At 70.5% G+C, this 56,845-nt stretch carries 49 protein-coding genes (2 of these 49 running past the window's edge); 14 read left to right on the forward strand and 35 right to left on the reverse strand.

The window, feature by feature from the left end; all coding sequences use genetic code 11:
- The 4 genes from ACFO6V_RS03910 to ACFO6V_RS03925 all read right to left on the reverse strand — a co-directional run.
- Positions 1–1,967 carry the 5' portion of a S8 family serine peptidase gene (locus tag ACFO6V_RS03910; RefSeq protein ID WP_377132437.1) on the reverse strand. Its footprint begins 1,888 nt before the window's first position, so only the first 1,967 of its 3,855 coding nucleotides appear in the window; it begins with the start codon at positions 1,965–1,967; its stop codon lies beyond the left edge, outside the window.
- 86 nt (positions 1,968–2,053) lie between these two features.
- A complete protein-coding gene (locus tag ACFO6V_RS03915; RefSeq protein WP_377132439.1) occupies positions 2,054–2,737 on the reverse strand; it encodes a PAS and ANTAR domain-containing protein in 684 nt (227 codons plus the stop codon).
- Between the two features lie 54 nt (positions 2,738–2,791).
- The gene (locus ACFO6V_RS03920; RefSeq protein ID WP_377132441.1) at positions 2,792–3,253 is read right to left on the reverse strand and encodes a nitroreductase family deazaflavin-dependent oxidoreductase; all 462 of its coding nucleotides are present in this window, start codon (positions 3,251–3,253) and stop codon (positions 2,792–2,794) included.
- A gap of 103 nt (positions 3,254–3,356) precedes the next feature.
- Entirely contained in the window at positions 3,357–4,253 is an 897-nt protein-coding gene (locus ACFO6V_RS03925; protein ID WP_377132443.1) for an SDR family oxidoreductase, read from the reverse strand.
- 95 nt (positions 4,254–4,348) lie between these two features.
- Here ACFO6V_RS03925 and ACFO6V_RS03930 point away from each other — a divergent pair, with 95 nt between their 5' ends.
- On the forward strand, positions 4,349–4,921 hold the full coding sequence (locus tag ACFO6V_RS03930; protein ID WP_377132445.1) for a TetR/AcrR family transcriptional regulator: 573 nt from the start codon (positions 4,349–4,351) through the stop codon (positions 4,919–4,921).
- Between the two features lie 14 nt (positions 4,922–4,935).
- On the opposite strand, the gene ACFO6V_RS03935 is transcribed toward ACFO6V_RS03930, so the two are convergent.
- Entirely contained in the window at positions 4,936–5,322 is a 387-nt protein-coding gene (locus ACFO6V_RS03935; RefSeq protein ID WP_377132447.1) for a VOC family protein, read from the reverse strand.
- 119 nt (positions 5,323–5,441) lie between these two features.
- Positions 5,442–5,846, reverse strand: coding sequence for a nuclear transport factor 2 family protein (locus ACFO6V_RS03940; protein WP_377132449.1), 405 nt, complete (start codon positions 5,844–5,846; stop codon positions 5,442–5,444).
- Positions 5,847–5,977: 131 nt separating this feature from the next.
- On the opposite strand from ACFO6V_RS03940, the gene ACFO6V_RS03945 reads away from it, so the two are divergent.
- The gene (locus tag ACFO6V_RS03945; protein WP_377132451.1) at positions 5,978–6,280 is read left to right on the forward strand and encodes an Imm51 family immunity protein; all 303 of its coding nucleotides are present in this window, start codon (positions 5,978–5,980) and stop codon (positions 6,278–6,280) included.
- Between the two features lie 82 nt (positions 6,281–6,362).
- Here the strand turns inward: ACFO6V_RS03945 and ACFO6V_RS03950 are convergent, their stop codons facing one another.
- The 7 genes from ACFO6V_RS03950 to ACFO6V_RS03980 all read right to left on the reverse strand — a co-directional run bounded on the left by ACFO6V_RS03950 (position 6,363) and on the right by ACFO6V_RS03980 (position 12,842).
- The gene (locus ACFO6V_RS03950) at positions 6,363–7,703 is read right to left on the reverse strand and encodes an FAD-binding oxidoreductase (RefSeq protein ID WP_377132453.1); all 1,341 of its coding nucleotides are present in this window, start codon (positions 7,701–7,703) and stop codon (positions 6,363–6,365) included.
- 126 nt (positions 7,704–7,829) lie between these two features.
- Complete coding sequence (locus ACFO6V_RS03955; protein WP_377132455.1) at positions 7,830–8,657, reverse strand: helix-turn-helix transcriptional regulator; 828 nt, start codon at positions 8,655–8,657, stop codon at positions 7,830–7,832.
- On the reverse strand, positions 8,635–9,636 hold the full coding sequence (locus ACFO6V_RS03960) for an SDR family oxidoreductase (RefSeq protein ID WP_377132457.1): 1,002 nt from the start codon (positions 9,634–9,636) through the stop codon (positions 8,635–8,637). Before ACFO6V_RS03960 ends, ACFO6V_RS03955 begins: the two co-directional genes overlap by 23 nt.
- A gap of 112 nt (positions 9,637–9,748) precedes the next feature.
- Positions 9,749–10,510 carry a DUF427 domain-containing protein gene (locus ACFO6V_RS03965; RefSeq protein WP_377132459.1) on the reverse strand — a complete coding sequence of 254 codons (762 nt, stop codon included), beginning with the start codon at positions 10,508–10,510 and terminating at the stop codon, positions 9,749–9,751.
- 145 nt (positions 10,511–10,655) lie between these two features.
- The gene (locus tag ACFO6V_RS03970; protein ID WP_377132461.1) at positions 10,656–11,441 is read right to left on the reverse strand and encodes an SDR family NAD(P)-dependent oxidoreductase; all 786 of its coding nucleotides are present in this window, start codon (positions 11,439–11,441) and stop codon (positions 10,656–10,658) included.
- 50 nt (positions 11,442–11,491) lie between these two features.
- Positions 11,492–12,469 (reverse strand): alpha/beta hydrolase, encoded by a 978-nt coding sequence (locus tag ACFO6V_RS03975; RefSeq protein ID WP_377132463.1) that lies wholly within the window; start codon positions 12,467–12,469, stop codon positions 11,492–11,494.
- A 67-nt stretch (positions 12,470–12,536) separates the two neighbouring features.
- On the reverse strand, positions 12,537–12,842 hold the full coding sequence (locus ACFO6V_RS03980; RefSeq protein WP_377132465.1) for a putative quinol monooxygenase: 306 nt from the start codon (positions 12,840–12,842) through the stop codon (positions 12,537–12,539).
- A 157-nt stretch (positions 12,843–12,999) separates the two neighbouring features.
- On the opposite strand from ACFO6V_RS03980, the gene ACFO6V_RS03985 reads away from it, so the two are divergent.
- Together ACFO6V_RS03985 and ACFO6V_RS03990 are read left to right on the forward strand one after the other, a co-directional pair.
- Entirely contained in the window at positions 13,000–13,917 is a 918-nt protein-coding gene (locus tag ACFO6V_RS03985) for an AraC family transcriptional regulator (RefSeq protein WP_377132467.1), read from the forward strand.
- Between the two features lie 141 nt (positions 13,918–14,058).
- Positions 14,059–15,870 (forward strand): galactose-binding domain-containing protein, encoded by a 1,812-nt coding sequence (locus tag ACFO6V_RS03990; protein WP_377132469.1) that lies wholly within the window; start codon positions 14,059–14,061, stop codon positions 15,868–15,870.
- Positions 15,871–15,957: 87 nt separating this feature from the next.
- Here the strand turns inward: ACFO6V_RS03990 and ACFO6V_RS03995 are convergent, their stop codons facing one another.
- Positions 15,958–16,683 (reverse strand): SDR family NAD(P)-dependent oxidoreductase, encoded by a 726-nt coding sequence (locus tag ACFO6V_RS03995; protein ID WP_377132471.1) that lies wholly within the window; start codon positions 16,681–16,683, stop codon positions 15,958–15,960.
- A gap of 157 nt (positions 16,684–16,840) precedes the next feature.
- On the opposite strand from ACFO6V_RS03995, the gene ACFO6V_RS04000 reads away from it, so the two are divergent.
- On the forward strand, positions 16,841–17,854 hold the full coding sequence (locus tag ACFO6V_RS04000; protein ID WP_377132473.1) for a sigma-70 family RNA polymerase sigma factor: 1,014 nt from the start codon (positions 16,841–16,843) through the stop codon (positions 17,852–17,854).
- On the opposite strand, the gene ACFO6V_RS04005 is transcribed toward ACFO6V_RS04000, so the two are convergent.
- The 13 genes from ACFO6V_RS04005 to ACFO6V_RS04065 all read right to left on the reverse strand — a co-directional run bounded on the left by ACFO6V_RS04005 (position 17,851) and on the right by ACFO6V_RS04065 (position 36,582).
- Entirely contained in the window at positions 17,851–18,345 is a 495-nt protein-coding gene (locus ACFO6V_RS04005; protein WP_377132475.1) for an Rrf2 family transcriptional regulator, read from the reverse strand. The two genes, ACFO6V_RS04000 and ACFO6V_RS04005, sit on opposite strands and share 4 nt — an antisense overlap.
- 43 nt (positions 18,346–18,388) lie before the next feature.
- Entirely contained in the window at positions 18,389–19,135 is a 747-nt protein-coding gene (locus tag ACFO6V_RS04010; RefSeq protein WP_377132477.1) for an NIPSNAP family protein, read from the reverse strand.
- Positions 19,120–19,617, reverse strand: coding sequence for a hypothetical protein (locus tag ACFO6V_RS04015; RefSeq protein ID WP_377132479.1), 498 nt, complete (start codon positions 19,615–19,617; stop codon positions 19,120–19,122). The genes ACFO6V_RS04010 and ACFO6V_RS04015 overlap by 16 nt, the downstream gene beginning before the upstream one ends.
- A gap of 33 nt (positions 19,618–19,650) precedes the next feature.
- Entirely contained in the window at positions 19,651–20,079 is a 429-nt protein-coding gene (locus ACFO6V_RS04020; protein ID WP_377132481.1) for a DprA-like winged helix domain-containing protein, read from the reverse strand.
- A gap of 22 nt (positions 20,080–20,101) precedes the next feature.
- A complete protein-coding gene (locus ACFO6V_RS04025) occupies positions 20,102–21,511 on the reverse strand; it encodes an MFS transporter (RefSeq protein ID WP_377132483.1) in 1,410 nt (469 codons plus the stop codon).
- A 132-nt stretch (positions 21,512–21,643) separates the two neighbouring features.
- Positions 21,644–21,997 (reverse strand): ArsR/SmtB family transcription factor, encoded by a 354-nt coding sequence (locus tag ACFO6V_RS04030; protein WP_377132485.1) that lies wholly within the window; start codon positions 21,995–21,997, stop codon positions 21,644–21,646.
- Complete coding sequence (locus tag ACFO6V_RS04035; RefSeq protein WP_377132487.1) at positions 21,997–22,443, reverse strand: SRPBCC domain-containing protein; 447 nt, start codon at positions 22,441–22,443, stop codon at positions 21,997–21,999. The genes ACFO6V_RS04030 and ACFO6V_RS04035 overlap by 1 nt, the downstream gene beginning before the upstream one ends.
- A gap of 537 nt (positions 22,444–22,980) precedes the next feature.
- Entirely contained in the window at positions 22,981–23,535 is a 555-nt protein-coding gene (locus ACFO6V_RS04040) for a suppressor of fused domain protein (RefSeq protein ID WP_377132489.1), read from the reverse strand.
- Positions 23,536–23,693: 158 nt separating this feature from the next.
- Positions 23,694–24,242, reverse strand: a complete 549-nt coding sequence (locus tag ACFO6V_RS04045; RefSeq protein ID WP_377132491.1) for an SMI1/KNR4 family protein — start codon at positions 24,240–24,242, stop codon at positions 23,694–23,696.
- Entirely contained in the window at positions 24,239–31,786 is a 7,548-nt protein-coding gene (locus ACFO6V_RS04050; RefSeq protein ID WP_377132493.1) for an RHS repeat-associated core domain-containing protein, read from the reverse strand. Before ACFO6V_RS04050 ends, ACFO6V_RS04045 begins: the two co-directional genes overlap by 4 nt.
- Positions 31,787–31,845: 59 nt before the next feature.
- Complete coding sequence (locus tag ACFO6V_RS04055) at positions 31,846–34,983, reverse strand: hypothetical protein (RefSeq protein WP_377132495.1); 3,138 nt, start codon at positions 34,981–34,983, stop codon at positions 31,846–31,848.
- A gap of 592 nt (positions 34,984–35,575) precedes the next feature.
- A complete protein-coding gene (locus tag ACFO6V_RS04060; RefSeq protein WP_377132497.1) occupies positions 35,576–35,860 on the reverse strand; it encodes a hypothetical protein in 285 nt (94 codons plus the stop codon).
- Positions 35,861–36,075: 215 nt separating this feature from the next.
- A complete protein-coding gene (locus ACFO6V_RS04065; protein WP_377132499.1) occupies positions 36,076–36,582 on the reverse strand; it encodes a restriction endonuclease in 507 nt (168 codons plus the stop codon).
- A 423-nt stretch (positions 36,583–37,005) separates the two neighbouring features.
- Here ACFO6V_RS04065 and ACFO6V_RS04070 point away from each other — a divergent pair, with 423 nt between their 5' ends.
- A complete protein-coding gene (locus ACFO6V_RS04070; protein WP_377132501.1) occupies positions 37,006–39,318 on the forward strand; it encodes a LuxR C-terminal-related transcriptional regulator in 2,313 nt (770 codons plus the stop codon).
- Between the two features lie 34 nt (positions 39,319–39,352).
- Here the strand turns inward: ACFO6V_RS04070 and ACFO6V_RS04075 are convergent, their stop codons facing one another.
- From ACFO6V_RS04075 to ACFO6V_RS04085, 3 genes are read right to left on the reverse strand one after another with little or no spacing between them, the layout of a single operon-like run.
- Positions 39,353–40,468 carry an NAD(P)/FAD-dependent oxidoreductase gene (locus tag ACFO6V_RS04075; protein WP_377132503.1) on the reverse strand — a complete coding sequence of 372 codons (1,116 nt, stop codon included), beginning with the start codon at positions 40,466–40,468 and terminating at the stop codon, positions 39,353–39,355.
- Between the two features lies 1 nt (position 40,469).
- Positions 40,470–40,997, reverse strand: a complete 528-nt coding sequence (locus ACFO6V_RS04080; protein WP_377132505.1) for an isoprenylcysteine carboxyl methyltransferase family protein — start codon at positions 40,995–40,997, stop codon at positions 40,470–40,472.
- Complete coding sequence (locus ACFO6V_RS04085) at positions 40,997–42,112, reverse strand: type III polyketide synthase (protein ID WP_377132507.1); 1,116 nt, start codon at positions 42,110–42,112, stop codon at positions 40,997–40,999. The genes ACFO6V_RS04080 and ACFO6V_RS04085 overlap by 1 nt, the downstream gene beginning before the upstream one ends.
- A gap of 70 nt (positions 42,113–42,182) precedes the next feature.
- On the opposite strand from ACFO6V_RS04085, the gene ACFO6V_RS04090 reads away from it, so the two are divergent.
- Complete coding sequence (locus ACFO6V_RS04090; protein ID WP_377132509.1) at positions 42,183–43,124, forward strand: UbiA family prenyltransferase; 942 nt, start codon at positions 42,183–42,185, stop codon at positions 43,122–43,124.
- Between the two features lie 132 nt (positions 43,125–43,256).
- Positions 43,257–44,849, forward strand: coding sequence for a phytoene desaturase family protein (locus tag ACFO6V_RS04095; protein ID WP_377132511.1), 1,593 nt, complete (start codon positions 43,257–43,259; stop codon positions 44,847–44,849).
- Positions 44,850–44,892: 43 nt separating this feature from the next.
- On the opposite strand, the gene ACFO6V_RS04100 is transcribed toward ACFO6V_RS04095, so the two are convergent.
- A complete protein-coding gene (locus ACFO6V_RS04100; RefSeq protein WP_377132513.1) occupies positions 44,893–45,345 on the reverse strand; it encodes an SRPBCC family protein in 453 nt (150 codons plus the stop codon).
- 144 nt (positions 45,346–45,489) lie between these two features.
- Between ACFO6V_RS04100 and ACFO6V_RS04105 the strand changes: the two genes are divergently transcribed.
- The gene (locus ACFO6V_RS04105) at positions 45,490–46,323 is read left to right on the forward strand and encodes an SDR family NAD(P)-dependent oxidoreductase (RefSeq protein WP_377132515.1); all 834 of its coding nucleotides are present in this window, start codon (positions 45,490–45,492) and stop codon (positions 46,321–46,323) included.
- An 18-nt stretch (positions 46,324–46,341) separates the two neighbouring features.
- Entirely contained in the window at positions 46,342–47,808 is a 1,467-nt protein-coding gene (locus tag ACFO6V_RS04110) for a glycoside hydrolase family 43 protein (RefSeq protein WP_377132517.1), read from the forward strand.
- 30 nt (positions 47,809–47,838) lie between these two features.
- Here ACFO6V_RS04110 and ACFO6V_RS04115 read toward each other — a convergent pair whose 3' ends face one another.
- The 3 genes from ACFO6V_RS04115 to ACFO6V_RS04125 all read right to left on the reverse strand — a co-directional run bounded on the left by ACFO6V_RS04115 (position 47,839) and on the right by ACFO6V_RS04125 (position 51,415).
- Positions 47,839–48,381 carry a hypothetical protein gene (locus tag ACFO6V_RS04115; protein WP_377132519.1) on the reverse strand — a complete coding sequence of 181 codons (543 nt, stop codon included), beginning with the start codon at positions 48,379–48,381 and terminating at the stop codon, positions 47,839–47,841.
- Positions 48,378–50,039, reverse strand: coding sequence for an apolipoprotein N-acyltransferase (gene lnt, locus ACFO6V_RS04120; RefSeq protein WP_377132521.1), 1,662 nt, complete (start codon positions 50,037–50,039; stop codon positions 48,378–48,380). Before lnt ends, ACFO6V_RS04115 begins: the two co-directional genes overlap by 4 nt.
- A 761-nt stretch (positions 50,040–50,800) precedes the next feature.
- Positions 50,801–51,415 carry a TetR/AcrR family transcriptional regulator gene (locus ACFO6V_RS04125; RefSeq protein ID WP_377132523.1) on the reverse strand — a complete coding sequence of 205 codons (615 nt, stop codon included), beginning with the start codon at positions 51,413–51,415 and terminating at the stop codon, positions 50,801–50,803.
- A gap of 67 nt (positions 51,416–51,482) precedes the next feature.
- Here ACFO6V_RS04125 and ACFO6V_RS04130 point away from each other — a divergent pair, with 67 nt between their 5' ends.
- From ACFO6V_RS04130 to ACFO6V_RS04145, 4 genes are all read left to right on the forward strand, one after another.
- A complete protein-coding gene (locus ACFO6V_RS04130) occupies positions 51,483–52,304 on the forward strand; it encodes an SDR family oxidoreductase (protein ID WP_377132525.1) in 822 nt (273 codons plus the stop codon).
- A gap of 15 nt (positions 52,305–52,319) precedes the next feature.
- Positions 52,320–53,249, forward strand: a complete 930-nt coding sequence (locus ACFO6V_RS04135; protein ID WP_377132527.1) for an alpha/beta hydrolase — start codon at positions 52,320–52,322, stop codon at positions 53,247–53,249.
- Between the two features lie 110 nt (positions 53,250–53,359).
- A complete protein-coding gene (locus tag ACFO6V_RS04140; RefSeq protein ID WP_377132529.1) occupies positions 53,360–55,180 on the forward strand; it encodes a flavin-containing monooxygenase in 1,821 nt (606 codons plus the stop codon).
- Positions 55,140–56,030, forward strand: coding sequence for an SDR family NAD(P)-dependent oxidoreductase (locus ACFO6V_RS04145; RefSeq protein ID WP_377132531.1), 891 nt, complete (start codon positions 55,140–55,142; stop codon positions 56,028–56,030). Before ACFO6V_RS04140 ends, ACFO6V_RS04145 begins: the two co-directional genes overlap by 41 nt.
- A gap of 36 nt (positions 56,031–56,066) precedes the next feature.
- On the opposite strand, the gene ACFO6V_RS04150 is transcribed toward ACFO6V_RS04145, so the two are convergent.
- Positions 56,067–56,845, reverse strand: partial view of an NADP-dependent oxidoreductase gene (locus ACFO6V_RS04150; RefSeq protein ID WP_377132533.1) — the 3' portion only. Its footprint extends 160 nt past the window's final position; the window shows 779 of its 939 coding nt (coding positions 161–939); the start codon falls outside the window, past its right edge — the gene reads right to left on this strand; its stop codon occupies positions 56,067–56,069.

Here is a 56,845-nt window from a genome sequence, read left to right on the forward strand (position 1 = left end):
GTCGCCGGTGAGCCGTCGCCGTCGGTGGCCCGGATCGTCAGGTCGTACTTCTCGCTCTCGTTGACGAACCCGACGGCGGTCCGCACCTGGACGCCACCCGGTGCCCGAGCGACCAGCCCGCCGCCGTACGCGCCGGGTGCCGCGGCGGCCGGGTCCAGGGTGAGGTCGACGCTCGCGGTCCCACCGGCCGGGACCGACAGGCTCGTCGCCGACGCCGTGACCGTGCCGTCCGGGGCAGGCTCGCCCGCCTCGTCCCGCACCGCGAGCGTCAGGCCGAGCTCTACCGCGGCCTTGCCGGGGTTGCGATAGGTGACGGTCCTGGTCGTCGGGTCCGCCTCGTCCTGCGGGTACCGCTGGATGCCGAACGAGAGGGACGGCGGGTCGGAGGTGATGCTCTGCTCCAGGGCGCGCGGGATCCAGACCCGGCCCGTGCCCTCCTGCCAGACCGAGTTCGGCCGCGTGTGCTGCGTGGACGCCATGAGCACGTCCTTGAGCTCCTGGCCGGTCAGGTCGGGGCGGGCTGACTGCAGGACGGCGGCGGCGCCCGCCGCGTGGGGCGCCGCCATCGAGGTGCCGCTGGCCGCGACGTGCAGGTCGTCGACGGGCTCGTCGAGCGTGGTGCCTGCGGCGCGCGCCGCCACGATGCCGACGCCGGGTGCCGCGATGTCGGGCTTGAGGGCGCCGTCGACCCGGGGGCCGACGCTGGAGAAGCCGGCGACCCGGTCGTCGTCACCCACGGCGGCGACCGTGAGGGCGCTCGAGGCGGTGCCGAACGTGGGGATCGTGCCGTGCTCCGGTCCCTCGTTGCCCGCGGCGGCGACGGCGAGCAGGCCGTACTGCTCGCTCAGGGCGTCCACGGCGAGCGACGCCGGGTCGGTGCCGTCCGTGTAGTTGCCGCGCTGGCCCAGCGAGAGGTTGAGGATGTCGGCGCCCTGCTCGGCCGCCCACTCCATGCCGTCGATCACCCAGGACGTGTCGCCGCCGTCGGGCGTGAGCACCTTGGCGTCCAGGACGCGGGCGCCGTGTGCCACGCCGCGGTTCACGCCGTCCGACGCCTCGCCCGAGCCGGCGATGATCGAGGCGACGTGCGTGCCGTGCCCGACGTCGTCGGTGGTGCTGTCGGGGTCCTCGCCGGAGCCGGTGAAGTCCCGCGCGGCCGCGACGACACCGTCGTCCAGGTCGGGATGGGCGTCGTCGACGCCGGTGTCCACGACGCCCACCGACACGCCCTCGCCGGTGTGCCCGGCCGCCCAGGCCTGCGGGGCGCCGATCTGCGGCGTCGAGTCGGCGTCCTGCGGCTCGACCCGGCGGTCCAGCCACACCTTGTCGATCCCGCTGCCGGACAGCGTGGCCTTGGCGGCGGGACCTGTCCCCTGGGCGCCCAGCGCGCGCAGCAGCGCCCACGACGACGCCGGCTCGCCGGGTCCCGCCGTCGTCCCCAGGTCGCCGGCCACCGCGCCGATGGACTCCAGCGTGCGCTCGGTGTCCACGCCGAGCGCCGCCCAGTCGGGCCGCGCCGCGCGGGCGTCGCCGCGGACGCTGGTCTGGATGATGACCGGGAGGTCCTTCGTGCGCCCGTCGGCCACGAGCTGCTTGACGTCGAACAGGTCGCGGTCGAGCCTGTCCGGGACGAGGGAGAGGACGTCGGTCGGGATGACCAGGTGCCGCTCCTCGCCGGCCACCTCGTGGAACCCGACCGGTGCGCCGCCGGGACGCTCGGCGGGCAGGATCCGCACGAGGTCCTCGCCGTCCCGCTCGGTGACGGCCACCTGGTCGCCGGTGACCAGGGTGACGACCGTGGTGACGGGCCGCTCCGGCGGCTTCGTGCGATCCGGCGCGGCGTCGTCGCCGGACGCGAGGGCCGCGCCGGACGTTGCCACGAGAGCCGCGGCCGACGCTGCCGCGACGACGACCTTGCTGATGGTCCGGCGGGCGGGCCTGGCCACCCGGCGTGCACGAGCCTTCATCACTGAACCCCGATCTGCGGTGAGAGACGCCTCTACCTGCTATGACGCGCCACGACCGGGATCAGTTGGGTATCGGTGGGGTGAGATCAGGCGTCCACCTGGGGCCGGGGGTCGGCCAGGAACTTCTCTATCGCCTCGCGGGTCGGGACGTCCGTGACCTCCGGCCCGAAGAACAGGTTCACCAGCGTGGTCGCGATGTCCCGCACCGCGATGTTGGACCGGTTGGACGACTCCCGCAGCAGGTCGAACGCCGCCGTGTCCTCGATGGCGTAGACCACCATGAGCACGCCCTTGGCCTGCTCGATCACCGCCCGCCGCTCGTCCGAGGCCTTGATCGAGGCGGTCGCGTCCCGCGCCGCCGCCGCACGGTGGGAGTCGGTGACGTCGATGAAGTAGCCGAACAGCTCGGTCACCCGGCCTGTCGCGGGGTCCCGTCTGCCCTGCCCGGTGACCGCGAGCGTGCGGGTGTTGCCCTTGGCGTCGAGGATGCGGTGCACCGAGCTGAACGTCTGCCCGGTCTCGGCGGCACGCCGCAGCACGCCGTCCACCCGTCCGCGGTCGTCCGGGTGCTTGTGCGACAGCATCAGCGGCGTCGTCGGCACGATCTCGCCCGGCTCGAAGCCGTGCATCCGGTACACCTCGTCGGACCACGCCCACTCGCCGGTCGCGAGGTCGAGACGGTAGCGACCCACCGGCGGCCGGTCACCGCCGTCCAGCGCCTGCTCGATCTTGCCGAGCGAGACGTCGCCGGGAATCTGTGCAGAGGTCACGGGCACCTTCCAGGGACGAGCCACCGAACCGATGCTTCGAACGATACTGGAAAGCTACGCAGGTACGGGTCCGTCCACCGGGGTGATCAGGACGACCGGGATCTCGCGGTCGGTCTTCTGCGCGTACTGGCCGTAGAGCGGGAAGATCTCCACCATCTGAGCCCAGAGAGGCGCCCGCTCGGCGGACGACGCCACCCGGGCCCGCGCGGTGAACCGGCGGGTGCCGACCTGCACGCCGACGCCGGGTTCCGCCTGGAGGTTCAGGAACCACGCGGGGTCCTGATCGGCCCCGCCCTTCGAGGCGACGACCACGAACTCGTCCCCCGAGGTTCCGTAGATCAGGCAGTTGCGACGCGGCATACCGGTCCGGCGTCCGGTGGTGGCGAGCACGAGGTTGAGCACCCCGTTGCTCTCGTGGCCCTTGGTGCCGCCCGACTCCAGGTACGTGCGGGTGTGCTGGGCGACCCAGTCCCACTGCGAGTCGATGGCGCGGTCCAGGTCATCTGCGGTGGCCATGGCGGCTGTCCTTCCGGTCCAGGGGGTGCGACCACCTTGGCCGCACCTGCCCCTGGGACGGAGCCGCCACGCCGATCTCGACATCACGATCCGGGCGGTGCGATCACCACGAGGTGTAGGCACCCGCGGCGATGTCCTCGACGAGGGTCGGGCCGGACGGCGCCCAGCCCAGCAGCTCCCGGGTGGCCCCGCTCTCGGCGGACATCTCCGCACCGAAGAACCCGCCGATCCAGCCGAAGTGGCTCGCCGCGTCCTCAGGCGACACGGAGGCCGCCGGAAGGCCGAGCGCCTGGCCGATCGCCTCGGCGATCTCGCGGGTGGGCACCCCCTCCTCGGCGACCGCGTGCAGCCGAGCGCCGGCGGGCGCCTTGGCCAGGGCGAGGGCGACGAGCCGCGCGGCGTCGGACCGGTGCACGGCCGCCCACCGGTTCGCGCCGTCGCCCGGGTATCCCGAGAAGCCGTGCCGCTTCGCGGTCGTCGTGATGACGTCGATGAAGCCGTAGTCGCCCGCGCCGTGCACCGTCGGTGCGAACCGCAGGCTGACCACCCGGACGCCGCGGTCGACGAACTCCAGCGCGAGGTTCTCGCTGCCGCCGCGCGGCGAGCCGGGGCCGTGGTGCGGGGACGCGTCGCTCTCGGTGGCAGGCCGTCCCTGGGCCATCCCGGCGATCCCAGATGCGAACAGGAACGGGCGGTCCGAGCCCGCAAGCGTGTCCCCGAAGGTCTGCACGGCGGCGCGCTCGGCCGCGTTCGACACGGCCGGGTTCGTGAAGTCGTGCTTGTTCGCGAGGTGCAGCACCGCCTCGGCGGCGTCCGCCCCACGGCGCAGGCCGTCGAGGTCGTCCAGGTCGCCGCGCTGGACGCGGACGTCCTTCGCTTCGAGGGCCGACGCCGAGGCGTCGGACCGGGCGAGGGCCGTGACGGAGTGCCCGTCGGCGAGCAGCTCGTCGACTGCCGCGGAGCCGATCCAGCCGGAAGCTCCGGTGACGAAGACATGCATGATGAAACCCTTCCGAGTGATGTCAGTGACTGCCGTCAGCCACTGACATCACCGTACACACCATGTCAGCCGCTGTCATCACCTAGACTCCAGCCATGGTCCGATGGCAACCCGGCACGCGCGAGCGACTTCAGGAGGCCGCGCTGGAGCTCTTCGCCCGTCGCGGCTACGAGCAGACGACGGCGGCGGAGATCGCGCGGTCCGTCGGCCTCACCGAGCGGACGTTCTTCCGCCACTTCAGTGACAAGCGCGAGGTGCTGTTCCAGGGTCAGGACCTGCTGCTCGACGCGTTCCTCGACGGCATGGCGGCGGCCCCGGACGACGCGACACCGATGGAGCTCATCGGCACGGCGCTCGAGTCGGTAGCCGCCTTCTTCCCCGGCGACCGGCGCGACCGCTCCCGGCTGCGGCAGTCGGTGATCGACCAGCACCCGGCGCTGCAGGAACGCGAACGGCACAAGCTCTCCACGCTCGCGACGGCGATCGGCGACGCGCTACGGGCGCGAGGCGTTCCGGAGCCGGCGGCGACCCTGGCGGCGGAGTCGGCGATCACGGTGTTCAGCGTGTCCTTCGCCCAGTGGATCCGGGAGGGCGAGGAGCGTTCGATCGCAGAGATCGAGCGGGCGGTGCTGTCCGAGCTGCGCGGCCTGGCCGGCGGCGTTGTGTAGGAGTTCCCGGGAGATCAGTCCTCGATGAGGGCGATGACGTTGCCCGCCGGGTCCGTGATCCAGCCGATCGTGGGGCCCTGGGACGGGTCGGTGCTCCGGGCTATCCCGCGTTCGTCCTGGTCGAAGTCGGGGTAGCGGATCAGGCTCACCCCCGCCGCCTCCAGCTCCGTCACCGCCTCGTCGATGTTCGGCACCACGAGGTTGAGCGCCGTGTACGACGCCGGTGCGTGGGCCTCCCCCTTGCCGTAGACGAACACGGACGATCCCTCGGTGAGGTCGATCTCGAGGGCGCCCATGGCGTTGTCCCGCACGGGCAGGCCAAGGGTGTCGCGGTAGAAGCGGCGGGCGGCGTCGAGGTCGTCGACCGAAAAGCCGCTGAAGCTGCGGAGCGTGGTGACCATGATGGGTTCCTTTCCTGGGACCAGTCACAGGGCCGACGACGGTGCGGGGCGGAAGTCATCGGTCGCTGCTCGCCCGAACGGCGGTCACCGTTTCCTACGAGGCCCGGCGTGGCAGTGGACTACTCCTCGGCCGAGGCGGCGCCGTCGGCGACGAACGCGGCATGCGCTGCGACGACCTTCCACCCTGCTTGGTCGTCGTGTGTCCAGGTCCGGGTGTAGCGCATCCGGGCAGTCAGACGCTCACCGCCGAAGGTGCCCTCGAGAGTGCCGAGGAACCAGGTGACCCCGGTGCGGCCGGTCACCAGCACTCTGAGGTCCTCTTCGTCGACGCGACTCATCACCTGATAGCCGGATGCGTGCGCCTGCAGGTCGTCCTGCTTCGACAGGACGCTCCCGTCCGGCCCGGTGAACAGAGCCCTGTCCTCGATCAGGCTGTCCAGGGTGTCGACATCGGACGCGAGCTGAGCGGCCTGCAGGCGCCTCTCGGCTGCACGGAGGCCTTCAGTGTGGTCGGCGATCGTCATGTACACAGCGTGTCGGGCGGGCAGGCCCCTCACCAGGAGATTCGCTCATGGCAGATGTCGACCCGAGGTGGGCGAGCAGCGTCCGATCGTCCAGCGCAGCGGTGTCGGTCACCGGTGCTAGGTTCCGGCACATGACGGTACAGAAGCTGGTCGAGACCACTCCCGGGAAGTTCTCGTTGCTGCTGCACGCCGGGACGACGCCGGTCGACGCGCTCGTCGAGGAGCTCGGGCACGAGCCGAACGGATGCTTCTGGGAGGGCGTCGCGCGCAGGCTGGTCGCTACCGAGGCTCCTTCGCTCGAGAGCCAGTTCCGCTACGACCCGGAGGGCGAGCGCTCCCCCATTGATCTTGCGGCTGGGTGGCGTCCAAGACCCTGCCCAGCCCGCAAGCCCGCTCCAGGCGAACATGCACGGCATCACCCCGTGCAACGGTGAAGACACGAGATGCAGTCCCACCTGCGCAAGATCCCGCCCGGGACGGGCGCCGCCCCATGGGGGCAACGCCCGCCCCACTCCCCTACTTCGGCCGGACGTTGTGGTTGTGCGCGAACAGGTTCTTCGGGTCGTACCGCCGCTTGACCGCCGCCAGGCGCTCGTACGTGGCCGCCGGGTAGACAGCGGCCACGTCGTCGTCCGTGGCCGTCGTCAGGAAGTTGGCATAGGCGCCGCTGACATGCGGGCCGAGCTTCTCCCAGATCACGTCCAGGCCGGCGCGCGCTCCCTCGACGACGTGCACCGGGCCGCCCACCAGGGTGGCGACCATCAGCTCCGCCTGCCGGTGCGCGTAGGCGGTGGCGTCACCAGGAACCCGGGCCACCGCGCCACCCACGCTGCGGATCGCGATCGACGGCGACCCCGGCGACGTCCCGACCTCGGCCAGGATCTGCAGGACCTCGGCCACCGACTCCCGCTCGACGAAGCCGTCGTGGGCGAGCACCTCGATGCCGGGCGGCGGGGACCCGCCCTCCACGAGGATGTCCGCGTAGTCGTGCGGCGCGACGTCGTCGTCCAGGACGGTGCCGAGCGCGCGGATCGGGGCGAGCGCGCGGGCCGCCGCCTCCGGGTCGTCGCCGTCGAAGGCGACGTGGATCTCCACCGGCGCCTCCGGGCCACCGGCCATCGGGTTGGCGAGGTTCGCGATCGACGTGACCTCCTCCGGCGCGGTGCGCATGTACTCCGCCCAGCCCTGGAGGACGTCGACCGCCTCGGCCTGCGGGAACGTGACCTTGCCGAAGACGACCTCCGTGGTCGGGTGCGCCTCGAACTCGAAGGAGGTCACGACGCCGAAGTTGCCGCCGCCGCCACGGATCGCCCAGAACAGGTCAGGGTTCTCGTCGGCGCTCGCCGTCACGACCGCGCCGTCGGCCGTGACGATCTCGGCGGCGACCACGGTGTCGAGCGCGAGGCCGTACCGCCGGACCTTCCAGCCGATGCCGCCGCTCAGCGTCAGCCCGCCGACGCCGACGCTCTTGGTGTCGCCCGCAGAGATCGCCAGGCCGTGCGGGGCCAGCGCTTCCGCGACCTGGCCCCAGTGGGCGCCGCCGCCGATCCGCACGATGTGGCGCTCGCGATCGATGAGCTCCACGGTCGCGAGCAGGCTCAGGTCGATGACGACGCCGCCGTCGTTGGTGCCGAACCCGGCGAAGCTGTGGCCGCCGCCGCGCACGGACAGCGTCATGCCGGACCCGGCCGCGAACCCGACAGCGGCCCGCACGTCGTCGGTGCTCCCGGGACGCAGGACGTAGGCGGGGCTCCCCGCGGCCAGCTTCGAGCGGCCGACCGCCTCGTACTCGGCGTCGCCCGGTTCGATGATGTCGCCGCCGAAGTCGCGGCGGAGGGTCTCGATCGGTGAGGTCATGGCGTTCCTTCCACAGGGGTGCGGTGCGCGGTACACCGCCGCAGTAGTGACCCGCCAGGCCGCCGAGATGTGACCGCAGGCGATGTGAGGGCCGCCACAGGGGCAGTGCTACCGGAGCGCCGTCGATCAGACCGAGCCCACCACCGCGAGCAGGCGCAGCCGCTCGGCGCTCTCCGTGCCGGGCACCGCCGTGAACACCGTCAGCGCCTGGTACTGGTCGGGGTCCAGCAGCGTCTGCCCGTGCAGCTCGACCAGCCCCACCTCCGGGTGGTTCAGCCGTTTGGGTTCGCAGTAGGGGCCGAGCACGGGGTGCTCGTCCCACAGCCGCGCGAACTCGGGGCTGCGGCCGCGCAGGCCGGCCGCGAGCTCGCCCGCCGGCGACGTCGGCCCCGTCTGGGCGTGGACCGCGGCGAGCCGGGCCGTGAGGGTGCGGCCGTGCCGGTCGTGGTCCTCCTCGGGGATCCGGTCCCGGCTGCGCGGGTCGGTGAACCACCGGTAGACCCGGGCCCGCTGCGGGCCGGTGTACGCGGTCTCGTCGCCGAGGAGCGCCGCGGCGAGCCGCGTCTGGCGGAGCGTCACCCCCAGGACGTTCTCGACCTGCGCGGGCGCGTCCGCCAGCCCGTCCAGGATCCGCATCAGGCCGGCGTTGATGTGGTCGCTGCGCCGGACGCGGCGCGGCAGGGCGTGCCCCGCGAGCTCAACCAGCCGGTCCCGCTCCTCGAGCGTGAGGTGCAGGCCCTGGGCGATGGCCGCGAGCACCTGCTCCGAAGGCACCGCCCCGCGGCTCTGCTCGATCCTGCTGTAGTAGTCCGCCGAGACGCCGCTCAGCGCGGCGACCTCCTCGCGCCGCAGGCCGCTCGTGCGCCGGCGCGGCCCGCGCGGCAGCCCCACGTCCTCGGGCTGGAGCGCCTCGCGGCGGGCGCGCAGGAACTCACCGAGCAGCTCGCGATCCATCGACCTCACCTCGTTCTCCGAGCGCCGCGTCAGGAAAGCGCACGCCCGTCATCTTCTCGGACGCCGCCCACAGCCGAGCGGCCGCCACCTCGTCGGTGGCGGACCGGTAGACACGCTGCCGGGCGGATCCACCGGTGAAGTGGCCGATGCCGTCGGGGCCGTAGAACGTCCCGCCGTCGGCGGCCGGGTCGGTGGCCGCCTGGAGTGCGGGCAGCAGCCCTTGCTCGACCGGTTGCACGAAGATCCCCAGCCCGAGCAGTCGCCGCATCACGGCGTCGATCCGCGGCGGCTCCGGGCTGCCGAGGCCCGGCCCCGCGGTGTACAGGCCCGTGTAGGTGGTCCCGGGATGGGCCGCGTTGCTCACGATCCCCCAGCCGTGCGCCCTGCTGCGCCGGTCCAGCTCGAGGGCGAACATCAGCTGGGCCAGCTTCGAGAGGTTGTAGGCGCGCACCGGCGAGTAGTCGCGCTCGCTGTTGAGGTCGTCCCAGTCCAGGCGCCCGAACCGCGCGGCAGCGCTCGACATCGTGGTGACGCGCGCCCGGGAGCTGCTCAGGAGCGGCAGCAGGTGCCCGACGAGCGCCATGTGCCCCAGGTGGTTGGTGCCGAGCTGGAGCTCGAACCCGTCCGCCGTCGTGGTGCGGGCCGGCGGCGTCATCACTCCCGCGTTCGCGACGAGCAGGTCGATCGGCCGGCCCTCGGCCAGCAGTCCGTCCGCGAGCGCCGCCACCGACTCGAGCGACGCGAGGTCGGCGGGGCGGGTGGTGACGACGGCGCCGGGTACGGCGGCGCGCAGTCGGTCGGCGGCGGCGCGGCCCTTCGCGGGGTTGCGTACGGGCAGCACGAGCTCGGCTCCGGCGCGGGCGAGGCGTGCGGCGAGGCCCAGCCCGATCCCGTCGCTGGCTCCGGTCACGACGGCGCGTCTGCCGGTCAGGTCCGGCACGACGACGTCGGGTCGCTGGGCGGGGTTCTTCTTGCTCACTGGTGTTCCTCTCACGCCGGTCTGTGTCCGTACCAGCGTGTGCGCGCCCGGGTTCCGGATCCAGGTCCAGGTTGTCCGTGGCTGGCACCGGACGGCTGGCACCGCCGGCGGGCTATGGCCGGTCGATCCGCTCGCCGTCGACGTAGACCTCGAGGTCCGCGCTCTTCTCGGGCCAGAAGCAGACCAGCCCGGCGACGGCCAGTCCTTCCCGTAGCGGGGTGTCGTAGCCCCAGACGACGTCGGGCAGCTCGAGGTCGCCGGTCCTGAGCGTCCAGTACGCGGCGGTGCCCTTGTACGCGCAGTAGCTCACCGTGTCGGTCGGCGTCAGCAGGTCCATCCGGACGTCGACGCGCGGCAGGTAGTACCGCGGCGGCTGCCCGGACTGGACCAGGACGACGGGGCGGCGCGACTCGGCGACCACTACCCCGCCCGCCACCACGCGGACGTGCCGGCTGGACGGCATCGCGTCGACCCGCACGTACGGGTCGCGGGCGTGGGTGTGGATCACCTCTTCCTCCGCGAGCCACGTGTCGAAGGCCGACCAGGCCAGTGTCGTCATGGTGCGCAGGCGTTCGACGGGCGCCTCCGGATACCGCTGGGCGGCACCCGCCAGCACCTGGTCGCCCACGACGACGTCGTAGACCTCGCTCGGACCGAGGCTCCGGGACCGGCGTCCCGGACCTGCCGCGCGCAGCTCGACCGCGAGCTCACCCGGAGCGAAGAAGTACTGCGGGTAGTACGGGTGCTCCCAGACCAGCAGCGGCGGATCGGCGTCGGCCACCAATACGCCCGAGCTGTAGGCGCGCACCCGGACCGATCCGGGCTCCACCGTCCCCGGCTGGACCACTACTGCCCGCTGCACTATGCCCGCCATCTTGTTTCCTCACCTCTCGCCACCCGTCCCTCGTCGCGGTCGAGCGGCGAGGCGTCCGTGTCCTTCCTGCTGTTCGACCGGCGGGGCCCGTGATGTGTGACCAGCGCGGCGCGACCACCAGGGGTCTACCGCTCACGTGCTCCCTTCACAGCGCGAATCCCCCGGAGACCTGGATGTCCTGGCCGGTGATCCACCCGGCGTCCGTCGAGACCAGGAACGCGATCACCCTGCCGACGTCCTGCGGCTCGCCGATGCGGCCGAGCGCGGTCCTCGCCGCGATGCCGTCGATGATCTCCGGGAAGCGGTCGAACGCGTCGTCGGAGATTCGCGTGCGGGTGGGGCCAGGGGCGACGGAGTTGACGGTGATGCCGCGCCCGGCGAGCTCGTTGGCCAGGTACCGGGTGGCCGTGACGAGGCCGCCCTTCATCCCCGCGTAGCCGGAGTACCCGGCCTCGGTGTCCCCCGGACGCACCGAGCTGCTCGAGACGTTCACGACGGATCCGCCGTCCGACAGCAGGGGCAGCAGCGCCTGGGTCAGGAAGTAGGGGCCCTTCAGGAGCACGCGGTAGTACCGGTCGAACGCGTCCTCGGTCATCTCGGTGAAGGGCAGCCCGCCGCCGAAGCCGGCGTTGTTGACCAGGGCGCGGACCGTCGTCGCGCCCCACGCCGCCGAGATCGCCTCCGTCAGCTCCTGCCGGAAGGCGGGGAACTGGTCGCTGTGCGCGATGTCGAGCCGCAGGGCGACGGCGTCGCCGCCGGACTCCCGGACGAGACGCACGGTCTCCTCCGCCTCCTGCGGGCGGGAGTTGTAGGTCGCGACGACGCGCATCCCGCGGCGGGCGATCTCGATCGCCGCGCCCCGCCCGATGCCCGCGCTGGCCCCGGTGACCACCACCACGGGAATGTCGTTGCTGTTCTGGTCCTGGTTCATCTCTTTCATCTCCCTGTTGTTCGTCTCTGTGTTGTTCACTTCTGTGTCGTTCACGAGCCGGCCCGCGCTTCCAGCACTCGGCGGAGCCAGTCGGCGCGGGTCCGGCGCGCCGCGATCGAGACCTGCGCCCCGGGCACGAGCGCGTCGAAGCCGTGGAACCCGCCGGCCCACACGTGCAGCTCCGCGTGGCCCCCGGCCGCCCAGATGCGGTTCGCGTAGCTGACGTCCTCGTCCCGGAACACCTCGGCCGAGCCGACGTCGATGTACGCGGGCGGCAGGCCGGACAGGTCGCCGGCCCGGGCCGGCGACACGTACCGCGAGACCTCGGCCTCCGGACCCTCGCCGAGCACCGACTGCCAGCCGAACGCGTTCATGGTCTGGGTCCATGTCGCGGGGCCCTCGGCGAACTGGTGGCTCGATCGCGTGTCGTTGCGGTGGTCGAGCATGGGGCAGACGAGCACCTGTGCCGCGAGGTCCGGCGTCCCGCGATCGCGCGCCAGCAGGGCGACGCCGGCCGCCAGTCCGCCTCCGGCACTGGTGCCCGCGACGACGAGCCGCGCCGGGTCGACGCCCAGGTCGGCGGCGTGCTCGGCGACCCAGGCCAGGCCCGCGTAGCAGTCCTCGACCGGGGTGGTGCCGCTCGCCTCCGGCGCCAGCCGGTAGTCCACGGTCACGACGACCGCGCCGAGCTCGTCGAGCCACTGCAGCGGGATGTCGAGGTTCGAGAACCGGTCCCCCAGCACCATCCCGCCGCCGTGCACCCAGTAGACGCAGGGCGCCGGCGTCGAGCGGTCCAGGCTCTGCGGGCTCAGGACGGTGAGCGGGACGGACGCACCGTCCGGGGCGGTGACGGTGAGGTCGCGCCGGTCGACGGACCGCCCCTCCGTGAGGAGGCTCTCGACGCCCTCCGCCGTGGTCGCCGCCAGGCCACGCACCTGCGCCAGCGTGTCGGGGCCGAGGTTCGCGGCGGGGATGAGGTCGAGCAGCGGACGCAGCTCGGGATCGATCTCGGGACGAGTGATCGTCATGACATGTTCCTCTCAGGAAGGGTTCGGGTTCGTCAGCGCGCGGACGGCGCTGCCAGGGGCGGGCGGCTCAGAGCTCGCCCTTGCCGCCCACCAGCACCTGGTCCGTGTACGCGGACTCCCCCGCCAGCAGCAGCTGCAGCTCGGCGACGAGGGCCTGCGCCTCGCTGGTCGCGAAGAACGCGGCGTGGGCCTCCTCGCTGGTCCAGCCCTCGATGACGTGCACGACGTCGGCGTTCCCGGCGGAACGGCTGATCAGGAACACGGGGCAGTCCGTGCGGGACAGCGACGGGGCGTTCAGCAGCATCTCGACCAGGGCGTCGCCCTTGCCGGGCAGCGCGGTCAGGGTGGCCTGGAATCCGTGGCGAACGGTCATGTGAGTCTCCTCGGTGCGGGGGCTCCTGAGAGCCCGGTTGCTGGTGCCTCCATCACACCGCGCGGGCCCACCGCCCCGAAACGACGATCGTCCCGATCACTTGCACGATCCTCCCGTGCTCACGAGCATCGTGAAGATGCCGTGCCATGCTCGTGGCATGAACGGTGTGGACCTCGAAGAGCTGCGTACCCTGATCGCCCGCCATGCCCGGCGCGACACCCACGCGACGGCGCTCGACGACGTCCTGGTCTCATCGGTCGACCGGTCCGCACCGCCCGCGCCCTCCATGTCGGGCGTGGTCATGGCACTAATCGCCCAGGGCTCGAAGCGGATAGCGCTCGGCAGCAGCGTCCACGAGTACGGCCCCGGGCAGTACCTCGTGGCGTCCGTCGACCTGCCGGTGACCGGCCTGTTCACCAAGGCCAGGCCCGACGAGCCGGCACTCGGCTTCGGGCTCGTCCTGCGACCCGCCCTGATCGCCGAGCTCCTCCTGGCGGCCGCACCCGGCGACCTCCCTCCGGCCAGCGCCGCCGCCCCGCCCGGCATGGTGGTCAGCGACGCCCCCGCACCCCTCGTCGACGCGGTCGTACGACTGCTGCGGCTGCTCGACAGCCCACGCGACGCCGCGGTCCTGGCGCCGCTCGTCAAGCGCGAGATCCTCTGGCGCCTGATCACCGGAGAGCAGGGGGCCACCGTGCGCCAGCTCGGCCTGGCCGACAGCGGGCTCGCCCACATCGCCCGGGCCGTCCAGTGGATCCGGGAGCACTACGCGCAACCCTTCCGCGTGCAGGACGTGGCTGCCCTGTCGGGCATGAGCGCCTCGGCGTTCTACCGGAACTTCCAGGCGGTCACCGCGATGAGCCCCATCCAGTTCCAGAAGCAGATCCGGCTCCAGGAGGCGCGCCTCCTGCTCGCCACGCGCCCTGGCGACGTGACGGGCGTGGGGCTACGGGTCGGCTACGACAGCCCGTCGCAGTTCAGCCGCGAGTACCGCCGGCAGTTCGGCCTCCCGCCCAGCCAGGACGCCGTCCTGCTGCGGGGCACGACCGCCGGCCGCGAACCGGCGCTCGTGTAGACCACCCCCGCCGTCGCGCGCCAAGGCGAAAACTCCGCTCTTGACACGGTATCGCCCGCCCCACAGACTCCTTTTGCACCTGTGGCGGCAAAAGTTGCATGCCCGTCGCCATAAATGACAGAGTCGTCGATCGGAGCACCCATGCAGATCTCCCATTCACCGGGCGCGCGCCGCCTCAGCGCGGCGCTGACGGGCGGCGCGCTCCTCGCGGGCACGCTGGCCGCGGTGCCTGCCGTCGCGGCCCCGGCCACCGCCAGCCCCTCCGCCGTCGCCGCCCCCGCACTGACCACCACAGCGGCCGAAGCGTGTGGAGCGGACGACGGGCTCCCCGACTCCAAGATCTCCATCCAGCTGTTCACCCACGTCGGTGAGCTCGGGTTCGGCACACCCTCTCCCGAGACGATCGACCGCGTGCTCGGCGAGGTGGCCAACGCCGGCTTCACCAACATCGAGCCGTTCAGCCAGCCCTACTCGATGCCGGTCGACGACTACCAGGCGATCCTCGACAGGCACGGCCTCGAGGTGTCCTCGAGCCACGGCAGCACCGACTGGGACACGTGGCCCGAGACCGTCGACTACGCCGTCGCACTGGGCCAGGACTACATCGGGACCGGCGGGATGGCGGGCAGCTACGGCACCTACGAGGAAGCCCTGGCGACCGCGGAGTACGTCAACCGGCTCGGGCAGTACGCGCACGAGAACGGCGCGAACAAGATCGCGCTGCACAACCACCAGAGCGAGTTCACCACGCGGTACCCGCACCCGGAGACGGGTGAGCTGGTCAGCGCCTGGCAGGTCATCGAGGAGAACACCGACCCGCGCTACGTCACCTTCCAGCTCGACGTCGGCTGGGCCGCGGACGCCGGCATCGACGTCCCGGCGTGGATCGAGGAGTACGGGGACCGCATCGAGCTCCTGCACATCAAGGACGCCGTGAACGTGAACGCCGAGGGCGACCCGAGGCAGGTCGCCCTGGGCAACGGCGACATCGACCTCCCGGCGATCATCGCCGCATCCGAGCCGTACGTGGAGTACTACACCTACGAGTGGGACTACGCGCCGTCGTTCGAGTCCTCCGCGGAGTCCTACCGGTACCTGCGCTGCTACCTGTCCGAGGGCGGCGGCGAGCAGTGCCAGGACGACGACGAGGAGTCGCTGGCGCTGGGCCGGCCGGTGACGACGTCGAGCATCGACGACCCCGCCCGCACCGGCGAGATGGCGGTGGACGGCAACGCCGGCACCCGGTGGGGCAGCCAGTGGAGCGAGCCGGAGTGGATCGCGGTCGACCTCGGCGCCGGCTACGACCTCAGCCGCGTCGTGATCGACTGGGAGACAGCGTTCGCGTCCGGGTACGAGATCCAGACCTCGCCGGACGGCGACACCTGGACCACGGTGCACACCGTCACCGACGGTGACGGCTTCTTCGACGACATCGACCTCTCGGGCACGGGCCGGCACGTGCGCCTCTACGCGACCGAGCGCGCGACGCAGTGGGGCTTCTCCCTCTACGAGCTGGAGATCTACGGCACGCCGACCGGCGAGCAGCCCGCGCCGGAGCCCGTGGCTCGCGGCGCCGGGTACTGGTCGTCGGAGTACCGCCAGGTCAGCAACCCGGACTACACGGCAGACGAGCTGCTGTGCTTCCTCGGCACCACACGCGCGCAGAGCGACGTGTTCGACGAGGTGATCGACCTGACCACGCTGGACGACGCCGTGCAGGTGCTGTGGGCGCCCAAGCACGACGAGTGGGTCGACGTCATCGACCGGCAGCTGCTCGGTGTGTGGCTCAACGTCGCCGCGGGCTCGGTCTCCCTGGAGGACCCGCTCGCCGGAGGCACCACCGTCGGCGACCTGCTGTCCGCCATCGAGGCCGCCCGCCTCGACGCGGGCACGACGAGGGCCGACCTCAAGGAGTACAAGAGCGCGCTGGAGGCGGTGAGCGCCCGGCGCTGACCGGAAAGGTTCGCGGGGTGCGTTCGACCGACCCCGGACGAAGGACGGCCGGACCTACGATCTCGTAGGTCCGGCTGTCCGCCCGGTTCAGACACTGGAGGGTGCCGTCGGCACGAGAGCGGCGTTCTGACGCTCCAGCGCCTTCACCGCGCCGGTGCGCCAGCTCTCGGCGAGGGTCTGCGAGAAGGGGTCGGGGAAGATGTCTTCTTCTCCTCGCTCCAGTGCCGCGAAGATGGCCCGGGCCACCACCTGCGGAGGCGCCTTCGGGATCTCGAGCTCGCGCACCATGTCGGTGTCCACGGGCCCGGGCAGCACGGCGTGGACGCCAACGCCTCGACTCGCGAGGGTGGCACGCAGGGACTGCGTCAGGGAGAACGCGGCGGCCTTCGAGATCGAGTAGGCGGGTGTGATGGGTAACGCCGCCAGTGCGGCCAGCGACAGCACGTTGACGATCGCGCCACGCGACTCGACGAGCCGAGGCAGGAACGCCTGGGTGACGGCATAGGGGCCGAAGAGGTTGACCTCGAGAGAGCGCTGCAAGGCGGCTCTGTCGGCCAGGTCCTCGTAGCCGTACAGGCCCGCACTGTTGACGAGGACGTCGAGCGAGGCGACGGCCTCGGCAACGCTCCGGATCTGCTCGGCGTCGGTGATGTCGAGCCTCAGCGACGTGACCCGGCCGTCCGAGAACTCGACGGGCTGCCGTGCGCCGGCGTAGACCCGCCGGGCTCCTCGGTCGAGGGTTTCCTCGACCAGCGCTCGGCCGAGTCCTCGGTTCGCACCTGTGATCAGAACTGTCTTGTCCGCGACATCCACTGTGTTCTCCTACCCGCTCGGCTCTGGCTGTCAACGGGTAGACAACGGGGGCACAGGAGATTGGGCGCGCGTGGAGCGCCCAGTTTTTGGTCCGGCCGGTGTCAGAACAACGACATCGAGATGCACACGGCGGACAAGTACCAGGGAGTGGTAACCCGTGACCGCGACTGACCTGCTGACAAGGGCACGGGCCGGCGACGGCGACGCCTTCCGGGAGCTCACCAATCCCCATCGACGTGAGCTGGAGGTGCACTGCTATCGGCTGCTCGGATCCGCCCAGGACGCCGAGGACGTGCTCCAGGAGACCCTGCTCGCTGCCTGGCGGGGCCTGAACAGGTTCGAGGGCAGATCGTCAGTTCGCACCTGGCTGTACCGGATAGCCACCAACCGGTGCCTCAACGCGCTGCGCTCAGCCGGTCGGCGGCCGGTCAAGGAGTGGGACATGACCGAGATCGAACCACCCGAGCCGACACGGCTCGGTGAGGTCACCTGGCTCGAGCCCTTTCCCGATGCCCGGCTCGGGGATGCTGTCAGCTCGACGACCGGCCCGGAGGCCCACTACGAACGCACCGAAACCATGTCGCTGGCCTTCGTGACCGCCCTGCAGCTGCTGCCGGCTCGGCAGCGCGCGGTGCTCGTCCTGCGTGAGGTCCTGGCCTTCCGCGCGGCAGAGGTCGCAGAGATACTCGACACCACTACCGATTCGGTCAACAGCGCCCTCAAGCGAGCCCGGGCAGCCCTGCAGCGGTACCTGTCGGCGACCGGGGCGTCCGACGCACCTCCTGCACCCACCTCGCTCGCCGAGCGGTCGCTCGTCGCCAAGTTCGTCCGGGCCTACGAGACCGGCGACGTCGAAGCCCTGATCGCTCTGCTCACCGACGACGTCCGGGTCTCCATGCCACCGATCCCGCTCGAGTACCACGGCCGCGAGTCCGTCGCCCGCTTCTACGACAGCCTGATGCGCGCCGACCGCAGGTACCACCTCGTCCCGACCCGTGCCAACGGGCAGCCGGCTTTCGGTGCGTACCTGTCCGATCCGACCGGTCAGGTCCGCCACGGATCCGGTCTCCTCGTCCTCACCCTCTCCGGCGATCGCATCTCGGCGATCACCCGGTTCGAGAACACCGCCCTGCCATGGTTCGGGCTACCTCGCTCGCTGCCGGCCCATTAGGACGCCGAACGTCTCGCGTCCGCCGTGCTGCCCTTGAGGAGCCGGTCGGCGGGGTCGGCGGCATCGGTGAGTATCTCGTCGAGGACGTCGGCCACGGTCCAGGTCCGCAGCTGGTTCTCCATAGCGGCCTGCACCCCGTTGTAGACCTCGGTCAGGACCGGCCGGATTCCCGCACCGACAGGGCACTCGGGATTCGGGGCGTGGGAGTGGAGGGCGAAGGGGCCCGACTCACCCAGTGCGTCATGGACGTCCAGGACGGTGATCCTGTCCGCGGCGCGCGTCAGGGCCCATCCGGTACCCGGTCCACGCCCGGTGACCCGCACCAGGCCCGCCTCTCTCAGCCTCGCCAGGCTCTGCCGCACCTGGACGGGGTTGTTGTCCAGGCTCGAGGCCACCTCGGCCGAGGTCAACGGGGTCCGGCCCCGACGCGCCGCGAGCTCCAGCCAGCACAGCGCGTGAACGGCGGTCGTCAACTGACTGTTCGAGCCCATGGCGCTCCTTCTTCGAAGCCAAGCTTCGGACGGTGCGCGGTCTTCACCGCAACCCTACGGGAGCCGGGTGGCGCGACGTACGGGTCGGCCGCAGGTGGGTCCACTCGACGTCGACGCCGGCCGACCGGAGCTTCCCGGCGCAGTGCAGCCACTCCTCGTCGGCCGACAGACGGCCAGAGATCTGGGCCCATTCGTCCGCCGTCGAGCAGACCATGAGTGCGACGAAGAAGTTGCCCGTTCGCACGGGCAGCGCGGTGAAGGTGTTAGGGCTGTGCTCGGTGCGCCACATCGCGACGGGCCGCCCGGAGACCCGCTCGAGGGCCGCGTGGTACGTGTGACCGATCCAGGCCTCGAGCGCCTCGTCGCCGGGTAGCTCCAGTACCTGGAGCGCTGCCCACTCCTCTCCGGTGACATCACCGGGGGCGACGGCGTGCCCGGGCGGATGCGGCGGGGCCGTCGGCCGCAGCAGGAGGACGTCGTCACTGTCGAGCATCGTCGCGTTGGCCTCGTCGGCGTGCTCCCTCCAGACCGGTCCGAGGTAGAACCTCTCCAGCGCCCGGTGCCGCCGCTCCATCGACGCGAATCCACGGAACCACACGAAGCGGTCCGGGTCGTCCCGGTCGCGGAACTGTCCGCCGAGCCTCATCCCCGCGGCGATCTGGGGCTCCACGAGCTCCTTCTGGAAGACCCGCTGCAGACTGTCGAAGCGTCCGGGACGCAGGCGATAGCGGCGGAGCTCGACGACAGGGCAGTCGCCGAGGTCGTCGCCGGTGCTCAGGCGCGGGACCACTGCATCACCCAGTTGGTCTCCCAGGTCGCGCCGTCGTCGACCGAGAAGGCCTGCTCCCAGGTCGCGGCGTTCGAGGTGATCGAGTGCCAGCGGTAGCTCGCGACGATCGGCCGCCCCTCGAACTCGTCGGGCCCGGTGGCGACGAAGCCTGATCCGTCCTCGGCCCACCGTCCGCTGACGGGCGCCTGGAGATGACCGGAGATGCTGTTCACCCAGTAGATCGTCCAGGTGTCGTCGGCAGGCGTGTGGACCCGGATCGAGGAGCCTGCGAAGCCGAGATCGGGAAACCACATCTCGTCGACGCTGATCGCCCCGTTGTGCAGGGTCGTGGCCGAGGCGGTGGCCTGGGTCTCGTACCACTCGTCGCTGCCCGACAACGGCGCACCGAGACGACGGTTCGCGACCTGCCAGCGACCGACCAGGAAGTCGAAGCCCGCTGTCCGCTTGGGCAGCCCGTCAAGAACCTGGGGCGGATGAATCATCTCGCACCCTCCTCGGGTATGTAATGGATGTTGTTACACACTAGGGTGGTCAGTCGTGGCAGCACAAGGGAGTCCGACCGGCCGCTCGGGACATGAGGCGTTGGTCGGGGCCGTGTTCAGCTGGACGACTCCCCGAGCTGTTCGGGCAACCGCTCCGGCCGCCTCCATCGCCTCCAGCCCGATGAGGACGGCGGCGAAGGACATTCCTGTCGACTGCGCGAGCGCCGCTGCGCTTCGTGGGCCGTTGGACAGGGCCCTACGAATCGTGTCCTCCGCTTGATTCCTGTGGGCCGGAGGCGTGACCCGGATGCCTGGCACGCTTCGGGATCCGCGCCGCCTGCGCCACCGAGAACGGCGGCCGCTGTCCGTTCGAACCGGGGCGCCCGGGAGTGCGGACTGGTAGTCCTCCTCGACCCGGAGGAGGTCGCGCACGATCACCTTGAGGGCGATCGGGTCGATCATCACGACGATCCCTCTCGCATGATCACGCCTCCGCGGTGGCTGACACGAGACCGGGGGCGGCTGAGCCGCCGTCCGACCCGCTCGCGCCGCGCGGGCGCAGCCCGACCCAGATGAGGCCGACACTGACGAGCGTCACGATCACGTTCACGGTGAGCGCCAGGTGGATCCCGGCGAGCTCGGCGCCGCGCAGGGACGCGATCGCGCTCAGAATCGGGATGCCTACCGTGACGGCCACCTGCTGCGTCATCGACGTCAGCCCTGTGGCCAGGCCCTGTTCCTCGTCGGGCAGCCCTGAGGTTCCGGTCACCGTGTACGCGACGATGGCGGCGACGTGCCCGAAGAACCCGACGAACAGCGCGACGACCAGGACGACCGCCCAGAACCGGTCGGTGCCGGTGAACACCAGCGGAACGGTCGCCAGCCCCTGGACGAGCAGCGCCGTGGTCAGGACCTTGCGGGTGCCGAAGCTCCCGATGACCCGCCCCGCGATGACGCCGGCGGCCACGGCCGCCAGTCCCGGGATGCCGAAGATCAGGCCCGTGGCCAGCGGGGAGAAACCCAGGATCCGCTGGACGTAGAGCGTCATCAGAAAGATCATGCCGGTGTTCATGGTGAAGATGATCAAGCCCGCATAGTTGCCCCACTTCACGTTGGGGCGCTCGAGGATGCGCAGCGGGACGAGCGGCGCGGCCACCCGCAGCTCGATGAGCCAGAACGCCGCGAGCAGCACCACGCCGACGGCGCCAGCAATCGGGCTGCGCTCGATGATCCCGTAGATGAGGGCCAGCAGGCCGCCGCTCACGGCCACCGCGCCCGGTAGGTCCAGCCTGGGCCGGTCCTTGACCTCGCTCACCCGGATCACGAGCGGCGTGGCCACCAGGATGAGCACGGCGACCGGGACGTTGATGAAGAACGCGGCCCGCCAGCTCACCAGGCTGACGAGCGTGCCGCCAACCAGAGCGCCGACGGTGAAGCCGGCCGACAGCAGCGCGCCGTTGAAGCCGAGGACGCGGTCGCGCATCGCGCCTTCCGGGAACGTGGTGGTGAGCAGGGACAGCGACGCAGGGATCGCCATCGCGGTGGCCAGGCCCTGTAGCGCGCGGGCGGTCAGGAGCACCTCGGGCGTCGAGGCGAAGCCCCCGAGCAGCGAGGCCGCGGCCAGCAGCACCATGCTCGACATGAACAGCCTGCGGCGCCCGAACAGGTCCGCCAGCCGACCGAACAGCAGGGTGAACCCAGCGGCGGGCAGCGCGTACGCCGCCGTGATCCAGGGGAATCCGGCAACGTCCATCCCGACGCCGGCACCGGTCTCAGGCAGTGCGACATTCAGGATCGAGAAGTCGACGGACACCGTGAAACCGGCACCGAGGAGCACGAGCAGTATCAGCCGTTGCCTGCCGGTCAGACGCGGCGCAGAAGTGGTGTCGACCATCAAGGGAGTGCCTTTCTCGGGAAGTCGTTCGAGCTCGGGAGGCCGTTCGAGGGCAGGGCTGACCGCCCGGTCGACTGCTCCGCGAATTCCATCCCCGGAGCAGTCGATCGGTCAGTGCGTTGCGTGCTGGGTCTAGGGGCGCGAATCCCGTTCCGCCGCTTCGGCGACGCGCTTGATCGTGGCCAGACGGCGGTCCCAGTCGGCGGCCAGCCGGTCCATCCAGCGGGCGGTCACGTTCAGCGCCGCCGGCACCACGACGTACAACACCTCACGTCCGACACGGGTGCTCGAGACAAGTCCGGCGTCATCGAGGACGACGAGGTGCTTGACCACGGCCTGCCGCGAGATCGGCAGCCGCTCAGCGAGCGCCGTCGCGGTGGCCTCGCCCTCGGCGGCGAGCAGGTCGAGCACCTGACGCCGCGTCGGATCGGCCAGTGCGGCGAGGACGCGGTCGACCCCCTCGCCGCCACCGGGCTCGGAACTCATCACTCGGACGATTGCTCGGCGCGAACCTTGAGCGCCTCGAGCTCTTCGGTCCAGCCGCCGCTGTTGTCCTTCACCGCCTGGCCGCGCAGCTCCTCGGTCGCAACGATCGTCGCGAATCCGCTCTCGACGACGCGGAGGCGGGTCTGGTCGCCCTCGTCGGTGAGAGTGAACTCGACGAGGGTGGAGTTGTCGTCGCGCAGCTCTTCTCCGGGGAAGGCGCTGGCCCAGCGGTAGGCGAGGTAGGTCGGCGGCCGGACCTTCTCGACGCGTACCGGGAAGTCGCCGTACTCGGGGTTCTTGGCGATCAGCGTCTCCCCTTCCTTAGCGATCGTGCCGGGCAGGCTGGCCTTGTCGGCCACCCAGAACGCCGGCTGGGCCACAAGGGTCCAGACCCGCTCGAGCGGGGCGGAGATCAGGGTCTCGCGTTCGATTCGGTCGTTGCTCATCGGAGCTCCCATGGTGGTGGCGGTCTTCTGACGCAACCCCAGAGTTGCACATCTGCCAGCCAGGCGCAACCCTTCGGTTGCACGACAGGCGCTGCGACGGCGGCTCGACGCCCTTGGTACAGAGATCGCCCACGGCCTGCGCGGGCGGTAGGAGATCCAGGAGACACCATGACTAACACACCGAACCTCGGCGCCTTGCGCTGCCTTGCCGTCGAGCGAGCAGCAGAACCAGCGGAGCCGTCGGCCGTCGCGCCCGACAACGACGGCGCACGCTAGCGGTGCATTTCGGGTGCCCGTGGTGCCGCGGCAACAAGACTCGCTGCCCGCGATGCTGATCGAGAGGCTTTACCTCCCGGGCCGGTCGATCCGCCATAGGCGATGCCATCGCGGATCAATACGAAGTGCTCCCCCACACACCATTACGGCGCACACCGAAGGGCGGATAGGGTCGCTGCCAGAAGTGAAGCAAGCGCTTGCGCCACCAACCGACCGACCCCACGAGCAGTGCGAGGCCGCAGGTTGGTTCGCCACAAATCTTTACACTATCTCCGGCCGTGTCATATCGAATAGATCCGGGTCCACCAGCTCAAGCCGCTCTTCGAATATCTGCCAACCATGTTCACGAACGAATTGGGCCTCACGCCGCCCTATTGGAATGAGCCAGACAATTCCCGCGCGCTGCCCGTTTGCCTCGACGTCGTAGAAGGCTTCATCGTAGTACACAGGGTTCGCAAAATACACGTGATCAAGTGCAGAGAGATCATGGATAGGTCCGGGCAACTCTTGCACGTCACCGCGGATACGCGCTTCGTGGCGGCCCACCATCATCTCAGCAAGCCACTCGACGCACCGACCGACGTCTTTCACCGAGCGATCCGGGATGGCACGGACCGCGAGGAACACCTCGAGCAAGTACCGGCTCTCCGTCCCGCGTGCCGCAAGGACATGTCGGCTCATGCCAAGCGTGGACCATGCTTCGACGTCAAGAAATATTCCATTCACATAATGGACTATTTGAACTCCGTCGACCTTGCGCCCACTCCCGCCGGTGATTGTTCCGAGTCGCTGCTCAAAGTGCTCACTCAAGTTCATTCAGACCTCGAATCATCGTTGCCTACGCCACGATTGCATGGGATGGCGGGCCGGGCGGCGACCGCCGCCGGAACCATCGACGTCGCGCGGATTCTTCTTCGGTCTCACGGCGAACTAGGTGTGCTTGACGTAGGCGAAGTAATTAAAGACACACAACACTAGGAACCGTCAGAGCCTAACCACGGGTCACGCAGCAAATCATTCAAGGTATCCGTGTTGTAAACCAGCATCCCGGCGAAGAAGTCCGAGAACGAGTTGAATCTCTCAATCTCCTGGCCAGCGATCCAACGGACCTCACCGCGTCCGCCCGTACCAATTAAGAAGACATCGATATCAGACTTCGATACAGCGATGGGAAGAAATGACTGGCGACTGACCTGCAACAGCCCCCCGCTGCCTTCGTCGGCCGATTCTATAAGTTCCCATGCACGCGTCAACTCTTCACTATTCACAATCGAATCAGTACCGAGCAAACTGACATCTTGATAGAAGCCCTTCCAGCCATTCGAGACGACGAGAAACTCTCGATACTCACTCGGGATCTCGAAACCAAGGGAGTTCTCGACTTCGAGCAGCGCCAATTCACTCGCCCCTGGCTCGGGGCCCGTGTACCCCCAGATCGAGTTGACATCAGCTTGGGCAATTCTCGCATTCTGCGCGCCAAATCTCGACACGAGATCAAGCCAGAAATTCGCGTCATGAATCATGGTACAAAAACAAACTCCGTAGGAATGTAACCGACCGGATATCGGAGCGACTGACCCCCCAGGCTGGAATTGACCCGCCCGGAGATGTCCATCCACTCGGGAGGTTTCGCCAGACCTGTCCACGTCGTGTCAGGACCGTGGCCCACCACCCCACTGTATGGAGTACCTGCCGCGGCCGCGCGTCTACGCTCCGCAGCCGCAGCTGCCGAGGCCTGCCTGCGAAGGGCGCCCGAGGTCGACACGCGACCTCCAGAAGTCAAACCCGCACAGCGTGCCCGTTCGCATGAAGCGACATAATCGACGACTTCTTGGACCTCTGCTTTGGATGCGTTTGGTGGCGGGCTGAACTCAACGGGCCCAGTGCCCGCCGACGGCGAGCAGTTGTGGACCAGGACCGCGTCCGCACGATCCACCACTGGCGGCCCGCGAGTGACTCTGGCCCCTACGTCAGCACCGGCAGCGATCACCGAGTACGTGTGCAACTCCTGAACCGTCAAGTTCCACGCTGGCTCGAACGTCAATTCCTCGGTGAGGACAGCGTGCACCTCAAGCGTGCCACCGTCAGCGGTCAACACCAGCTCGCCCGGGTCGAGCTCGTCAGCGCGCTGGAACTCCCGCTCCGTCTGCGACCAGACCGGGTGATCCTCCGTCGTCCGGATCTCCCGCCACTCACCCTCCGACGTGGTCAGCACCAGGGTGAGCATCACGTCGTCGTGCCCGTGGGTCGCCTCTACTCGCTTGGCTACCTTCTTGCCCGTCTGCGGGTCGGTCGCCAGCACCTCGTCACCGGGCTCGATCTGGTCGATCGCCTTGACAGTGCCGTCCGCCATCAAGACACCCGTGGACCCGGCGAACGAACAACCGGACCCGACGAGGCGCTGCTTCATGTTCGCCACAGCACTCGAGATGCGCTGCGCCGTTGCCTTCGCCTTGGCAGCAGCCTGGGACTGCTTAACTCGCGCTGCTGTCGCGGCAGCAATGTTCGACGCGCGCTGAGCAGCCCCCGAGGCCACCCCCCTGATCGCGTTCGATGCCGCGGCGGTGGCAGTAGGCGCGAAACGACGCGCAGCCCAACCCAAGGCGCCACCACCGATCGCGCCACTTGCGGCGCCGATCGCGGTCTCGGTGAGGAAGCCCTTCCAGGTGAATGGTTCCTTCTTCTGCACCTTCGTGCGCCACAGGTTTGACACCGCCCCTGCGACGGCCCCGCCGAGCACACCACAGGCGATCGCCCCGACCCCGGTCCATCCGATCGCCACACCACATCCGACACCGACGACGGCGCCAGCAACACCCCCGATGATCTCGGCCTGATGCTTCTTGACGAACCCGCCGACAGCCGAGGCGGCCTTCTTGATCCCGGAGAACCAGGAGAGGCCCGACGGGTCGGAGTACGTCACCGGGTTGTTCCCTGAGTACACGTAGGCGTTGAACTGCGCCGGCGTCCCCGGGTCCAGCTGCGGATCAACACTCAGGAACCGGCCGATCACAGGGTCGTAGTACCGGGCGCCCAACAGCACCAGCCCGGTCCCCGCGTCCTCGACACCACCAGCAGCACCCAAGAACCGCCGATCACCCGGCAGCCGGTCTGCACCGGTCAGCACCTCCCCGGACTCGGGGTCGGTGGTCGTCGGCGTGCGGTCGCCACCAAACGGGTCGGTGTACAACCGCGTGACCGAGCCCGGCGTCCACACCGTGTTCGGCACCGACGCCACAGGCGTGCCCTGCTGATCACAGACCAGCGAGGTCACCCCGCCAAGGCCTCGACCGTTACGCACGGCGACGGTCTGCCCAGCGAAGCTGTAGTACCGAACCGCTCCCACAGCACCCGCAGGATCGACGTGCACCTCCTGCCCACCGGGCAGGTACACGGTCGTACCCGACGCATCGGTACGCGTCATCCGCTCACCCTCGGCGGAGTAGACGTACGACGCCTCACCTGCCTCGGTGGTGTTCTCTCCTTCAGCCCCTTCGCCGCTGGTCGCGACGGTGGCGAGCTCGCCCTCGCCGTCCCAGCCCAGCAGCTGGGTGGTCTCCACCGCCCCGTCACCGTCGAGGTCGTCCTCGACCTGGGCCGGGTCCGACGCGTCGACCGGCTCCGAGAAGTTCCGCGTGGTCTGGTTGCCCGCGGCGTCGTAGGAGAACGACGCGACGGTCTTCGCCGGGGCATCACCGATCGACGCCGCGGGCCCGGTCCGCTGGGTCATTGCCGTCACCTGGTGCGGCCCGGCCCCGGCGTGCTGGTAGCTCGTCCGCACCACGTCGGTGCCGCCGTCCAGAACATGCTCGGTCAGCGACCTGCGGTTGCCCACCGCGTCGTAGGTGTACTCCTGCCAGTACGGGGCCGCACTGAACTCAGCGGTTCCGACATCGGCGGGCTCTACATCACCGACGGATGCCTCGCAGGTGCCGTCTGCGTCGGTCCACGCCCCCACGAGGCGACCGAGGCCGTCCAGGTCGAAGCACTGATTGTCGTCGTTGACCTGCGCGTCGCTGTTTGCAGCATCGCCCACCTCCGGCGCGTCCTTGATCGACAGCACGTTTCCGGCGTCGTCATAGCCGTATGTGATGTCGACGTCACGACCGTCGAACCGCTCCCGGTCCAGGCCGATTCCGTTCAGCCGCCCCGACGTGTAGTCCCAGTTGTACGTGACCACGGCGCCGTAGGTGTTGCCCAGGTCCATCGCCAGCGGCTTGCCGTCCGCAGTGAACTGGGAGTCGGCTACGTACGTGCCCCAGCCGAAGCCGCCGCCCATCCACACCGGCATGCCGGCGTCGTCGTAGAACGTGGTCACGTGCTCGGCACCTAGCACCGAGGCGTCCGGCGTCGCCGTGTCGTCATCGGTCGCGGTCACGCCGGGCAGCACCTGTTGGCGCACCGAACCGTCGAGCCGGTACTCGTACGAGGTCGTGAACTCCCGTTCGGCCAACCCCGTCAGCCCGGGCAGGTCGCTGGGCAGAACCATGGTGGCCGACGTCGGACGGTACGCCGCGTCGTAGGCCCCCACCTTCGTCGTGTAGGACTTGCCGTCCTGAATCCGGGTAGAGCTCGAGGGCAGACCGAGTGCCTTGGCCCCGGCCGCACCCGGACCGTCGGTGACGTCGTAGGTCCACGACGAGCGCACCGTACCTGCGCCGTCCGCGACCCGGGTCGGCCGCCCGAGGTTGTCGTAGGAATAGACGAGGGTGTTGGCGTTCTTGACCGCTTCGCTCGCGCCGGTTGCGTTGCCGTTCCCGTTGACGGTGCGCTCGACCTGCCCCACCTTGTCGTACTTGGTCGTCGTGGTTCCGGCGTCCGGATCTGTGGCGCGGACCTGGCGGCCACCGAAGTCGTACCCGTACGTCCAGGTGCTGCCCGCCGGGTCGGCCATCGCCGTCAGCTGCCCGAAGCGGTTGAAGGTGTACTTCGTCGCCTGGTACGTGGTCGTAGCCAGATCACGCGGGTTGAACCCCGGCAGAGTCGACGGCTCGTACCAATGACCGTTGGCAAGGTCGGACGACACGGCCGGACGGTTCTTGTGCTCCCACAGCGCGGTGGTCCGTCCTCGGCCGTCGGTCACGGTCGTGGTGGCCGTGCCGCCGTCGGGCGGGACCACGGTGGTGTACGGCGCGTCGTATCGCGTGACCGTCCGGGACTGCTCGTTGAGGTGGTTGTCCTCCAGCCCGGCGTAGAAGATCTGGTCGATCACACGACCCGCGCCGTCGTAGGAGTACACCGTGGCCGACGGCGCGACCAGTGTGGGCTTGACCGGGGTGTTCGACACCACGCCGGTGGCGTACTGGGTGCCGGACTCCTTCCACACGCGTCCGGCGGTGTCGTAGAAGACCTGGGTGATCCGGCGCCCACGCTCAGCGGCGCTGTCCTGCCGGGCCTCACCGGTGTCGAGCACCTCGTCCTGGGTCTGGAACACGCGCATCAGGCCGTCGTAGAGCTCTGCTGTGGCGTGCTGGACCGGCTTGTTCTCGCTGTCGGCGCCCAGGGTGCGGGTCAGCACGACGTTGAGGCCGTTCGTCCGGGTCGTGTACTCGTACTCCACCGAGGGCTTGCTCAGGCCGGCGTGCTCCGGGTAGGTGACGGTCCGCATCCGGCCGAGGGTGTCGTACGTCCCGTTGGTCGACTGCCCGTTGGCGTCCTTGCTCGACGTCATGAGACCGGTGACCTTGTTGAACGTCACCGAGGATGCCATGGTCCCCTTCGGGCCGCTCCCGTCCGGATCAGGCGTGGTCGTGGTGACCGTCGTGGGGATCACCGCTGACGCGGGCGTGTATGCCGTGGTGGTCTCGGCACCCGTGACGTCCTTGACACTCGTCACTCGTCCGTATGCGTCATAGGTCATCGTCTGGGTGGTGACGTATCCCGCACCGGATCCGGTACCGATCGTGGCGGTGGCCCGGTCCAGCTCAGGGTCCAGTCCCCGCACCGAGGTCGCCATACCGGTGGTGGCGTTGTAGGTCGTGACCTGGTCGCTGATGACGTCGCCTGGGCGTGAGACCTCTCCTGCGGTCACCTTCGCACAGGACGCCGCGTACGTCTGAGCACGCGACACCAGGCCGAGCATGTTGGCGTCGGCCAGCGCCGTGTTGGAGGCGTGCGCGTAGACGATCTGCGTGCACGTGTCGTCGGTGGCAGTAGTCGCGTCCCCGGCATCCTCAGCCCGGCTCACCTGCCCGTTCGCGTCGGTCCACGTGGCCGATCCGGTACGGATGGCCACGTTCCCCGCGGCGTTCATCTCGTAGCCGAGCGCCGAGGACCCTGCCTGCCGGGTGACCTTCGTCCCGTCGGTCCCAGTAGCTGCGTCCACGGGCTCCCTCGGCACCGTGACGCTCCAGGAAACGGCACCGTCATCGGCGCCGCCGTCGTGCGTGATCTGCTCGACCGCCGTCCCAGCGTGCGCCTCGTGGTCCGTCACCGTGGTGCGGTGCCCCGCCGGCCCCACGTCGAAGGTACCGCTGAGCCCCCGCAGGTACGTCGTAGTCGTCGAGGACGCCTGCGAGCCCTCGCCCTCGGTACTCACCACGGTGCGGTAACCGCGGAATTCCGACCAGGTGACCTCGTCCTTCTTGGTCAGCGGCCCGGTGGGCTTGACCCACTTGGCCCCGCCCGAATAGCTGTACTTCGTGGTGAGCTCGCCCGAGCCCGTCACGATCTCGTGCTCCCCCGAGATCGACGCACCGTTCTGCGTCACCATGTCCACCACGTACTTGTGGAACCAGTCCATGGGCAGGTTGTCGCCCTGCCAGTCGACCGGGAAGCACAGCCGGCTATTGCCCGATATCTCATCCTCCGTGGGCACGTCGCCCGGGCCGCACTCTGTGCGGTAGTGGGGACTGATCACCGCCCCGGACTCAGTACGTACACCGATCATCCGGGGTCGGTACATCGGCGGCAGACCGTCCGTGCCAGAGTCGATCCGGTTGGCCATCATCTCCCGGGCGAACTTCACCGAGTTGTTCGACAAGTCGTCCGACATCGCCGTCGTACCGCCGTGACCGGTGTGCCGGATCGAGCCGAGCCACATCACCTTGGCTGAGCCGTCACCGAGCGACCCGTCTCCCGGGGAGACGAACGACTGGTTCAGCTTCCACGAGTCCACGGGCTTGTACGTGCTGCCGTCGAGTACCCGGGTGACCACCCGGTCGAGCCGGTACAGCGTGTAGAACGACGGTGCGATGGCGTCGAGCCCGCACTTGCTCGCCGAGCTGTAGCAGAGCAGGTCGCCGGGCACATCCGGCCAGGCGGCCAGGTTCTGCTTCACCCGGCCGGCGTCGCAGTTCACGCCCGACCCCGGCACGCAGCGGCTGGCGTACTCCAGGTCCACGCGAACCGGCGCGGTACCCGACTCGGCACCCGCCCGGGTGCCGTACAGGATCCTCGACAGGAACCCACCCGCCGTGTACGCCGCGACACCATCGTCCAGGTTGTACGTGTACTTGCGCGTCTCCTTGGAGTAGACGTACGTCATCGTGCCGCCGGTCGGCTCCTCGACGTGGTCGACCATCCATCGGTAGGTCTGGGTCGTTCGCGAGGCGGCGAACCCGCCGTCCGACGGCGTCTTGTACCCGGCCTCGCCGGAGTGGTTGCCGTACACCGGCATCGTCCAGGAGCTGCCCGTGGCTAGTCCGTCCGAGGCGCGCTTGCCACGGCCGAACGTGTACTTCGCGCCTTCGGCCGTGGTGACGAGCCAGTACTCGCCCTCGTTGTCGCCGTTCTCGGCTCCGGTCTTGCGCTCGACCTTGGTGCCGTCGACTCTCTTCGGCATCCAGCCGGAAGCCGTCTTGACCAGGTCGACCGCCGACCCGTTCAGCACCATCGTCGCGTTGTCCTCACCGACGCACATGTCGCCGGTCGTGTGGTCGGCGTTGTTCGCCGCCTTGCCGTCGACCTCGTCTTGATCGTCCGCGCAGGGGACGAACGTGCGCTCGATGTAGGACTCGGTCAGTGACCAGCCCTCACCGACCACGCTGGTCTGGTTGTTCGTCGAGGCCACTCGCCCGTCGGACGCGGCTGAGTTGTAGGACAGGTCCAGCTGCGGGCCGGGCCCGGTTACCTGGGGCATCTTCAGCGGGTAGGACCACGTGAAGGCGCCAGTGTTGCCACCCACGCCCCACGACGCGGCCGGTGCGAGCGACGTCGCTCCCCAGTCACCGCCACCACCAGAGGCGGATGCCATCATCATCAGCGTGGTCGGCTCGCCGGCGGAAAGCCCAACAGGCGCGGTGACCGTCTGGCCCTCGACGTCGTTGACCGCACCCTCCACCGGAGTAGCCGCGCAGTCCGACGAGTCGTCGCAGTCCGACACCTGGGCAAGAGTCAGTCGCGACGCCCAGTCGCCGCCCGGCGTCTGCCCACCTTCGACCAGGTCCGCGTACGAGACCTCGATCTCGATCGAGTCAGGTGCTGCTGTGGCCGACTTCGCGGTCGGCGCGTCGGTCGGCTCGATCCGCACGAGCACAGCCGGTGCCCCGTCGTCGGCATCGATCTGCTCGGCGCTGACGCCGATCAGCCCGCTGTCTTGGCCCTCGTGTGGGGCCACGGTGATCGCGACGCCGTCCCTCTCCACCTCCTGGCTGCCATCGGCCAGGTCCACCGTGGTCGACTTGGACTCACCAGCGTCGGACGGCTCGGCGAATGACTGGACGGTGCCGGCGGAAATGCCCGCCGTCTCCGCGGGCACGTCCTCGGTCGGCTCGGTCGCTCCTTCTCCCCCCGGGGCGTCAGCCACGGGCGGAGAGCTCACCTCTGGCAGGACCATTTCGGGAGCTTCGGACGGGCCGGGCACGGGCTCCCATGCCTGGGCCGTCAGGTCCTCGGCCGTGACCTGCTCCTCCTCGTCGACCGCCTGCTCGACCTTCTCGAAGTTGTCCGCGCGCGCCTCCAGGCTGTCGACCTCTGCGTCAGCAGCGGTCTCCAGCGCGACGATCCGACCGACCGCCGGCGCGGCAGTGGCCGGGTCGGCACCGAGCAGTACCACCAGCATCCCGGCGACCAGGCTCACGCCTGCCGCCGTCCATCGCGAACGTGCTTCGCCGCCGTACCCGCTCATGCCCGTCCTCACCAAAGTCCGCCCGCTCGTTCCATACCTGAACCTGCCGCGCCCGCTGCTCACTGCTCGGCCTTGTTCTCGCCTGAGTCGTCGCCCCAGGTCGGGTCGACATCGTCCACGCCGTTCCCACCCACGTACGAGGAGGCTTCGGCGCCCTGGCACAGGCGGCGGATCTTCGCCTGGGCGAGGACCTCGCCACGGAACACGCGGACATTGTCGACATGCCCGGTCCAGTAGTTCGACGCGGCGCCACCGACGAACCCACGCCCGACGACGAAGCGTCCGGGCGTCTGCGGGAGGTTCGCCGTCATGCTCGCCTCGGCAAGGATCGGCTCCCCGACAGCGGGGTTGTCCGGAGTGCCCGCGTCACACACGTACAGCCGGAGCTTGCCCGCGGGCTTGTCGTACTCGCCCAGCAGGTGCACCCACTGCCCGAACTGCACCGGCACCGCCGACAACGCGAAGGTCGTGCTGTTCGATCTCACCTCACGATTGACGCCGAACGTCCAGCACGCGCCGTCGGTGGTCGGGCACGAGGTAGGCCGGTAGCCCAGCCGGAATCCGTTGTACAACGGCCCCTCCTGGGACAAAGCCGTGTACCAGCCGGTTCGATCCGTGTCCGGATCGAGCTTCACGTGCGCGGAGACCACGAACGACGTGGTGGTGTCCACCACCGGCGCGTCCGTCCACGCGATCTTGCCGACCCGAGTCCTCAAGGCAGAGTCCCCGTCGCGTGCGCCGAACTCCTGATGCGGCCCCGGCCCGAACGTGCGGTCGGCCGAGAAGCTCAACTGACCAGCGGAGAGGTACTCGTCGCGGTCCGCGTCGAACACGGCCGTGTCCTGGCCAGGGTCTTCCGGGTCATCGAACGTCCACACCCCGTCCTCACGAGCGGTGGCAACGTCGAACTCGTACTCGGTCTCCGACGTCAGACCAGCCTTGTCCCAGATCTTCACGTACAAGAACTTCGGCCCCGTACCCTCAGGTGTAGGGCAGGCGATCACGGTCCGTGTGGAGTCCAACGTGATCGGATCATCTTGGGGTGTGCGCGTCGCGTACCCCCACACGAGCTTCGACGAGTCCGTCGACGGCGCGTAGATCTCGAAGCAGCCGGTCAGGCCCACACCGCCGCGTTCCTGGCCGGACTCGTAGTAGGCCTCGGCGTCGGGGTGGTCACGCAGCGGGGTGATCCTCGCCTCTGCGGGCGCCGAGATGTCGATCCGGAAGTAGCACGCCGGTGTGTCCGCGTACCCGACCATGCGTCCGCCCGAGTCCTTGATCTGCGCCCGCCACCGGTACGAACCACCGCTGTCGAGCTCCTCACCCTCGGGCACACGCATCGTGAACCGGACGCCACTGGTCCCGGGAGACTGCCACGGCCGCCAGTCGGACTCCCAGACGCGTTCGTTGTTCGAGTTCTTGATCACGACGAACTGGACGCTCACCTGCTGCTTGTCCGGGTCCTTGCCCACGACAGAGAGGGACGGCCGCAGCGAGCGTGATGTCTTGGGCGACGAGGCGTTTGTGCTGCACCCGATGTTCGCACCGTCGATGATCGTCTGGTAGTTGAACGGAGAGGCCGGCGCACGGTTGTACTCGACCGAGAACCGAGCGTCGTAGCGCAGCTTCTTCCACGTGTCCATGTCGGACGCCGCCTCGCCACGGAGGCCGAGGTGGATCCCCGACCAGCCGTTCGTCGCCATCAGCTTGCCGACCTCGGTCGCGTTCCACTCCGTCCCGTGGGGACCACCGCACGCCGAGGAGTAGTAGGCATCACTCGCGTTGCTGATGTGGTACGAGGAATCCCACGTGCCGGCATGGTTCGACCAGTTCGTCGACGCGTTGATGCTGGGCGTGCGGTACAGATACATCGTCGTCTTCGTGCAGTTGTACGAGTGCGTGCCATGGACCCGGAACGTGGCGCTGACGACGTCGGCGGAGGAGAGACCACCCACGAAGGACAGACCACTGAACTGCCAGACCAGACGCTGGAAGCCCGATCGCTGGCACACCAGGTCGAGATTGACGTTGCAGTACCCCATCCCGGACGAATCGGGGAACTTCCAGCCACCCGTGCTCGTCGGCCACGCCGCCTTCAGCGACGTCCACGCGCTGCGGCTACCGGACACCGCCGGGTCGACGAAGACCGGGTAGCTCCCGCTCGGGTCCGTGACCATGTCCTCGTCGGCCCGGATGACCGCGCTGCGACTGTCCTCCGCGATGACCGTATCCAGCGCAACCGCACGACCATCGGCCTGCGCGACCTCGACTGAGGCCACCCCGGCGCTGTCCATGCTTGCCGCGCCGTCCACCGCCGCCGCCCGCGACGCCGACACGGAACCCGCCTCGGCGGATGCGGCGACCGAGTCCCACTGCCAGCCCGGCGCGCCCGTGAACGTCAGCGTCCCAGCAGGGTCGACCGCGTAGAACCCCTCGACCGGCCCCTCCTCGGCACCATCCTCGGAAGCCGATCCGGCCAGCGACTTCGCGGAAGGAGCAGAGTCCTCCGAGACGCCCGCCGCGTCGTCGCCCACGCCAGTCGGGTCCTCCCACGCGCCGTCGGGAGTCCCGTCAGCCGGTACCGGGTCAGGCGCCATGCCTTCGATCTCGGGCTGCTGGTCCGTGAGCTCGAGTCCACCGGAGACATCGACGACGAAGCCAAGGCCCTCGTCACCCGCAGCCGCGATCAGCGCCTCGCCCGCTGCCGCGTCAGCAATCCGGAGAACGGGCGTGTAGCCGGTGGCATCGGGATGGATCGTCAGCACCAGGTCGGCGCCGTCGATCTCCTCGCCACCCGAGACCCGCACCGGATAGGTGACGATCGACGCGTCGGTCGCATCGATCTCTGGTGCGCCCAGGCCCAACCCGTCCGGCAAGCCCATGGACAGCGCGAGGCTGTCGGCCCGCATCGTCATGAACGGGCCGCCATCAGAGGTCTCGCCGGTCAGGTCCATGTCGTAAACAGGCGCGGCCACCTGCGGCAACCCGGACTCATCGAGGCTCACCGTCGCGTCCGTGGCCTCCCAATCGCCGGAAAGGTCGGTGCGTACGGCCCCTGAGGACGCATCGGCGCGGATGGTCTGTCGTGGTGTGGCCCAGAAGGTGTCGTAGACCGTGCGGAGGGCCTCGATCTCGATGTCCTTGCCGCACGCCTCGGCCAGCGCGAAGGCCTCCGGCTCGAAACGAGCCGAGGACACGGAACAGTCAGCGACGACCTCACCCTCGGCACGCATGGTCTCGACAGCGAAAGCTCCACCCGCCGCCAACGCGATCGCAATTACCCCAGCAACCAAGTAGTTGCCACCGGCACCAAGCCGCACCACCATCGCCACGCCTTCCCCTCACGGACGCAGCACCAGATAGCACCGCAAAATAGACCGGCAAGAACATAAGGCGTAGCCAGGGGCAACCATGACCAAAACGAGCAGTTCAGCGGGTGATTCTCCAAGAGATCACCCACGCAGCACCCGAGCCCTGCCCCGTTGGCCGAACGGTCGAGGCCCCGCATGTAACGGTCGTCAGACCCGATGGCGAACAACTCTTCGCATACGGCACGCCGAGTGCACCATCGAGCGCTCCCGTGTTGAGGCGCCCGTCGCGCGGTCTGACCTCCTCGACGCCCTAGCCGGGACAGCGGCAGGTGGTTCGTCTCGGTCGCGAACCATGTGCCGGGAGCGCATGACGGCCCGGCACGATTCGAACTTCCCCTGAGCGGCCTGTAGCCGCTCCCACTGATCTTGCGGCCAGGTGGCGCCGCTCCGTGACCCCTCCGTGCGGACCGGCGTCTCGCTACCCGAGCCAGCCGACGCCACGTGTGTCACGCGCCGCGGACCGTGCGAACTGGGCGGAGAGCGCGTAGATCTCGGCTCGGTCATAGACCTGACGGCCAAGGAGGAGGGCGAGCTCGTCGCGCGAGTGTTCCGTGCAGAATGCGCGCACCTCCGCGGCCTCGAACAGATCCCATGACGGCATCAGGTTCGACATGCGCCCGGCACGGGCGAAACCAGCGGCCGAGGCGAGGTCGTCGAAGAATGCCCACCGGTCACCGACGTCGACGGCTGCTCCGCGGCACACACGCCTTCCCGCGGCCTCGAGGGCGGGTGGAAGGCGGGCACAGTCGACCACTGCGCAATACTCTCCGCGGGCTGAGTGCGGGACCGCGTCGGGATACTCGCTGAACGTGGCGCACATCGATACGGGGGCGACGTCCGCGGTAGGTGCGGTCACAGATTCCACCGACATTTGGATCCTTCAGTGTTGATCGTGCGTGGAGCAGGCTGCCGAGCGACTCAGGTGGCGGTCACGGAGGCACCAGAGGTCAGCGCGGGCTCCGGAGCAGCCGGTTCGAGCTTGGTCCAGTCGGTCGAGGAGCCCAGCAGGTCGGCAAGCCCGACCCTTTGGACCGGTATCTCCAGATCCTCGACAGCGTCCTTCGATTCCTGGTCCCAGGTGTCTGTCGTCGCGATGACGAGCCGCCTGGTGAACGGGGCCTGGTTCGATGCCGAGAGGAACGCGTCGATATCCGGCTTCGACAGATCGCTGTCCGGGTCGTGGAACGCGCACAGCACCGCGGTCAGGCTCCCGGACTCGCGTTCACGAGCGACCAGGTCGATCTCGGAGCTCTCACCGTCGCGCTCCGGCCACGATTCCCACGACCAGACCTCGTCGAACTGCGCCGACCACAGCTCGTCCGTGCGCAGGAATGCTTTCATCAGCTCCACGAACTTCTGGTCCCGGTCAGAGTCCGACGTGGACCGGAAAAGGTAGTCGTCGAGAAGCGCACCAAGTTTTGTCACCCCCACATCCTGTCAATCTCGCTACGAACCGGTCGCCCATGAAACGAAGTCTGCACTCGTTGCCTCGTCGTGCGAGCCGACCATCGTGTGCAAGGTGCGGACGGGGCGCGAGGCCGCATATTCCCTGGTCGCAGGGACGCACTGCGTGAGGTTCGAGGCCCGCTCCCCCGGACGCGCGGGTCGTAGGACGTCGCCGTCCCGGGCGGAGATATCGCGCGTCAAGAACGCCCGGTACGTACTCTTCCCGGGACGATCGAAATGTCATGCTGTCGGTGGAAGGTACGCACTTTGGCTCGAAACAGTGGGCTCCCCGCTCCCGCTTATCCAGTGGGGTCCTCTGGGTGGACGCAGAACGAGGACACCGTGCGGCCGGGTGGCACTGTCTACGGGCGCGAGAGGGAGTCGCGGGTTGTCGGCGGGTTCGTGACCGGTCTGGATCCGACGACGCTCGTCGTGACCGGCCTCAGCGGTACCGGAAAGACCGTGACGGTGCTGGCCGCGTTGGATCGGGCCGGTGTGCGAGATTCGGTGGTCAGGATCGTGCGGGCCTGCTCGCCCAAGCCGTACGCACAACGGGTCGCCGGTGGGCCGCGCGTCGATCTGTCCGGCTTGGTGATGTCGACCGGCCAGGACCACGAGCTCGACGCGGCGGGACTGCTCGACGTCGTGACTGCCGACATCGCTGCATCGCCTGCGGCGGACGGAGTCCTCTTCATCGATGACCTCGAGGTCCTCTCACCACGGAGGTCCGCCTGGCTCCAGCAGCTGGGCGATCTGGCCTACGAACGGGGCTGGCGCGTCATCGCCGCGGCCAGGCACGTCCCTGGGGGCGTGCTGCCGGACGACGTCGAGGTCCTGGCTCTCGGACCGCTCGACGAGTCGGCGTTGCGTCAGGTTCTGGATACGGCGCTGGAGCTGCCTGTCGCCATCGACGTCGCATCACGCCTGCGGTGGTGGAGCGCGGGCAATCCCCGGCTGGCGACGGAGCTGGCTGAAGGGCTCACAGCCGCGCAGCTGCGTGGCGATCGGGAGTGGACCGCGCCCGAGCAGGTCGGGCCAGCGGGTCGGCGTGCGTACCAGGTGCTGTTGGACGGTTTGGACGCAACGGAGACGTCCACGTTGGCCGAGCTGTGGGCGGACCCGTGGGATCCAGTGGCCCCAGGGGTCATGCCGCACACCGAAGATACTTCGTCATCGGCGTACGACCTGCCGCCGGACCGGATGCGGCAGCTCGCCACCACTCATCCCCTGCTGCCGCGGCTGTGCCGGGAGCAGCTGCGCGGATCCTCCCGTGCGGGAGTCCCGGCCGGTTCACCTGAGGCGGCCGGGCCGGCCGGCATGGTCGAAGCGATCCTTGATGGCCTGCACCTGGAAGACCTCGCAGACCTTCCAGCGGCCGGCGTGACACCTCGGGCAACGGCTGGCGTGGTCGGTGTGGCGCTCTTGACCGGGACTTCCTGGGTGCACGCCGACACAGGTGCTCGTTTCTTGAACATGATCGACCCCGCGTGGACCGACCACCTGTGGTGGAGAGACCCGACAGACGTTCCCGAGGCCGCACGTTCTGCCGGGGCTCGGGTCGCGGCCGAGCTGATCTATCTGGAGACCACCGGCCGACTGGACGACCCTGCCTGCTTCCGCGCGGACCTCGATGCGCTCGCGCTAGGTCCGGACCCCCATTGGGTCGGCCTCTGCATCCGCGTCCGGGGACACCTCTTGCTCGGGGACGCCGTCGGTGGACGCAAGCTCCTGGAGGACCCGTCAGCGAAGCTCACCGGTCGGACCATCGCAGAGGTCGTCGCACGGGACCTGGCAGCCGCGAGGCTGGCGATGACCGAGGGTCGCCCTGCCGGGGTCCGTGCGCACCTCATGCACGCCACCGAGCTCCGGCCGGGGATCGAGCACTGGCTGCCCGTGCGGGGAATGCACGCGGCGGCGTCTGCCATGCTCGACGGGCGGGTTCCTGCCAGCGACCTGATACCGACGGGCGCATGGTCCACGCGGGCGCTGGGCGAGTTCGCTCTCGACCTCGGTGCCGCGCGTCTCGCCGTCGGACACATCATGACGGCGGCCGAGCTCCTGACCATCGGAGTCGAGCGCTGTGCCTGGCCGTACCGCGGCCGGGCACAAGCGCGAGCTGACATGGTCGAGGCCGCCGTCGCCGCGGAGGGCGCGACCGGCGCGCGGGCACTTCGGCTCATCGACCCGCCCGTCACACCCGAAGAACGTGTCGATGGCAATGCCGCCGCAGCACACCTGCGGATGCAGGCGATCCTGCGTGGCAGCGACAGAGATCCCGTCAGTGCTGACGACTGGTTGCCGACGTCCGTCCTGTCCGTCTCGCCGTGGCACCGCATGCGCTCGCTCGTCGCCTATGGGCGGCACTGCCTTGCGCGGAATGACCGCAGGGCCTCGGCACGAGCCCTCCGTGAGGCCCGGTCGCTCGCCAGCCTGGCCGGCGCGCCCGGGTGGTGCGTCTCGATCGACGCCCTGCTGGTCGCGGACGCACCGGCCAGGGTGGGCTGGAATCGCCTGAACGAAGAGGAACGAGGGTTTGTCCGACTGGCGCTCCAGGGTTGGACCAACGCACAGATCGCTGCCTCGGTCTACGTCTCGGTGCGGACCGTGGCCAACCGTCTGCGCCAGATCTACGCGCTGCTGGGAGTTCGCGACCGCCGGGACCTGGTCGTGCACGCGGAGACCGATCCTCCCGGCTGGTTGAAGGAGCACGCGTGACACGAGCTCGCCGGACGTGGCGAGAGATACGCGGTCAACGTGCCAGCCGCTCCACCACCGCGCCGTAGAGCCACGGAGCCCGGGCCGCCGCCGGCACCACCGCTCCCCGGAGAGGGCTCGAGGCCCAGGCGAGCAGTCCGGTGGTGAGCGCGCGGTAGTCGCGGGTCGCCGTCCGCCAGGCACGCTCGTACGCGCCCGCGTCCTCAAGATGCCGGACGGCGGCCTCCGCCTGCGCGAGCCCCACGCGGACGCCCTCGCCGGTCAGGGCGTCGACGTAGCCCGAGGCGTCGCCCACGAGCCGCACGCGTCCCGCCGAACGCCGTCGCGACCGCTGGCGCAGCGGGCCCGCGCCGAGGAGCGAACTGGCGGCCGTCGCCGTGGCGAGGCGGGCGCTGAGCTCCGGGAACTGCGTGCGCAGCAGGGTGTCGAACCCCGCGCCGCTCACCGAACGAGGCCCGAGCAGCGCGACGCCGACGGTGTCCGGGCCGACCGGCGTCACGTAGGCCTCGGCGTGCGGCGACCAGTGCACCTCGACGAGGTCCGTCCACGGCGAGACCTCGAAGTGCCGGCGGAGACCGTAGCGGCCGTCCGCCGGTCGGCCCGCCCGCCGACCGGGAACGGCGTCGAGCCCCGCCAGCCGGCGGACGGTCGAGTGCAGGCCATCGCATCCGAGCACCCAGGCGGCGCGCAGCGTCATCGGGGCTCTCCCCTGACCGGTGGCACCGCCCGGCACCATCTCGACCTCGACGCCGCCAGCGTCCTGCCGCAGACCCGTGACCCTGCCGTGGAAGAGCTGTGCACCGACGTCGGCGGCGCGCTTCGACAGCGCCTCGTGCAACGCGGTGCGCCGGACGCCGCGGCCCGGACCGGCCGCGAAGCGGTGGTCGGCGTGCCGGCCGGGGGCCCGGTAGCTGATCCCGGCGAGCGGCTGGCCCGGCGGGTCGGCGCCGAGCGCCTGCACGGCGCGCAGGGCACCCGGCAGCAACCCCTCGCCGCAGGCCTTGTCGAGGGTGCCCGTGCGCCGGTCCACGACCAGCACGTCGAGCCCAGCGGCTCGCGCGTGGACCGCCGCCGCCAGCCCGACCGGCCCCGCCCCCACCACGAGGACGTCGGCGTCCAGGTCGCCGGCCACGTCACCAGGGCCGGTCACGTCACCGCGTCCCGCCCACGGCCGCTCGGAGCGCCCGCTCCTCGGCCGGGATGCGGAAGCGCGCCAGCAGCACCGCGTTCAGCACGGTGAACACGAGCGCCGTGACCCAGGAGGTGTGCACCAGCGGCAGCGCTATGCCCTCGACCACGACCGCCACGTAGTTGGGGTGGCGGATCCACCGGTACGGGCCGCCAGACACGAGCGGCAGCCCCGGAACCACGATGATCCGGGTGTTCCACCGGTGCCCCAGCGTCGTCACGCACCACCAGCGCAGCGCCTGGCTCGCCAGCACGAGGACGAGCATCGGCCAGCCGAGCCACGGCAGGAACGGCCGGTCGGCGAGCACCGCCTCGGCGACGCACGCCACCAGCAGCCCGCTGTGCAGGGCCACCATCGCCGGAAAGTGCCCCCGCCCCGACTCGACACCGCCGCGCTCGAACGACCAGCGCGCGTTGCGGGCCGACACGGCCAGCTCGGCGAGGCGCTCGACCGCCGTCGCACCCACCAGGAACACGTAGAGACCCAGCATCAACGCTCCTCCAGCTTCAGCAGCACGAGCTCGCACGACACACCGGGGCCGAAGGCCATGAGCACGACCGGCGAACCCGGTGGGGCTTCAGTATGCGCAAGGGTCCTGGCCAGGACGTCGAGCACCGACGCGGACGAGAGGTTGCCCGCGCAGGCAAGGCTCTCCCTGCTTTCCCGGACGGCGTCCTCCGCGAGCCCCAGCGCGTCGCGCACCGCGTCGATCACGCGCGGACCGCCCGCGTGCACCACCCAGGTGGGGATCTCCCCGGGGCTCAACCCGTGCTCGGCGAGGAGCCCCTTGACGTCGGCGAGGAGGTGCGCGCGCAGCAGGTCCGGCAGGCCTGCCGAGAGCACTATCGCGAACCCGGTGTCGCGCACCTCCCAGCCGAGCGCTTCGGTGGTGCCGGGGTACAGCCGCGAACGCGTGTCGACCACGGTCGCCCTGCGTCCCGCCCGGGCCGAGCCCGCCGCGCCCGCGCCACCGACCGCCGTCGGCCCAGCGAGCGGATGTGTCGCACCGACGACGACGGCGGCCGCCGCGCCGTCGCCGAACAGGCCGGAGGCCACCATGTTGGCCGTCGAGTCGTCGCCGTGCTGGAGGGTCAGGGAGCACAGCTCCACGGACACCAGCAGCGACACGTCGCCCGGCCGGCCCAGCAGATGGTCGTGCACCCGCGCCAGTCCCCCGGCGCCACCCGCGCACCCGAGGCCGAACGACGGCGTGCGCCGCACGTCGCTCCGCAGACCGAGCCGCTCGGAGAGCAGCACGTCCAGCGACGGGGCGGCGACCCCGGTGACAGAGGTGGCGAAGACGTGGTCGACGTCCTCCGGCCGGAGCCCGGCGGCCGTCAGCACCTGGCGGCAGGCGCGCTCGGCCAGCAGGGCACCCTCCCGGATGAAGACGGCGTTGGTGGCACCCAGGGAGTGCAGTCCCGCGTACTCGTCCAGCGGCAGCACCAGGTGCCGGTGATCCACGCCGGCGCTCGCGTGCAGGCGGCGCAGCAGGGCCGTCCGTGCCGGGTCGGGCGCCACCAGCGGCCCGACGACGGCGGTGATCTCCTCCTGGGTGTACACGTGCTCGGGCAGTACCGGCACTACCGCGACGACACAGGACATCCCAGCATCGTCGCGCAGGCCACGGTCACCCGCGCGGCGAGCAGGCGGCTCGGCGGATAGCGTGCCGCACATGACGACCGGCACGCCGTCCGGCAATCTGCCCAGCAATCTGCCCGGCAATCTGTCCAGCGATCCGTCCAGCGATCCGTCGGGCAGTCTGCCCGGGGCGAGCGCCCGCCGCCTCGCACGCGGCCTCGTGCTCGCGAGCCACGCCGCACCGGCCGCCGTCGTGACCGGCCTGGCCGCCGCCCTCGCCGCGGCCCTCGGCTCCGGATGGCTCGTCGTCACCCTGGTCACGGTCGCGGTGGGCACCGGCCAGCTCTCCGTCGGCTGGTCCAACGACTGGATCGACGCGCGGCGCGACACCGCCGTCGGACGCACCGACAAACCCGTGGTGGCAGGGCTCGTCACCGCCCGCACGCTGCGCGGCGCCGCGTTCGCGGCGCTCGCCGCATGCGTCGTCGCGTCGCTCGCGCTGGGTCTTGTTCCTGGGTTGGCGCACCTGGTGGCGGTCGGCGGCGCGTGGGCGTACAACGCCCGGCTCAAGTCGACCATGTGGTCCTGGGCGCCCTATGCGGTGTCCTTCGGGCTGCTCGCGGTCTTCGTGGTGCTCGCCGCGCCCGGCCCGCGCGTCCCGGCGGTCTGGGCGGTCGCCGCGGCCGCGCTGCTCGGGAGCGGGGCGCACGTCGCGAACACCCTGCCCGACCTGGAGGACGACGCCGCGACAGGCGTGCGGGGCCTGCCGCACCGGCTCGGCCGCCGCGCGTCCGGGGTGCTGGCCCCGTCCCTGCTGGTCGCCGCCGTCGCCGTGGTGGTCGCCGGGCCGGCGGGGGCGCCGGGTCCGGCCGCCTGGATCGGCGGCGCGATAGCGGTGGGCCTGGCGCTGGCCGCTGGCGTCATGGCTCTCGCCCGGCCGCGCAGCCGCGCGCCGTTCGGCCTGAGCATGTGCGTCGCGGTGGTGTGCGTGGTTCTGCTGGCCCTCGCCGCGGCCGAGACCGCGGTGCTCCCCTGACCTCACGGGCGCGCTGGCGACCGGGCCTGATCCTGGGCACGCTGGAGCGGGATCGACCGAGGAGCCGATGGAGGAGCCGATGCAGGACGCCGTAGAGGCCGGGCCGATGACGAAGCTGGTGCCCGAGCAGTGGTGAGGACCGTCGATGCGGTGGTCGTCGGCGCGGGCCCCAACGGCTTGGTCGCGGCGAACGCCCTGGTCGACGCGGGCTGGGACGTCCTGGTGCTCGAGGCACAGGACGCCGTCGGCGGCGCGGTGCGCACCGCCGAGGTGGCGGCGCCGGGCTTCCGCACCGACCTGTTCAGCGCGTTCTACCCGCTCGCGGCCGGCTCGCCGGTGATCCGCGGCCTGCACCTGGAGGAACACGGGCTCGCGTGGTCGCGAGCGCCGTCGGTCCTCGCCCATGTGCTCGACGACGGCGGGGCGGCGGTGCTGCACGCCGAGCCCGAGGACACCGCCGCGGGCCTCGACGAGCTCGCACCGGGCGACGGCGACGCGTGGCTCCGGATGTTCGCGGGGTGGCGGCGCGTACGCGACCCGCTGCTCGACGCGCTCTTCAGCCCGCTGCCCGCTGCCGGGCCGGCGCTGCGGCTGCTGAGCCGGCTCGGCGTCGGCGGGGCGCTGGACCTCGGCCGCCTGGCCGTCCTGCCCGTGCGCCGGCTCGCCGACGAGACGTTCCGCGGTGAGGGCGGCGGGCTCCTGCTGACGGGCAACGCCATGCACTCCGACGTCCCGCCGGACGCCGCGGGCAGCGGCCTGTTCGGGTGGCTGCTGGCGATGCTCGGTCAGGACGTCGGCTTCCCCGTGCCGGTGGGCGGTGCCGGTTCGCTCGCCGACGCGCTCGCCGCGCGGGTGCGGGCGGGCGGCGGGGAGATCGTCACCGGCGCGCGCGTCGACCGGGTGCTGGTCGGGCGAGGCCGCGCGGTCGGCGTCCGGACCGCGGACGGCGAGCTCGTCCGCGCCCGGCGGGCCGTGCTCGCCGACGTCACGGCCCCTGCCCTCTATCGGGACCTGGTCGGTGCCGAACACCTGCCGCCGCGACTGCTGCGCGACCTCGACCGGTTCCAGTGGGACCACCCGACGTTCAAGGTCAACTGGGCGCTCGACCGCCCCTTCGCCTGGACCGCCGAGGGGGCGCGCGGCGCCGGGACGGTGCACCTCGGCGTGGACCGGCGGGGGTTCGTCGACGTCGCCGCTTCCCTGTCGAAGGGCGAGCCTCCTGAGCGGCCGTTCCTCGTCCTGGGCCAGATGACGACGTCGGACCCGACCCGCTCCCCGCGCGGCACCGAGTCCGCGTGGGCCTACTCGCACGTGCCCCACGGCATCGACTGGACCCCGGACGCCGTCGCCGACCAGGCGGACCGGATGGAGGACGCCCTCGACCGCGTCGCGCCCGGCTTCCGGGACACCGTGGTCGGCAGGTCGGTCCAGGGTCCGGCGGACCTCGAGGCGGCGGACGCGAACCTCGTCGGCGGCGCGGTCAACGGCGGGACGTCGGCGGTACACCAGGAGCTGGTCTTCCGGCCGACGTCCGGGCTCGGCAGGCCCGAGACGCCGGTCGAGGGGCTGTACCTCGCGAGCGCGTCGGCCCATCCGGGCGGCGGCGTGCACGGCGCGTGCGGGTGGAACGCGGCACGCGTCGCGCTGGCCGCGGCGAGCCCGTGGGGCGCGCTCCCCCGGGCGCTCGTGCGCAGCGCGTGGGGGCGGCTGCTGCGGAACGTATGAGCGGACGTCGCGGCGCTCGCCGCGCCGTGCGCCGCCGGCCCGGTCAGCGCTGGAGCTGCTCGGGTGCCTGCCGCTCCGCGATGAGCGCGAGCCGCCGCAGCGTCTCGATATTGCGCGGGCGGATCACGGCGCTGCGCACCGGCCGGGGCACCAGCACGCCGGGCCCCTTGTCCGCATCCTCCGTGATCCGGATCAGGCACCCGACCGCCACCGGCGTCACCTCGATCAGCACGCGCGCCTCGCCCGCGGGCCAGCCCCTGGCCTGCAGCTCTATCGACCGCTCCGGGTCCCAGGCGCGGACCACCGTCTCGTCGTCGAGCAGGGCGGGCCACAGGCCGACGGAGTGCAGGATGCGCGTGCCCGGCTCCGGCCACGTCGGGTCGACCGCCCGGATGCGCGCCGTGCCGACCACCCACGTCGAGTAGGACCAGCCGTCGGCGAGCACGCGCAGCACCGCGTCGGGAGTGCATCGAGCGGCCCGCGTGACGGTCACCATGATCTGACTTTAACCAGGTCGCGGGCACTGGCAACCGGCCCGGTCCGCGGCCTCGGGTACTGCCGCGTGCGGGTGGTGCGCATCCTGCCTATCGTCGACGGACGGCTTCGAGACGAGGGGCGAACCCGAGAGGGAGCGCGCCCCATGACCGAGGACAAGGACCGGCACGACAGCCGCCCGACGGCGACGCCGGAGGTCGCGCTCGTCACCGGCGGGTCCAGCGGCATCGGCTTCGCGATGGCCCGGGAGCTCTCGCAGCGGGGCCACGAGGTGCTCGTGGTCGCCGAACGCGGCGTCGACGACGCCGTGCGCCAGCTGGCCCGGCACACCGACGCGCGCGTGACCGGCCTGGAGGCCGACCTCGCCCTGCCCGCGGGGGTCGAGGCCGCCGCCGCCCGCGCGCGGGAGCTCAGGGTGCGGACGTTCGTGCTCAACGCGGGCGTCGGCGTCCACGGGCCGTTCGCGCGCACACCCCTGCAGGACGAGCTGCGGCTCGTCGACCTCAACGTCCGCTCGCTGGTGCACCTCGCGCACCTCGTCGTCCCCGACCTGGTCGCGTCGGGCGCGGGTCGGATCCTCGTCACGTCGTCGATCGCCGCGACGATGCCCGCGCCCCTCTTCGGCACGTACGCCGCGTCGAAGGCGTTCGCCCGCTCGTTCGCCTGGTCGCTGCGCCACGAGCTCGACGGAACGGGCGTCACCGTGACGTCGGTGCTGCCCTCCGCGACCCGGACGCCGTTCTTCCGCGCGGCCGAGATGGAGCGAACGCACATCGGGCGAGCCCCGAAGGCAAGCCCGGCCATGGTGGCCCGCCAGGCGATCGACGCCCTGATGGAGGGCCGGGCCGAGGTCGCCACCGGCCTGCAGGCCAAGGCGATGGTGGCCATCGCGGCGCTGCTCCCCCAGCCCGCGCGCTCGCGGTTCCACGGGTGGTTCTACGCGCCGGGCGCGCGGCCACGTTCGACACGCCAGACCTGATGCTGTAGACCCTGCTCCATGAACGTCGCACCCATCATCCCCGGCTTCCACCCCGACCCCTCGGTATGCCGGGCGGGCGACGACTACTACCTGGCGAACTCGTCGTTCGAGTACGCGCCAGGGGTCCCGCTGTGGCACAGCCGCGACCTGCTGACCTGGACCCTCGTCGGGAACATCCTCGACCGCCCGGAGCAGTTCCTGCCCGGGCGCGCGGGCTCCAGCCAGGGGGTGTACGCGCCGACCCTGCGCCATCACGACGGCCGGTTCTGGCTGATCACCACCGACGTCACCGGCCCCTCCGGGCAGCTCGTCGTCTCCACCGACGACCCCGCGGGCCCCTGGAGCGCCCCGACGTACCTCGAGGGCCTGCACGGCATCGACCCCGACCTCGCCTGGGACGACGACGGCACGTGCTTCGTGACGTACTGCTCCTCCGGCCCGGACGGCGTGGGGATCGCCCAGGTGCGCGTCGACCTCGAGAAGGGGACCGCCCTGGAGGAACCTCGGTGGCTGTGGAGCGGGACCGGCCTCGCGCACCCCGAGGCACCGCACCTGTACCGGCGCGGCGCCTACTGGTACCTGCTCATCGCCGAGGGCGGGACGGAGCGCGGCCACAGCGTCTCGGTAGCGCGCGCGACCCGGCCCGAGGGCCCCTACACCGGCGCGCCGGCGAACCCGGTCCTCAGCCACCGCAGCACCACCCACCCCGTCCAGAACACGGGCCACGCCGACCTCGTCGAGAACCCCGACGGCAGCTGGTCGATGGTCTACCTGGCCGTGCGTCCGCGCGGCTACACGCCGATGTTCCACGTCAACGGCCGCGAGACCTTCCTCGCGGGCATCGACTGGGTGGACGACTGGCCGGTGGTCGACGAGGACCGCTACGACGTGGCGGTGCGGGACACGTCCTACACGGACACGTTCGACGGCTCCGGGCTGCACCCGCGCTGGGTCTCCCCCGGCGCCGGCCTGGCCCAGATCGCGGCACCCGGACCCGACGGCGGGCTCCGGCTCAGCCCCGGCACCGGGCCGCGGGCCGACGTCGGCGCCCTGACCGCACGGGCCCTCGATCCCGCGTGGCGCTTCGAGGCCGACCTCGACCTGGCGCAGGGTGCGGGCGCGCTCCTGCTGCGCCTGGACGACACCCACTGGTGCGAGATCCGCGCCGACGCCGAACAGGCGCACGCCGTCGTCCGCGTCGGTCCCCTCGAGACGCGGCACGGCGCGGCCGTCCCGCTGACCGGGCCCTCGCTCACGCTCCGGGCCGAGTCGGTCACCGCGACGACCACCGGGCCGGACGACGTGCGCCTGACCGCCGTCGTCGACGGGGTGGAGCACGAGCTGACCCGCTTCGACGGCCGCTACCTCTCGACAGAGGTGGCCGGCGGATTCACGGGCCGCGTCGTCGGGTTGCGGGCGCTCGACGGCGTCGTCGACGTCACCGAGGTGCGCTACGCCCCGCTCACCGCTGACGAGGCGGGCTGACCAGGTCCCGCGTTCGTCCGAGGGTCGTGATCACCGCGGCATGACGTCGGACAACGACGTGATCGACTCCCGTTCGGCGTCACTGAGCCGGTTGATGACCGCCTTGGCCGCCTGGGCCTCGGCGGTGGTCGGCAGGTCTCCGGCAAGCAGGGCGGGGAGGGCCAGCTCGTAGCCGCACCGCGCCCTCGGGCTGTACCGGTGCCTGGTTCGCGCTACCGCGGACGCGACGCGGAGCGCGTGCTCGTTGCCCGGCGGCACGTGCAGGCGGTCGATCTCCCTGGCGGCGAACCGGTACGCGTTCGCCCGGTCGCACGGGGCGCAACCCACCGGCCCGGCACCCAGGGTGCTGCGGCAGTCCTCGCAGATGAGACGGTCCATGGCTGCGTCGACGACACGCCACTCGAACTCCGATGGGTCCTGGAGCACGGCCTCGGCCAGCGCAGTCTCTTCCCCGCCGCTGCCCTCGACGGCGAAGCTCGCCACGAAAGCCTGCCAGGCGGCCTCGATACCTGCCTCGATCTCCTCCAGCGCCGCGGCCGGCCTCCCGCCGCGCGGAAGGCGGCCGCCGTTCATGACGCCGAGTCCGGCGTCGGTACCCGCCGTCGGGTCACGAATCCCAGGACGGCGAGGCTCAGGAGGGTTCCCCACCACAGCAGCCCCTGGATCCACGGGCCGAGCACGACCCCCGCGGTGCTGCCGTCGCGCAGCTCGATGTCGGTGACCAGGAGGCCCGCCTCGTCGAAGGGGAGCGTCCGGAGCAGGGTCCCGTCCGGGGCGAACACCTGGCTGGTCCCGGTGGTGGAGAGGTTGACGACGCTGCGGCCGGTCTCGATCGCGCGCATGCGGGCGATCTCGCGCTGCTGCAGGTTCTCGTCGGTACCGCGGAAGTCGGCGTTGTTCGTCTGGAACATGAACACCTGGGCGCCGTCGCGCACGCCCTCCTGGATGACGTCGTCGAAGGCGACGTCGAAGCAGATCGCCAGGCCGGCCCTGGCCCGGCCGAAGTCGAAGGCGGGCGAGTCGTCGCCGGGCGTGTACCCGCGCGAGATGAGACCGACGAGGTCGGGGACGATCGCGCTGTACAGCCACCGGTCCGGGATGTACTCGCCGAACGGCACCGGGTGCCGCTTCGCATGCGTCGCCGCGGAGCCGTCCGCCGTCCAGAGGAACGAGGTGTTGTAGACCAGGTCCCCGACCTCGGACGCCGCGTTCAGGACTATCGGCGCACCATAGGCGTCCGCGGCCGCGGAGAGCGTCCGGGCCGTGGCCGCGTTCGACGCCGGGTCGCTGTCGACGCCGCCCTCCGGCCACACCACGACGTCCACCCGCTCGCTCTCCAGCGGCGCCGAGGCGTCGAGCTGTGAGCGCAGCACCTCCAGCGGCGCGCGCTGGTCCGCGTACGCGGCGGGTCCGTTGCCCTGGACGGCGCCGACCCGGAGGGTTCCGGCGTCGGCGGTCGGGAACTGGGGAACCACCACCATGACGACGGCGAGCAGGCCAACGGGCAGCGCGCCCCACCACCGGGCGGCCGCGACCTCGCGGTCGTCGTGCTCGACGCGTTCCCGCTGGACGCGGACCGCCCACCGGACGGCCTCGACCGCTCCGGCGCACAGCGCGACCATGAGGAACCCGAGCCCGGACACGCCCAGCCACGACGCGACGGGGGCGATCGGGCTCTCCGACTGGCTCATCCCGATCCGCCCCCACGGAAAGCCGCCGTAGGGCCAGGAGCCCAGGACGAGCTCTCGGGCCGCCCACGCGCCGGCGACGAGCGCCGGGAGCGCCACGAGACGAACGGTCGCGGTGTCGCGCCAGCGCGGCAGCCACCGGTAGGCGAGCGTGACGAGCGGCGAGAAGACCGCGAGGAGGAGCGTCTCCGCGGCGGCGAGGGCCACCCACGGCACCCAGCCGAGCGGGTCGTCGCCGAGGAACTGCGACGCCCACGACACGTGCGGAAAGTAGAACGCTGCGCCGAACGCTGCCCCGACGAGCACGCTGCCCCACAGGCTTCGCCCGACGAGGGAGACCAGCGCGAGCGGCACGGCCACGAACGCGAGCGGCCACCACCCGAGCGACGGGAAGGCGGCATCGAGCGCGAACCCGCCGGCGATCGCGAGAGCGAGCGCCGCCCAGAGCGGCACGAGGGGGCGCGCGAGGTACGTTGCGGCCGTGCCGGCCGAAGCCCGCACGCGGGCCCGGGTGGTGCGGCCCGGGATGACGTTGTGAACCAAGGCTCTCGTTCTCGCAGAGTGAGCTAAACAGAGTGAAACAGGCCGAGCGGTACAGGATGCGGCCCAGGGCGACAGGCCGGTGGGCGTCACGCGAATGATAGTCCGCTCCGCTGCGTCGCCCGCGTGCGGGGTCTCCCTACGTATTCTGTGACCACGATGGCACTCGAACCACCCAAGAAGCTGAGAAGGGATGCGGCGCAGAACGCCGAGCGCATCATGGCTGCCGCACTACGGGCCGGACTCGCCGAAGGCAAGTCCGTCCCCCTCGCGCAGATAGCCGCCGACGCAGGCGGGGGGGGGGGTCGGCACCCTCTACCGCCGCTACCCCAACCGGGAAGCACTCCTCGAGGCCATGGCGGTACGCGCCTATCGGCTGATCCTTGCCGAAGCGGAGGACGCTCTGGCGTCCGGCGAGACAGGTCACGATGCGATCGGCCGGTTCCGAGACAGCCGCCGCGGAGCAGCGGTCGGTGTTCCTGCGCGGCATCGCGCCCTGATCCGGTTCCCGCCCCTCACTTGCGCCCGTCCGCCTCGACCACCTGGACGTACCTCCTGAGGTCGGCCAGCATGTACCAGCGCCAGAGCGGCCCGGAAACCCTGACTTCTTGCCGCACGAGGGGCTCGTTCTGTGCGTCCGACAGTTGGTCAGCGTCAGTGACGGTTTGCTCGTGGAGTCGACGGATACTCACCCTGGTTGAACCGCCTCTTCGTATCAGCGCCGGGCTTCCAAGGGAATTGCTCCTGGCCTGGGAGACCGGGCGCTAGCGATCGCCTTCGTCCAGCCCGGCTCTCGGGGTCATGCCCAGGAGCAGCAGATCGAGGAATCCGGCGGCGTCGGTGTCGAGGACCGCTGAGGGCGGGACCAGCGCCCGATAGAGCAGGGTGCCGGCGACGGCGTCGGCGGTGGCCTCGATATCGAGGTCGGTGCGGAACTGTCCGTGCTCGACGCCCAGCCGCAGCAGGTCGAGCATCTGCTCCCGGCTCGGGCCGGTGAAGCGCTCGTAGAGCTGCTCGGCATCGGCGCCGCCGTCGGTCGCGGCGGCGGCCAGGCCGCGGATCACCGCGACCGCGGTGGGCTGGCCCAGCTGGCCGAAGAACTGACCGAGCCAGTCACGCAGATCCGCGGCCACATCGCCGGTCCGCGGCGGGTCCTCCGCGCGGATCCCGAGGTGGCCGGCCATGACCGCCTCGGCGACGATCGCCGCCTTCGAGGGCCAGCGTCGGTAGACGGTCTGCTTGCCCACCCCGGCTCGCGCGGCGATTGCCTCCATCGTCATCCGCTCATAGCCCTCGGCGGCCATGAGGTCACGCGCTGCCTCCAGGATCGCGGTGTCGGCTTGGGCGTTGCGAGGTCGCCCGCGTTGTTTGGCAGTCACGTCGATGAGTGTAGTAACCTCATTTTCAATACGAGACGTCACGTATGATTAATAGGGAGACGCAGTCATGAGCAGGGAAGTCCTGGTCGTCATCGGCACCGGCGGCATGGGCCGCGCCATCGCCCGCCGCAACGGGAGCGGACGGAAGGTTTTGCTCGCCGACTTCAACGAACCGGCCTTGGCGGCGATCGGCGAGGAACTGCGCGGCGAAGGGCACGACGTCACCACCCAGGCGGTCGACGTGGGCGACCGCGATTCGGTCCTCGCTCTCGCCAGGGCCGCGGCCGACCTCGGACCGGTGGCGCGCATCGCCCACACTGCGGGTCTGTCGCCGACGCAGGCCCCGAGCGCGACGATTTTGCGAGTCGACCTGCTGGGCACCGCGCTCGTGCTCGAAGCGTTCGGCCAGGTCGTCGCGCCCGGCGGCGCCGCGGTGGTCATCGCCAGCATGGCCGGTCACATGCCGGACGGCCTGGACGCCGAAACCGAACGGGCACTGGCCACCGCCCCGACCATGGAGCTGCTGGGCCTGCCGTTCCTCGCCGCCGTCGCGACCGGCGACCCCGGCCCGGCCTACACCATCGCCAAGCGCGCCAACCTGCTCCGGGTGCAGGCCGTCGCGGGCACTTGGGGCGCGCGGGGCGCGCGCGTCAACTCGATCAGCCCCGGGGTCGTCTCGACCCCGATGGGGCAGCAGGAACTCGAAGGTGACAGCGGGCAGCAGATGCGGGCCATGGTCGCCATGTCCGGCACCGGACGTCTCGGCACGCCCGACGACATCGCCGCTGCCGCGGCCTTCCTGCTCGGCCCTGAGGCCGGCTTCATCACCGGTACCGATCTGCTCGTGGACGGCGGCGTCGTCGCCGCCGTCCACGGCATGCGCGGCTAGATCGAGGAGATCGCAATGCCCAAGCACACCTTTCATCCCGATCTACGCCGCGCGCGGCTCCTACCGCGGAACATGCCGGTCGGACTGGGCCGACGAATCGCCGGACTCCTGACACCGAGAGCGCCGCGCGGTGGAGAGCTCGTCCGGATCGACACCGACGTCTCCGTGCGGGTCTTCCGGCCGCCGAACGCAACCGGTCCGGCACCGGCGCTGTTGTGGATCCATGGCGGCGGCTACGTCATGGGCAGCGCGATGCAGTCCGACGACTGGTGCCGCCAGGTCACCCGCCGCCTCGGCGCCATCACCGCCGCGGTGGAATACCGACTGGCACCGGAGCACCCGTTCCCAGTGCCGTTGGAGGACTGCTACACCGCGTTGCAGTGGTTGGCAGCGGACCCTGATGTGGACGATTCGCGGATCGCGATCGGCGGCGAGAGCGCCGGAGGCGGCCTGGCCGCCGCGCTCGCCCTGCTCACCAAGGAACGCGGAGTGATCCGACCGGTCCTGCAAGTGCTGTCCTATCCGATGCTCGACGACCGGACGGCGCACCGCACCGACATCGATCCCGCGTCCCTACGCATGTGGGGTCAGAAGAGCAATCGCTGGGCCTGGAACGCCTACCTCGGCACCCACGCGGCCCCGCCACCGCCGCTGGCCGCACCCGCCCGATACGAAGACCTCACCGGCGTCGCGCCGACATGGCTGGGCGTGGGCACCAATGACCTCTTCTACGACGAGGACCTCGCCTACGCCGACCGGTTGCGTCAGGCACGAGTCCCCTGCGAACTCCACCGCGTTTCCGGCGCCTACCACGGCTTCGACCTCATCGAACGCACCGCCGCCGTTTCGATCGCCTACAAGGAATCCCAGATGACTGCCTTGGAGCGAGCGCTCGGCGCAGGGCGGTCGGAGAACGGCGCTGAGCGCGGATCGGTCGGGAACTAGTCGACAAGCCCGGACATCGCGAGCAGGGAAACCGCGAAGTCCTCGGCGAGACCGCCGACCACGATTCGTCCCCTTTCACAGCCCGAACACCCTGGACAAAAGGAAACAGCATGGAAGAGTCCCAGCCAGCCTCGATCGATCTCGGTGCGATCCGCGAGCGGTACGCACGCGAGCGTGACCGCCGCATCCGTCCTGACGGTGCGCGCCAGTACCGCAGCGCCGTAGGCGAGTTCGGCTACTACGCGAAAGACCCCTACACGCCCTTCAGGGAGCGCGACCCCAGGACCGATCGGGTCGAAGTCCTCGTCATCGGCGCCGGGTTCGGGGGCTTGCTCGCGGGCGCTTCACTGAGACGGGTCGGCGTCGAGTCGATCCGGCTCATGGACGAGGCCGGCGACGTGGGCGGCACCTGGTACTGGAACCGGTACCCCGGCGTGCGCTGCGACGTCGAGTCCTACGTGTACATGCCGCTGCTGGAGGAGACGGGAGCGATGCCGACCGAGCGGTACGCGAAGGGCGAGGAGATCCGCCGCCATGCCGTGCGCATCGCTGAGCACTACGACCTGTACCGCGACACGCTCTTCCAGACTCTGTCGACCTCGCTGACCTGGGACGAGGACGCAGCGGAGTGGATCGTGGAGACAGATCGCGGTGACCGCTTCCGCGCCCGGTACGTCATCACCTCGACCGGGACGCTCACGCAGCCGAAGCTCCCCGGAATCCCCGGGGTCGAGTCCTTCCGTGGCCACACCTTCCACACGAGCCGCTGGGACTACGGCTACACCGGCGGCACCGCCGACGGGAACCTGACCGGCCTCACCGACAAGCGGGTCGCGGTGATCGGCACGGGCGCGACCGGCCTCCAGGCGGTGCCGATCCTGGCCGAGAGTGCGGGCGAGCTGCTCGTGTTCCAGCGGACCCCGTCCACGGTGGACGTTCGCGACAACCGCCCGACCGACCCCGCCTGGGCCGCCTCGCTCAAGCCGGGCTGGCAGCGCGAGCGGATGGAGAACTTCCTCGCCGTCCTCGCTGGCGAACCCGTGGACGAACTGCTCGTCACGGACGGGTGGACCGCGACGGTCGCGTTGCAGCGCAACATCATCACCGGTGCCGTGGACGAGTCCCTCACCGAGGAGGAGCGCGCGTACCGCGACGAGCTGGACGACGCCGCCACGATGAACCGTATCCGCGCCCGCGTCGACGAGATCGTCGCGGACCCTGCCACCGCGGAGGCACTCAAGCCCTGGTACCGGTACATGTGCAAGCGCCCCGGGTTCTCGGACCTCTACCTCCAGGCGTTCAACCACTCCAATGTCACGCTCGTGGACACCAGTGACTCCCAGGGCGTCACCGCGATGACCGAGACCTCGATCATCGTGGGTGACACCGAGTACGAGGTCGACTGCATCATCTTCGCGACCGGTTTCGACGCCGGTGTCTCCGGCGTCGTGTCCGGGACCCTGCCGGTCACCGGGCGCGACGGCCGCCGTCTCCTCGAGTCGTGGGCGACGGGCCCGCGTACCTTGCACGGCTTCTACAGCCACGGGTTCCCGAACCTGCTGCACCTCGGCGCCGTCCAGACCGCCAGCTCGGTCAACTTCGTCCACATCCTCCAAAAGCAGGCCGAGCACGTCGCAGCGGTCATCGCCCGTGCAGAACACGAAGGCGCCCGCAGGGTCGAGCCCACCGCCGAAGCCGAGGAGCGGTGGTTGCGCACGCTCCACGAGACCGCGCACGACTCCAGCGCCTTCCAGGCCGAATGCACGCCTGGCTACTACAACGCCGAAGGCACCCGGTCGTTCACCGGCCTCTCGTACTCCCCTGGCCCCGTCGCGTTCCACCGGCTGCTGAGCAAATGGCGAGCAGGCGACATGAGCGAGGTCCTCGTCCATGAGGATGCGAGTGCCCGTAAGGCAGAGATGGCGTCGTGAAGCGCCTCCGGACCGCTGCAGCAACAGAAGGGAAATCGCAGTGCAGATAGCAGGGAAGGTCTTCGTCGTCACCGGCGGCGGCAGCGGGATCGGCCGCGAAGCCGTCCGGGGTCTCATCGAGCGCGGTGCAGATGTAGCTGCGGTCGACCGCAGCGAGGAGGGTCTCGCCGAGACCGCGCACTTCGCTGCCGCAGCCGGTGGGCGACTGTCCGCGCATGCGCTCGACGTCAGTGACCGCGCCGCGGTCGAGCGGCTTCCGGCCGAAGTGCAAGCGGTGCATGGCCAGGTCGATGGCGTGCTCAACGTCGCAGGGATCATTCAGCGCTTCGTGCGCGTGCAGGACCTGGGACACGACGAGATCGAGAAGGTCATGGCGGTCAACTTCTGGGGCGTGGTCAACATGGTCAAGGCGTTCCTGCCGGTGCTGCTCGAGCGTCCTGAAGCGAGCCTGGTGAACGTGTCGAGCATGGGTGCACTGGTGCCGGTCCCCGGGCAGGCCGCCTACGGGGCCAGCAAGGCGGCGGTCAAGCTGCTGACCGAGGGCCTGTATGCGGAGCTTCGCGGCTCGTCGGTCGCTGTGACCATCGTCTTCCCCGGCGGTGTGGCGACAAACCTCCTTGCCAACTCAGGGGCCGGAACGCCTGCGGGTGTCGCTGCATCCGCAGGCGCCGACTCGAAGGCGACCAGCGCCGCTGATGCCGGCGGTCAGATCATCACCGCCGTCGAGAAGGGCACGTACCGCGTCCGCATCGGCGGCGACGCCCGCCTGCTCGACCGGCTCTCGCGCCTCGCCCCACAACGGGCCACCACGCTGATCGCTGACCGGATGCGGTCGCTGCTCGACAGCTGATCAGTCGCGTGCCCGTTCCAACGGTGTGGACTGGGATCAGCCGGCGTCGGGGACGGCCACGACCTTGCCGCGCAGCTCACCCGCGGCTGACTGTGCGTGGATCGCGGGGAGCTCGCTCAGCGGGACGCGCCGCGCGACGTCGACGGTGAGCTCGCCGCTGTCGACCAGGGCGACCAGCTGGGCCAGCTCGTCGACGTCGGCCCGGACGAAGATCCCAGCGGCCCGCACCCCGCGCTCGTCGTCACTGGGCGTGGGCATCCACGCGGTCGTCGATGCCACGACGCCGCCGTCACGGACGAGGGCGAGGAGAGCCGTGAACTCGTCCGGGCTGATGGGTGCCAGGTTGAGCAGGACGTCGACGGGCTCGCTCACCGAGCCGAGGACGGTGGAGGTCGTGTGGTCGATGACCTCGTCAGCACCCGCGGCCGTGACGGCGTCATGGCTGCGGGGGCTCGCCGTGGCGATGGCGTAGGCACCGGCCCGCTTGGCGAGCTGGACGGCGTACCCGCCCACCGATCCGCCGGCACCGGTGATCAGCACTCGCTGACCGTCCTTGAGCCCGGCCTCGTCGAAGAGCGCCTGCCAGGCGGTGAGTGCCACGGACGGCAGCGCGGCCGCGTCGACGAGGTCGATGCCGGTCGGTGCCTTGACGAGGACGTCGGCGGGCGCGACCACGTACTCCGCCGCAGAGCCGTCCTCGGTCATCGGGAGGAAGCCGACGACCGCGTCGCCGACCTGGAAAGCGGTCACGCCGTCGCCGATCGCGTCGACCGTGCCGGAGACGTCGTAGCCGGGCACGTGCGGCAGCGTCACCG

The sequence above is a fragment of the Promicromonospora alba genome, from assembly GCF_042654905.1.
Taxonomy (GTDB): Bacteria; Actinomycetota; Actinomycetes; order Actinomycetales; family Cellulomonadaceae; genus Promicromonospora; species Promicromonospora alba.

What these genes read in the sequence shown, in the direction of transcription:
- ACFO6V_RS03920 (WP_377132441.1), bottom strand. Translation starts at nt 3,253, where the DNA reads ATGGCCACCGCAGATGACCTGGACCGCGCCATCGACTCGCAGTGGGAC.
- ACFO6V_RS03925 (WP_377132443.1), bottom strand. Translation starts at nt 4,253, where the DNA reads ATGCATGTCTTCGTCACCGGAGCTTCCGGCTGGATCGGCTCCGCGGCA.
- ACFO6V_RS03930 (WP_377132445.1), top strand. Translation starts at nt 4,349, where the DNA reads ATGGTCCGATGGCAACCCGGCACGCGCGAGCGACTTCAGGAGGCCGCG.
- ACFO6V_RS03935 (WP_377132447.1), bottom strand. Translation starts at nt 5,322, where the DNA reads ATGGTCACCACGCTCCGCAGCTTCAGCGGCTTTTCGGTCGACGACCTC.
- ACFO6V_RS03940 (WP_377132449.1), bottom strand. Translation starts at nt 5,846, where the DNA reads ATGACGATCGCCGACCACACTGAAGGCCTCCGTGCAGCCGAGAGGCGC.
- ACFO6V_RS03945 (WP_377132451.1), top strand. Translation starts at nt 5,978, where the DNA reads ATGACGGTACAGAAGCTGGTCGAGACCACTCCCGGGAAGTTCTCGTTG.
- ACFO6V_RS03950 (WP_377132453.1), bottom strand. Translation starts at nt 7,703, where the DNA reads ATGACCTCACCGATCGAGACCCTCCGCCGCGACTTCGGCGGCGACATC.
- ACFO6V_RS03955 (WP_377132455.1), bottom strand. Translation starts at nt 8,657, where the DNA reads ATGGATCGCGAGCTGCTCGGTGAGTTCCTGCGCGCCCGCCGCGAGGCG.
- ACFO6V_RS03965 (WP_377132459.1), bottom strand. Translation starts at nt 10,510, where the DNA reads ATGGCGGGCATAGTGCAGCGGGCAGTAGTGGTCCAGCCGGGGACGGTG.
- ACFO6V_RS03970 (WP_377132461.1), bottom strand. Translation starts at nt 11,441, where the DNA reads ATGAACCAGGACCAGAACAGCAACGACATTCCCGTGGTGGTGGTCACC.
- ACFO6V_RS03975 (WP_377132463.1), bottom strand. Translation starts at nt 12,469, where the DNA reads ATGACGATCACTCGTCCCGAGATCGATCCCGAGCTGCGTCCGCTGCTC.
- ACFO6V_RS03980 (WP_377132465.1), bottom strand. Translation starts at nt 12,842, where the DNA reads ATGACCGTTCGCCACGGATTCCAGGCCACCCTGACCGCGCTGCCCGGC.
- ACFO6V_RS03985 (WP_377132467.1), top strand. Translation starts at nt 13,000, where the DNA reads ATGAACGGTGTGGACCTCGAAGAGCTGCGTACCCTGATCGCCCGCCAT.
- ACFO6V_RS03990 (WP_377132469.1), top strand. Translation starts at nt 14,059, where the DNA reads ATGCAGATCTCCCATTCACCGGGCGCGCGCCGCCTCAGCGCGGCGCTG.
- ACFO6V_RS04005 (WP_377132475.1), bottom strand. Translation starts at nt 18,345, where the DNA reads ATGGGCTCGAACAGTCAGTTGACGACCGCCGTTCACGCGCTGTGCTGG.
- ACFO6V_RS04015 (WP_377132479.1), bottom strand. Translation starts at nt 19,617, where the DNA reads ATGATTCATCCGCCCCAGGTTCTTGACGGGCTGCCCAAGCGGACAGCG.
- ACFO6V_RS04020 (WP_377132481.1), bottom strand. Translation starts at nt 20,079, where the DNA reads ATGATCGACCCGATCGCCCTCAAGGTGATCGTGCGCGACCTCCTCCGG.
- ACFO6V_RS04025 (WP_377132483.1), bottom strand. Translation starts at nt 21,511, where the DNA reads ATGGTCGACACCACTTCTGCGCCGCGTCTGACCGGCAGGCAACGGCTG.
- ACFO6V_RS04030 (WP_377132485.1), bottom strand. Translation starts at nt 21,997, where the DNA reads ATGAGTTCCGAGCCCGGTGGCGGCGAGGGGGTCGACCGCGTCCTCGCC.
- ACFO6V_RS04035 (WP_377132487.1), bottom strand. Translation starts at nt 22,443, where the DNA reads ATGAGCAACGACCGAATCGAACGCGAGACCCTGATCTCCGCCCCGCTC.
- ACFO6V_RS04040 (WP_377132489.1), bottom strand. Translation starts at nt 23,535, where the DNA reads ATGAACTTGAGTGAGCACTTTGAGCAGCGACTCGGAACAATCACCGGC.
- ACFO6V_RS04045 (WP_377132491.1), bottom strand. Translation starts at nt 24,242, where the DNA reads ATGATTCATGACGCGAATTTCTGGCTTGATCTCGTGTCGAGATTTGGC.
- ACFO6V_RS04050 (WP_377132493.1), bottom strand. Translation starts at nt 31,786, where the DNA reads ATGAGCGGGTACGGCGGCGAAGCACGTTCGCGATGGACGGCGGCAGGC.
- ACFO6V_RS04080 (WP_377132505.1), bottom strand. Translation starts at nt 40,997, where the DNA reads ATGCTGGGTCTCTACGTGTTCCTGGTGGGTGCGACGGCGGTCGAGCGC.
- ACFO6V_RS04085 (WP_377132507.1), bottom strand. Translation starts at nt 42,112, where the DNA reads ATGTCCTGTGTCGTCGCGGTAGTGCCGGTACTGCCCGAGCACGTGTAC.
- ACFO6V_RS04090 (WP_377132509.1), top strand. Translation starts at nt 42,183, where the DNA reads ATGACGACCGGCACGCCGTCCGGCAATCTGCCCAGCAATCTGCCCGGC.
- ACFO6V_RS04100 (WP_377132513.1), bottom strand. Translation starts at nt 45,345, where the DNA reads ATGGTGACCGTCACGCGGGCCGCTCGATGCACTCCCGACGCGGTGCTG.
- ACFO6V_RS04105 (WP_377132515.1), top strand. Translation starts at nt 45,490, where the DNA reads ATGACCGAGGACAAGGACCGGCACGACAGCCGCCCGACGGCGACGCCG.
- ACFO6V_RS04110 (WP_377132517.1), top strand. Translation starts at nt 46,342, where the DNA reads ATGAACGTCGCACCCATCATCCCCGGCTTCCACCCCGACCCCTCGGTA.
- ACFO6V_RS04115 (WP_377132519.1), bottom strand. Translation starts at nt 48,381, where the DNA reads ATGAACGGCGGCCGCCTTCCGCGCGGCGGGAGGCCGGCCGCGGCGCTG.
- ACFO6V_RS04130 (WP_377132525.1), top strand. Translation starts at nt 51,483, where the DNA reads ATGAGCAGGGAAGTCCTGGTCGTCATCGGCACCGGCGGCATGGGCCGC.
- ACFO6V_RS04135 (WP_377132527.1), top strand. Translation starts at nt 52,320, where the DNA reads ATGCCCAAGCACACCTTTCATCCCGATCTACGCCGCGCGCGGCTCCTA.
- ACFO6V_RS04140 (WP_377132529.1), top strand. Translation starts at nt 53,360, where the DNA reads ATGGAAGAGTCCCAGCCAGCCTCGATCGATCTCGGTGCGATCCGCGAG.
- ACFO6V_RS04145 (WP_377132531.1), top strand. Translation starts at nt 55,140, where the DNA reads ATGAGGATGCGAGTGCCCGTAAGGCAGAGATGGCGTCGTGAAGCGCCT.